The 54,935-nt window shown below is 69.8% G+C and carries 59 protein-coding genes, 1 tRNA gene and 1 pseudogene (2 of these 61 only partly in view); 45 read left to right on the forward strand and 16 right to left on the reverse strand.

From position 1 onward, the window contains the following. Positions 1–313: the 5' portion of a helix-turn-helix transcriptional regulator gene (locus tag AB0K36_RS03345; protein ID WP_364587534.1), read on the reverse strand. Its footprint begins 656 nt before the window's first position; 313 of the gene's 969 nt are visible here — the first part of the coding sequence; its start codon is at positions 311–313; its stop codon lies beyond the left edge, outside the window. 209 nt (positions 314–522) lie between these two features. Between AB0K36_RS03345 and AB0K36_RS03350 the strand changes: the two genes are divergently transcribed. The 12 genes from AB0K36_RS03350 to AB0K36_RS03405 all read left to right on the forward strand — a co-directional run bounded on the left by AB0K36_RS03350 (position 523) and on the right by AB0K36_RS03405 (position 12,540). Continuing rightward, a complete protein-coding gene (locus AB0K36_RS03350; protein ID WP_364587537.1) occupies positions 523–666 on the forward strand; it encodes a hypothetical protein in 144 nt (47 codons plus the stop codon). Between the two features lie 175 nt (positions 667–841). After that, positions 842–1,030, forward strand: coding sequence for a lysine biosynthesis protein LysW (locus AB0K36_RS03355; RefSeq protein WP_364587540.1), 189 nt, complete (start codon positions 842–844; stop codon positions 1,028–1,030). Next, on the forward strand, positions 1,027–1,896 hold the full coding sequence (locus AB0K36_RS03360) for a RimK family alpha-L-glutamate ligase (protein WP_189470896.1): 870 nt from the start codon (positions 1,027–1,029) through the stop codon (positions 1,894–1,896). Before AB0K36_RS03355 ends, AB0K36_RS03360 begins: the two co-directional genes overlap by 4 nt. A gap of 14 nt (positions 1,897–1,910) precedes the next feature. Then, positions 1,911–2,558 carry a PLP-dependent aminotransferase family protein gene (locus AB0K36_RS03365; protein WP_364587543.1) on the forward strand — a complete coding sequence of 216 codons (648 nt, stop codon included), beginning with the start codon at positions 1,911–1,913 and terminating at the stop codon, positions 2,556–2,558. Next, the gene (locus tag AB0K36_RS03370) at positions 2,555–3,874 is read left to right on the forward strand and encodes a DegT/DnrJ/EryC1/StrS aminotransferase family protein (RefSeq protein WP_364587546.1); all 1,320 of its coding nucleotides are present in this window, start codon (positions 2,555–2,557) and stop codon (positions 3,872–3,874) included. Before AB0K36_RS03365 ends, AB0K36_RS03370 begins: the two co-directional genes overlap by 4 nt. Then, a complete protein-coding gene (gene argC, locus AB0K36_RS03375) occupies positions 3,867–4,928 on the forward strand; it encodes an N-acetyl-gamma-glutamyl-phosphate reductase (protein ID WP_364587549.1) in 1,062 nt (353 codons plus the stop codon). Before AB0K36_RS03370 ends, argC begins: the two co-directional genes overlap by 8 nt. Then, positions 4,925–6,775 (forward strand): M20/M25/M40 family metallo-hydrolase, encoded by a 1,851-nt coding sequence (locus AB0K36_RS03380; RefSeq protein WP_364587552.1) that lies wholly within the window; start codon positions 4,925–4,927, stop codon positions 6,773–6,775. Before argC ends, AB0K36_RS03380 begins: the two co-directional genes overlap by 4 nt. Further along, the gene (locus AB0K36_RS03385) at positions 6,775–7,590 is read left to right on the forward strand and encodes a thiamine pyrophosphate-binding protein (RefSeq protein ID WP_364587555.1); all 816 of its coding nucleotides are present in this window, start codon (positions 6,775–6,777) and stop codon (positions 7,588–7,590) included. Before AB0K36_RS03380 ends, AB0K36_RS03385 begins: the two co-directional genes overlap by 1 nt. Next, positions 7,587–8,534, forward strand: a complete 948-nt coding sequence (locus AB0K36_RS03390) for a transketolase family protein (protein ID WP_364587558.1) — start codon at positions 7,587–7,589, stop codon at positions 8,532–8,534. The genes AB0K36_RS03385 and AB0K36_RS03390 overlap by 4 nt, the downstream gene beginning before the upstream one ends. Positions 8,535–8,714: 180 nt before the next feature. Beyond that, entirely contained in the window at positions 8,715–9,968 is a 1,254-nt protein-coding gene (locus tag AB0K36_RS03395) for an ATP-grasp domain-containing protein (RefSeq protein ID WP_364587561.1), read from the forward strand. Next, positions 9,965–11,293 carry an amidohydrolase family protein gene (locus AB0K36_RS03400; protein ID WP_364587565.1) on the forward strand — a complete coding sequence of 443 codons (1,329 nt, stop codon included), beginning with the start codon at positions 9,965–9,967 and terminating at the stop codon, positions 11,291–11,293. Before AB0K36_RS03395 ends, AB0K36_RS03400 begins: the two co-directional genes overlap by 4 nt. Continuing rightward, entirely contained in the window at positions 11,290–12,540 is a 1,251-nt protein-coding gene (locus tag AB0K36_RS03405; RefSeq protein ID WP_364587568.1) for an MFS transporter, read from the forward strand. The genes AB0K36_RS03400 and AB0K36_RS03405 overlap by 4 nt, the downstream gene beginning before the upstream one ends. A 146-nt stretch (positions 12,541–12,686) precedes the next feature. Here the strand turns inward: AB0K36_RS03405 and AB0K36_RS03410 are convergent, their stop codons facing one another. Together AB0K36_RS03410 and AB0K36_RS03415 are read right to left on the reverse strand one after the other, a co-directional pair. Further along, entirely contained in the window at positions 12,687–12,854 is a 168-nt protein-coding gene (locus AB0K36_RS03410) for a hypothetical protein (RefSeq protein ID WP_364587570.1), read from the reverse strand. A 36-nt stretch (positions 12,855–12,890) separates the two neighbouring features. Further along, positions 12,891–13,247, reverse strand: a complete 357-nt coding sequence (locus tag AB0K36_RS03415; RefSeq protein WP_364587573.1) for a PRC-barrel domain-containing protein — start codon at positions 13,245–13,247, stop codon at positions 12,891–12,893. 328 nt (positions 13,248–13,575) lie between these two features. Here AB0K36_RS03415 and AB0K36_RS03420 point away from each other — a divergent pair, with 328 nt between their 5' ends. The 7 genes from AB0K36_RS03420 to AB0K36_RS03450 all read left to right on the forward strand — a co-directional run bounded on the left by AB0K36_RS03420 (position 13,576) and on the right by AB0K36_RS03450 (position 17,911). After that, complete coding sequence (locus AB0K36_RS03420) at positions 13,576–13,983, forward strand: hypothetical protein (RefSeq protein WP_364587576.1); 408 nt, start codon at positions 13,576–13,578, stop codon at positions 13,981–13,983. 160 nt (positions 13,984–14,143) lie between these two features. Next, complete coding sequence (locus tag AB0K36_RS03425) at positions 14,144–14,587, forward strand: hypothetical protein (protein ID WP_364587579.1); 444 nt, start codon at positions 14,144–14,146, stop codon at positions 14,585–14,587. Further along, on the forward strand, positions 14,587–14,862 hold the full coding sequence (locus AB0K36_RS03430) for a hypothetical protein (protein ID WP_364587582.1): 276 nt from the start codon (positions 14,587–14,589) through the stop codon (positions 14,860–14,862). The genes AB0K36_RS03425 and AB0K36_RS03430 overlap by 1 nt, the downstream gene beginning before the upstream one ends. A gap of 165 nt (positions 14,863–15,027) precedes the next feature. After that, entirely contained in the window at positions 15,028–16,275 is a 1,248-nt protein-coding gene (locus AB0K36_RS03435) for an MFS transporter (RefSeq protein WP_364587585.1), read from the forward strand. Positions 16,276–16,532: 257 nt separating this feature from the next. Continuing rightward, complete coding sequence (locus AB0K36_RS03440; protein WP_364587588.1) at positions 16,533–17,051, forward strand: hypothetical protein; 519 nt, start codon at positions 16,533–16,535, stop codon at positions 17,049–17,051. A gap of 21 nt (positions 17,052–17,072) precedes the next feature. Beyond that, the gene (locus tag AB0K36_RS03445; protein ID WP_364587591.1) at positions 17,073–17,294 is read left to right on the forward strand and encodes a hypothetical protein; all 222 of its coding nucleotides are present in this window, start codon (positions 17,073–17,075) and stop codon (positions 17,292–17,294) included. 11 nt (positions 17,295–17,305) lie between these two features. Next, positions 17,306–17,911, forward strand: a complete 606-nt coding sequence (locus AB0K36_RS03450) for a hypothetical protein (protein WP_364587594.1) — start codon at positions 17,306–17,308, stop codon at positions 17,909–17,911. 209 nt (positions 17,912–18,120) lie between these two features. Here AB0K36_RS03450 and AB0K36_RS03455 read toward each other — a convergent pair whose 3' ends face one another. The 5 genes from AB0K36_RS03455 to AB0K36_RS03475 form a co-directional block, all read right to left on the reverse strand. Beyond that, positions 18,121–18,339 carry a hypothetical protein gene (locus tag AB0K36_RS03455; protein ID WP_364587597.1) on the reverse strand — a complete coding sequence of 73 codons (219 nt, stop codon included), beginning with the start codon at positions 18,337–18,339 and terminating at the stop codon, positions 18,121–18,123. Positions 18,340–18,513: 174 nt separating this feature from the next. Beyond that, the gene (locus tag AB0K36_RS03460; RefSeq protein ID WP_364587600.1) at positions 18,514–18,927 is read right to left on the reverse strand and encodes an Imm10 family immunity protein; all 414 of its coding nucleotides are present in this window, start codon (positions 18,925–18,927) and stop codon (positions 18,514–18,516) included. Between the two features lie 85 nt (positions 18,928–19,012). Beyond that, on the reverse strand, positions 19,013–19,330 hold the full coding sequence (locus tag AB0K36_RS03465) for a hypothetical protein (RefSeq protein ID WP_364587602.1): 318 nt from the start codon (positions 19,328–19,330) through the stop codon (positions 19,013–19,015). Between the two features lie 320 nt (positions 19,331–19,650). After that, positions 19,651–20,286, reverse strand: coding sequence for a hypothetical protein (locus tag AB0K36_RS03470; RefSeq protein ID WP_364587605.1), 636 nt, complete (start codon positions 20,284–20,286; stop codon positions 19,651–19,653). 1,004 nt (positions 20,287–21,290) lie between these two features. Next, positions 21,291–21,878, reverse strand: a complete 588-nt coding sequence (locus AB0K36_RS03475) for a hypothetical protein (protein WP_364587608.1) — start codon at positions 21,876–21,878, stop codon at positions 21,291–21,293. A 199-nt stretch (positions 21,879–22,077) separates the two neighbouring features. Between AB0K36_RS03475 and AB0K36_RS03480 the strand changes: the two are divergent. The 7 genes and pseudogenes from AB0K36_RS03480 to AB0K36_RS03510 form a co-directional block, all read left to right on the forward strand. After that, positions 22,078–22,401 (forward strand): annotated as a pseudogene (locus tag AB0K36_RS03480) (tyrosine-type recombinase/integrase); the annotation flags it as partial. Positions 22,402–22,739: 338 nt separating this feature from the next. Then, positions 22,740–23,672 (forward strand): SMI1/KNR4 family protein, encoded by a 933-nt coding sequence (locus tag AB0K36_RS03485; RefSeq protein WP_364587611.1) that lies wholly within the window; start codon positions 22,740–22,742, stop codon positions 23,670–23,672. 653 nt (positions 23,673–24,325) lie between these two features. Then, a complete protein-coding gene (locus AB0K36_RS03490; protein WP_364587614.1) occupies positions 24,326–24,577 on the forward strand; it encodes a hypothetical protein in 252 nt (83 codons plus the stop codon). 4 nt (positions 24,578–24,581) lie between these two features. Further along, positions 24,582–25,169: a hypothetical protein gene (locus AB0K36_RS03495; protein ID WP_364587617.1), complete on the forward strand. Its 588-nt coding sequence runs from the start codon at positions 24,582–24,584 to the stop codon at positions 25,167–25,169. 218 nt (positions 25,170–25,387) lie between these two features. Next, positions 25,388–26,683, forward strand: a complete 1,296-nt coding sequence (repSA, locus tag AB0K36_RS03500) for a replication initiator protein RepSA (RefSeq protein ID WP_435877765.1) — start codon at positions 25,388–25,390, stop codon at positions 26,681–26,683. Then, positions 26,680–26,892, forward strand: a complete 213-nt coding sequence (locus AB0K36_RS03505) for a helix-turn-helix domain-containing protein (protein WP_364587623.1) — start codon at positions 26,680–26,682, stop codon at positions 26,890–26,892. Before repSA ends, AB0K36_RS03505 begins: the two co-directional genes overlap by 4 nt. After that, positions 26,892–28,052, forward strand: coding sequence for a tyrosine-type recombinase/integrase (locus AB0K36_RS03510; protein WP_364587626.1), 1,161 nt, complete (start codon positions 26,892–26,894; stop codon positions 28,050–28,052). The genes AB0K36_RS03505 and AB0K36_RS03510 overlap by 1 nt, the downstream gene beginning before the upstream one ends. 51 nt (positions 28,053–28,103) lie before the next feature. Here AB0K36_RS03510 and AB0K36_RS03515 read toward each other — a convergent pair. Further along, a tRNA-Gly gene (locus tag AB0K36_RS03515) sits at positions 28,104–28,177 on the reverse strand. 219 nt (positions 28,178–28,396) lie between these two features. Here AB0K36_RS03515 and AB0K36_RS03520 point away from each other — a divergent pair. From AB0K36_RS03520 to AB0K36_RS03530, 3 genes are all read left to right on the forward strand, one after another. Then, the gene (locus AB0K36_RS03520) at positions 28,397–28,588 is read left to right on the forward strand and encodes a hypothetical protein (protein WP_364587628.1); all 192 of its coding nucleotides are present in this window, start codon (positions 28,397–28,399) and stop codon (positions 28,586–28,588) included. Between the two features lie 81 nt (positions 28,589–28,669). Further along, positions 28,670–29,245, forward strand: coding sequence for a dCTP deaminase (gene dcd, locus AB0K36_RS03525; protein WP_005314571.1), 576 nt, complete (start codon positions 28,670–28,672; stop codon positions 29,243–29,245). Positions 29,246–29,258: 13 nt separating this feature from the next. Next, positions 29,259–29,756, forward strand: a complete 498-nt coding sequence (locus tag AB0K36_RS03530) for a phosphoribosyltransferase (protein WP_005314570.1) — start codon at positions 29,259–29,261, stop codon at positions 29,754–29,756. Between the two features lie 168 nt (positions 29,757–29,924). Here the strand turns inward: AB0K36_RS03530 and AB0K36_RS03535 are convergent, their stop codons facing one another. The 4 genes from AB0K36_RS03535 to AB0K36_RS03550 all read right to left on the reverse strand — a co-directional run bounded on the left by AB0K36_RS03535 (position 29,925) and on the right by AB0K36_RS03550 (position 35,308). Beyond that, complete coding sequence (locus AB0K36_RS03535) at positions 29,925–30,815, reverse strand: Yip1 family protein (protein ID WP_189470845.1); 891 nt, start codon at positions 30,813–30,815, stop codon at positions 29,925–29,927. A 140-nt stretch (positions 30,816–30,955) separates the two neighbouring features. After that, positions 30,956–32,089 (reverse strand): FG-GAP repeat domain-containing protein, encoded by a 1,134-nt coding sequence (locus AB0K36_RS03540; protein WP_364587633.1) that lies wholly within the window; start codon positions 32,087–32,089, stop codon positions 30,956–30,958. 266 nt (positions 32,090–32,355) lie between these two features. Further along, positions 32,356–34,626 carry a heterodisulfide reductase-related iron-sulfur binding cluster gene (locus AB0K36_RS03545; RefSeq protein WP_364587636.1) on the reverse strand — a complete coding sequence of 757 codons (2,271 nt, stop codon included), beginning with the start codon at positions 34,624–34,626 and terminating at the stop codon, positions 32,356–32,358. Positions 34,627–34,756: 130 nt separating this feature from the next. Further along, positions 34,757–35,308, reverse strand: a complete 552-nt coding sequence (locus AB0K36_RS03550) for a sugar transferase (RefSeq protein ID WP_364587639.1) — start codon at positions 35,306–35,308, stop codon at positions 34,757–34,759. Between the two features lie 260 nt (positions 35,309–35,568). On the opposite strand from AB0K36_RS03550, the gene dnaK reads away from it, so the two are divergent. From dnaK to AB0K36_RS03570, 4 genes are read left to right on the forward strand one after another with little or no spacing between them, the layout of a single operon-like run. Further along, positions 35,569–37,431, forward strand: a complete 1,863-nt coding sequence (dnaK, locus tag AB0K36_RS03555) for a molecular chaperone DnaK (RefSeq protein ID WP_189470837.1) — start codon at positions 35,569–35,571, stop codon at positions 37,429–37,431. Next, complete coding sequence (gene grpE, locus AB0K36_RS03560) at positions 37,428–38,081, forward strand: nucleotide exchange factor GrpE (RefSeq protein ID WP_189470828.1); 654 nt, start codon at positions 37,428–37,430, stop codon at positions 38,079–38,081. Before dnaK ends, grpE begins: the two co-directional genes overlap by 4 nt. A gap of 30 nt (positions 38,082–38,111) precedes the next feature. Then, on the forward strand, positions 38,112–39,290 hold the full coding sequence (dnaJ, locus tag AB0K36_RS03565) for a molecular chaperone DnaJ (protein WP_189470826.1): 1,179 nt from the start codon (positions 38,112–38,114) through the stop codon (positions 39,288–39,290). A gap of 1 nt (position 39,291) precedes the next feature. Continuing rightward, complete coding sequence (locus AB0K36_RS03570; protein WP_005314561.1) at positions 39,292–39,741, forward strand: heat shock protein transcriptional repressor HspR; 450 nt, start codon at positions 39,292–39,294, stop codon at positions 39,739–39,741. A 97-nt stretch (positions 39,742–39,838) separates the two neighbouring features. Here AB0K36_RS03570 and AB0K36_RS03575 read toward each other — a convergent pair whose 3' ends face one another. Continuing rightward, positions 39,839–40,822: a helix-turn-helix transcriptional regulator gene (locus AB0K36_RS03575; RefSeq protein WP_307707496.1), complete on the reverse strand. Its 984-nt coding sequence runs from the start codon at positions 40,820–40,822 to the stop codon at positions 39,839–39,841. 128 nt (positions 40,823–40,950) lie between these two features. Between AB0K36_RS03575 and AB0K36_RS03580 the strand changes: the two genes are divergently transcribed. Together AB0K36_RS03580 and AB0K36_RS03585 are read left to right on the forward strand one after the other, a co-directional pair. Then, complete coding sequence (locus tag AB0K36_RS03580; RefSeq protein ID WP_189470822.1) at positions 40,951–41,169, forward strand: hypothetical protein; 219 nt, start codon at positions 40,951–40,953, stop codon at positions 41,167–41,169. Further along, positions 41,166–41,483: a Rieske (2Fe-2S) protein gene (locus tag AB0K36_RS03585; protein ID WP_100108277.1), complete on the forward strand. Its 318-nt coding sequence runs from the start codon at positions 41,166–41,168 to the stop codon at positions 41,481–41,483. Before AB0K36_RS03580 ends, AB0K36_RS03585 begins: the two co-directional genes overlap by 4 nt. A gap of 119 nt (positions 41,484–41,602) precedes the next feature. Here the strand turns inward: AB0K36_RS03585 and AB0K36_RS03590 are convergent, their stop codons facing one another. Continuing rightward, positions 41,603–42,007: a pyridoxamine 5'-phosphate oxidase family protein gene (locus tag AB0K36_RS03590; RefSeq protein WP_189470820.1), complete on the reverse strand. Its 405-nt coding sequence runs from the start codon at positions 42,005–42,007 to the stop codon at positions 41,603–41,605. Between the two features lie 121 nt (positions 42,008–42,128). Here AB0K36_RS03590 and clpB point away from each other — a divergent pair, with 121 nt between their 5' ends. After that, positions 42,129–44,717, forward strand: a complete 2,589-nt coding sequence (gene clpB, locus AB0K36_RS03595; protein ID WP_364587646.1) for an ATP-dependent chaperone ClpB — start codon at positions 42,129–42,131, stop codon at positions 44,715–44,717. Between the two features lie 223 nt (positions 44,718–44,940). Continuing rightward, a complete protein-coding gene (locus AB0K36_RS03600; RefSeq protein WP_189470816.1) occupies positions 44,941–45,477 on the forward strand; it encodes a type III secretion system chaperone family protein in 537 nt (178 codons plus the stop codon). Between the two features lie 68 nt (positions 45,478–45,545). Here AB0K36_RS03600 and AB0K36_RS03605 read toward each other — a convergent pair whose 3' ends face one another. Continuing rightward, the gene (locus AB0K36_RS03605; protein ID WP_364587649.1) at positions 45,546–46,745 is read right to left on the reverse strand and encodes a pyridoxal phosphate-dependent aminotransferase; all 1,200 of its coding nucleotides are present in this window, start codon (positions 46,743–46,745) and stop codon (positions 45,546–45,548) included. A 788-nt stretch (positions 46,746–47,533) separates the two neighbouring features. On the opposite strand from AB0K36_RS03605, the gene AB0K36_RS03610 reads away from it, so the two are divergent. The 8 genes from AB0K36_RS03610 to AB0K36_RS03645 form a co-directional block, all read left to right on the forward strand. Beyond that, on the forward strand, positions 47,534–48,103 hold the full coding sequence (locus AB0K36_RS03610) for a DUF2617 family protein (RefSeq protein ID WP_364587652.1): 570 nt from the start codon (positions 47,534–47,536) through the stop codon (positions 48,101–48,103). A 53-nt stretch (positions 48,104–48,156) separates the two neighbouring features. Continuing rightward, positions 48,157–49,746, forward strand: a complete 1,590-nt coding sequence (locus tag AB0K36_RS03615; RefSeq protein ID WP_364587654.1) for a polyamine aminopropyltransferase — start codon at positions 48,157–48,159, stop codon at positions 49,744–49,746. Positions 49,747–49,872: 126 nt separating this feature from the next. Beyond that, on the forward strand, positions 49,873–50,880 hold the full coding sequence (locus AB0K36_RS03620) for an SRPBCC family protein (RefSeq protein ID WP_364587657.1): 1,008 nt from the start codon (positions 49,873–49,875) through the stop codon (positions 50,878–50,880). A 19-nt stretch (positions 50,881–50,899) separates the two neighbouring features. After that, positions 50,900–51,697, forward strand: coding sequence for an aldose epimerase family protein (locus AB0K36_RS03625; RefSeq protein WP_364587660.1), 798 nt, complete (start codon positions 50,900–50,902; stop codon positions 51,695–51,697). 32 nt (positions 51,698–51,729) lie between these two features. Further along, complete coding sequence (gene pyrE / locus AB0K36_RS03630; RefSeq protein ID WP_364587663.1) at positions 51,730–52,269, forward strand: orotate phosphoribosyltransferase; 540 nt, start codon at positions 51,730–51,732, stop codon at positions 52,267–52,269. Positions 52,270–52,487: 218 nt separating this feature from the next. Beyond that, positions 52,488–53,510, forward strand: coding sequence for a class II fructose-bisphosphate aldolase (gene fbaA / locus AB0K36_RS03635; protein WP_189470801.1), 1,023 nt, complete (start codon positions 52,488–52,490; stop codon positions 53,508–53,510). 75 nt (positions 53,511–53,585) lie between these two features. Continuing rightward, a complete protein-coding gene (locus tag AB0K36_RS03640; RefSeq protein WP_364587666.1) occupies positions 53,586–54,749 on the forward strand; it encodes a MalY/PatB family protein in 1,164 nt (387 codons plus the stop codon). Positions 54,750–54,835: 86 nt separating this feature from the next. Then, positions 54,836–54,935: the start of an MFS transporter gene (locus AB0K36_RS03645; RefSeq protein ID WP_364587669.1), read on the forward strand. The gene runs 1,361 nt beyond the window's last position; 100 of the gene's 1,461 nt are visible here — the first part of the coding sequence; its start codon is at positions 54,836–54,838; the stop codon falls past the right edge of the window.

Consider the following 54,935-nt stretch of genomic DNA (forward strand, 5'->3'; position numbering starts at 1 on the left):
CCGCCTCCACCGCGGCGGCGATCATCGCCGCTCCGGTGAGCCGCTGGACGGCGTTGCTCCCCTCCCGCAGGCCCCGGTAGAGGCTCTCCACCTGGGACATGGAGGCGCGGAGCGTGGCCACCGTCCGCTGCTGCTCGTTGACGCGCCGCTCCAGGGGACGCACCAGCGTCGCTTCGGCGACGGCCGGCGGTACGGGCACCATGGCCTCGGGATCGTCCACCGCGGGCACCAGCAGTCCGAGATCCGGCAGGCAGCCGGGGGCCTCCGCGCGCGCGACCCGGCCGGCCACGAGGGCGGTCCGGTAGACCGCCATTCCCTCAGCACATACCTCTATATGGGCACCGCCTTCGCTTATGCCCGTTTTGCTGCACATCTGCCGCCCCCTTCGACTTTCTGCACTGCATGATCATGACCCCTGTCACTACTTCCGGCAATGTCCTTCCCAGGGCAGTCTCTTCATGTGGACAGCGGCACGCGAACAGCTGACCACTAACCGTCCAGGGGGGACAAGAAATGAAGTACGTGACGCGTTCAGGTAAGTATTTCGCAGCGTGCATGATCGCCGCCGCCGCGTTGATCGCCTTCTCCGTCGCTCCGGCCGATGCCGACCGGGCCGCGGTCGCCGGAACCGGAACGTCGGGCCCGCAGGACCCGGGCTGGGTCTGACCCACCAGGCACGCCTGCCCCACCAGGCACGCCTTCACCGGGCACCTTCAGCACACCTTCACCACCCGAACCGCCGTGCGGCGGAGCGGAGCCCGCGGCACGCGGGCCCCGCTCCGCGGGACTCCCGTGCCGCCGGCCGTATCAGCATGCCGATTTACAGAAGGAGTTTCGAAAAATGACCACCGCCATTGCGGCTCCGAAATGCCTCGTGTGCGACACGGAATTCGAGGTCCAGGAAGCCTGGGAAAAGGGCGAGATCACCGAGTGCGCGGCCTGCGGCCAGGAGCACGAGGTCGTGGAGAAGTCCGACGCCGGCGCGCGGCTGGACCTCGCCCCCGAGGTGGAAGAGGACTGGGGCGAGTGACCTCCGCCGACCAGGTCCTGCTCTCGGTCACGATGCTGCGCCCCGACGAGAAGCTCCTTCTCGGCGCACTGCGTGACGAGGGTCTGACGGCACGGCCGTTGCTCGTGAAGGATCTGGCCGAGGTCGTGGCGGGCCGCACCGGCCCGCCCGGTCTCGTCCTCATCAGGAACCTGTCCCACCGCGAGGCGATCAGCGTCTCCCGACGGCTCGAGCACGCCGGAGCCACCACCCTCAACCGGTCGGCGACCATCGAGACCTGCAACGACAAGGGACTTCAGGCGCTGCTCTTCGAGCGCCACGGCGTCCCCCACCCCGTCACCCGGCACGCCTTCAGCTACGAGCAGGTGCACGCGAGCGTCGCCGAACTCGGCCTGCCCGCCGTGGTGAAGCCCGTGAGCGGGTCCTGGGGGCGCGGTGTCACCAAGATGGCCAACGCGGAGTGTGTGGAGGCCTGGGCCGGTGGCCGCGAGTCCGCCGACGCCGCGGGGAAGCTCTTCCCCGTCGTCGTACAGGAGTACATCGACAAGCCCGGCCACGACCTGCGCGTCGTGGTCGTCGGACGCACCCCCGTGGTGGCGATCCAGCGAGTCTCGACCGACTGGCGCACCAATACCCATCTCGGCGCGGAGGTCCGGCGGATCGAGGTCACCACGGAGATCGAGAAGCTCTGCGGCCACGTCGTCGACATCCTCGGCCCCGGGTTCTACGGAGTGGACCTGGTCGAGGACCGGACCACCGGTGAGCTGCTCGTGCTCGAAGTGAATGCCAACCCCGAATTCGCCCGCTCCTCCGCCCAGCACGGAGTCAACGTGGCCGGCCACCTCGCCGCCTACGTCGCGGAGCAGCTCGCGGCCGCGGCCGCGTGACACGGAGACGACCCATGGAACTGTTCGACACAGCGACGGTGCTCACCCGCGTCCTCACCTCGGGCGTGGTCATGAGCATCGAGAAGAGCGACCGGGAACTGCCTGGTCTGGAAAGGCTGCTGACCAAGCAGACCGGACGCGCGAAGGCGGTCCTCCTCAACAGCCGTACGGGGGCCGTCCACGCGGCCCTCGCCGGCCAGGGCATCGGCCACGGCGACACCGTGTCGCTGCCCGAGCCGGACGCGGCCACCGAGGCGTTCCTCAACTGGCTCGGTGTCACCGTGGAGCGCGCGGGAGACGAAGAGGGCCTGCGGCCGATCGCCTACGACCATGTGGCACTGGACGCGACCAACGCCGACCGGCTGCCGGAACTGGCCGCCGGTGCGAGTGCCCCCGTGCTGGTCGTGGACCTGACCGGGCTCGGCTTCGGACCGGCCGCGGCCGTGCTGACCGACGACGCCCGCCTCTGGGCCCGCGCCGAGCGGCTGAAGATCTTCGGCGCCTACGACCTGCGCACGATGTGGACGCAGGAGGAGGCCGACGCCTCGCTGGTGCCCGGCGTCCAGTTCAACTACCGGCTGAGCCCCCTGGTGGCCGCCTGCGCACGGATGGCCCTGACCCGAGCGGCGCGTCCCGCCGCCACTTCCGGAGCACCCTCATGATCACTGACTTCCCGGCGGCACCGTTGCCGCTTCCCGACGCTGCGGACCTCGAAGCCGAACTCGCCGCCCTCGGCGGCGGAGCCATGATCCCCAAGGCCATGCGCCGCACGCTCTTCCCTGTCATCACCAAGGAAGACGTCTTCAACCTGATGCTCGCCCAGCGGCAGACACCCGAGAAGGTCGTCGCGGGCTTCGCCGAGGCCTACCGCTCCTACGTCGGCGCCCGGTACGCCCTGCCCACCGCCAGCGGCACCTCCAGCCTGCACATGGCGCTGGTGGGCGCCGGCGTGCAGCCCGGTGACGAGGTCATCGTCCCGGCGTTCACGTTCATCGCCACCGCCCAGGCCGTCGTCGCCGCCCACGCGATCCCGGTGTTCGTCGACATCGACCCGGTCACGTACTGCATGGACCCGCGGGCCGCCGCCGCCGCGATCACCGACCGGACCCGCGCGCTCATGCCGGTGCACGTCCACGGCCTGCCCGCGGACGTCCCCGCGCTGCGCGCCCTCGCCGACAGCCACGGCATCGCGCTCGTCGAGGACGCCTCGCACGCCCACTCCGCGAAGATCGGCGACCGACTGGCCGGCTCCTTCGGCGACGCCGCCGGACAGAGCCTGATGGCCGACAAGAACTTCCCCCTCGGCGGAGAGGGCGGCATCGCCTTCTTCTCGACCGAGGAGGCGTACGACCGGGCCGTCGCCTACCTCGAACGGCACGGCATCGACTACGGCATGTCGTGGGTCGCCGCGGCCTTCGGCACCAGCCAGCTCGCACGCCTGCCCTACTACGACGAGATCCGGGCCCGCAACGCGGCCCTGATCGGCGAAGCCCTGCGCGAGACCGGCCTGTTCACCCCGCCGCACGTCCCCGACGGGCATGTGCACGCGTACAACATGTACCGGATGACCCTGCACCCGGACGCCGTGGGCCTCGGCGACCTCCCGGTGCACGCCGTCAAGGAGGCGGTGCACGAACTGCTCGTCGCCGAGGGCGTCCCCGCCCGCGAGTGGCAGAACACCCCGATCCCGTGCCACCTGCCCTTCCGGCACCGGGACGGCTTCGGAGGCGGCTACCCGTTCACCCTCAACCCGGGGGCGGTACGCGACCACCGCCCGGAGGACTTCCCGGTCACCCTCGGAATGCTGGACAGCACCCTGGTCCTCTGCCGCGAGCTGCGCTCCCCGGTCGAGTACGAGCGCATCCTGCGCTACGCCGACGCCTTCCGGAAGGTCGCCCGGCGCCCGGACGCCATCCGCAAGCTCGTCGAAGAGGGCGACCACCGCCGCCCGTACGAGAAGGCGGCCCGTCTTGGCTGAGACCTCTCACGAGACGATCCGCGTCGCCGTCATCGGCGCCAGCGGTTACACCGGCGGCGAGATGATCCGGCTCCTGCTGGAGCACCCGCACGTCGAGCTCGCCTTCCTCTCCGCGGAGCGCAGCGCGGGCGCCACCATCGGCAGCGTCCATCCCTGGCTGCGCAACCACCCCAAGGCGGCCGGACTCAAGTTCCGGCCCCTGGCGCAGCTGGCGGACATCGGAACCGTCGACATCGCCTTCGGCTGCCTGCCCACCGGCGCCCTGCCCGAGCAGCTGCCGCTGATCGCCGAGCACGCCAAGCGGGTCGTGAACCTGGGCGGAGACTTCCGGCTGCGGGACAGCGCCGAGGTCCTGACGCACTATCCGCGGACCGCCGCGAATCCGCCGTCGGAGGACTTCGCCTACTACGTCCCGGAGCTCAGCGCCGGCGTCCCGGAGAGCCGGTTCATCAGCCTGCCCGGCTGCATGGCCGTCACCAGCGTCTACGCCCTCTACCCGCTGTTCGCCGAGTCGCTCGTGGACGGCCGTGTGGTCGTCGACGCCAAGACCGGCTCCACGGGCGGCGGCCGCGGCGGCAACGAGCCGCCCGCAGAGCGCAGCGGCAACTTCCGCGTGCACAAGCTGTACGGGCACCGGCACGCGCCGGAGGTCCGTCAGGCCATCGCCGACCACACCGGCGCGGCCATGGACCTGCGGTTCTCCACCCACAGCCTCGACGTGGCCCGCGGCATCATGGTCACCGCGTACACCGAACTGCGGCCCGGCGTCGCGGCGCTGGACGTCAAGCGCGCCTATGCCAAGGCGTACGTCGGCAAGCCGTTCGTGCGGGTCCGGCCGGCGCCCAAGGTGCCGCAGGACTTCCCCATGCTGAAGGCGGTCGTCGGCTCGAACGTCGCCGAGGTCGCGATCGCGGTCCGCGACGGCCAGTGCGTGGCCGTGGCCGCCCTCGACAACCTGATCAAGGGCGCCGCCGGCCAGGCCGTCCAGGCCATGAATCTGATCTTCGGCTTCGACGAGACGTCCGGCCTGCCCACCACGGCGGTGTCGCCATGACCCGGCCCCTCTATGTGATCAAGGTCGGCAGTGCGACGCTCGACCGCGAGACCATCCATAAGGAGATCGCGGACGTGGTCGCCCGCGGCGCCCGGGTGCTCCTGGTCACCGGCGGTGCCACCGGCATCGAGCGGCACTACTCGGCGATCGGCCGGCTGATGCCGCAACTGCGGCTGACAGGCGGCGACTCGGTCCGCTACTGCCCGCCCGAGGAGATGGCGCACCTGGTCGACGCCTACGAGCGGGTCACCCTGCCCGCCGTGGAGCAGGGTCTGCGGACCCTCGGCCTGAGCGTGTTCACCGCCGTCGCCGCGCGCGGCGGCCTGGTGACCGGCCGCGCCAACCGCCCCTTGAAGGCGATGTCCCCCGAGGGCCGTCCCGTCGTGGTCCGCGACCACCGCGCCGGTGTCCCCGCGGACGTCGACACCGTACGGCTGAACGCCCTGCTCGACACGTACGACGTGGTCTGCCTGTCGCCGCCGGTGGCGGGCCGGGCCGGCGAGCCGCCGCTGAACGTCGACGCCGACGTTCTCGCCGCGGTCCTCTCCAACGCCCTGCACGCCGACCATCTGCGGCTGGTCACCGGCACGCCAGGACTGCTGACCGACCCGGACGACCCCCGCTCGACGCTGTGCAACGCCTATCCGGGCGACGGCGCGCGGTACGCGGGCGGCAGGATGCGCCAGAAGGTCCGCGCCGCCGAGATCGCCCTGGAGGGCAGCGCGGACGTGGCCGTCACCGGTCCGCACACCATGACGGAGCCGGCGGGCTGGACCCGCTTCTGGCGCACCAGGGAACCCGCCGCCGACCTCGGTCTGCTCACCCGGCTGGTCTCCGTGCCCTCGGTCTCCGGCGACGAGGCCGAACTCGCCTCGTTCCTGGCCGAGTGGTGCCAGGAGCGCGGCATGCGGGCCAGGGTCGACGAGGTGGGAAACCTGGTCGCGACCCGCGGCGACGGCCCCCGGCGGCTGCTGCTCCTCGGCCACCTCGACACCGTGCCGCACCACTGGCCCGCCGAGTGGCGGGAGGACGAACTGTGGGGGCGCGGCAGCGTCGACGCCAAGGGCAGCCTGGCGAGCTTCCTGGAGGTGCTCGCGCACGCGGACATCCCGGAGGACGGGCAGCTGTGCGCGATCGGCGCGGTCGAGGAGGAGATCTCCTCCTCCAAGGGCGCCTTCCACGTACGCGACCACTACCCGGCCGACGCCGTCGTCATCGGTGAGCCCAGCGGCTCGCGGACCCTGACACTCGGCTACTTCGGCCTGTTCAAGCTCGAGGTGACCGCGTCCGTGCCCAGCGGGCACTCGGCCGGCATGGACGCGGTGTCCGCGCCGGACCACCTGATCGGGGCCCTCGGCGGGATCCGCGCCTCGGTCCTCGAGCAGGCGCCCGACGCCCTGAGCGCCGTCATCGACATCAGCTGCGCGACCGGGCGTGATCAGAACCGGGCCACCGGGATCCTCAACTTCCGGGTGCCGCCCACGGCCGACCTGGAAGCGCTGCGCACCGCCGCGCTCGGCCATGTCCGCGAAGGCGTGGAGATCGAGGTGCTGCGCGCCACCCCCGGCTACGCCGGCGGCCGTTCCGGCCCGCTGGTCAAGGCCTTCACCCGGGCCTTCGCCGATGCCGGGATCAGGCCCCGCTTCGTGGTGAAGAAGGGGACCTCCGACATGAACACGCTCGCCACCACCTGGCACGACGTGCCGATGGTGGCGTACGGGCCCGGCGACTCCTCCCTCGACCACACCGACGAGGAGCGCATCGGCGGCATGGAGTACCGCACCGCCCGCTCGCTGCTCGCCGACGCCGTCAACCGATGGTTCGCCCTGCCCGAAGGGAGCCGCTGATGACCGCCGTACTCGACCCGCCGGAGACCCTGCCCGTCCTCGACACCCTCGCCGCACGCGCCGTGGAGGCCAGACGGCTGGTCGTCGACATGGCCGCGAGCCCGCGCGGCTGCCACCTCGGCGGCAGCCTGTCCGTGCTCGACATCCTGATCGCGGCGCTGCACCGGGTCTCGGCCGGCGACGGGACGGAGGTCGTCCTGAGCAAGGGCCACGCGGCCGCCGGTCTGTACGCCGCCCTGCACGTCAGCGGCGTCCTGCCGGAGAACCCCGCCCCGCTGTACGGGATGGCGGGCGGGCCCTACACCGGGCATCCGGGCCCCAAGGTGCCCGGCGTCCGGTTCCCCACCGGGAGCCTCGGCCACGGAGTGCCGTACGCCGCCGGATGGGCGCTGTCCCGCCGGATCGCGGGCAGGCCGGGGCTCGGCATCGCGGTCGCGGGTGACGGCGAGCTCCAGGAGGGCCTGGTCTGGGAGACCTGCCAGGTCGCCGCCGCCCAGGGGCTGGGCAACTTCGTGCTCGTCGTGGACCGCAACGGCGGCCAGAACGACGGGCCGGTGGCCGACATCTCGCCGCTGCCCCACCTCGCCGACCGGTTCGCCGCCTTCGGCTTCGAGGTGGCGCAGACCGACGGGCACGATCTCGCCGCTCTCACGGGGCTGTTCGCCGCGGACCGGTCGACGGCCCGCCGGCCGCTGGCCGTCGTCGCGGACACCGTCAAGGGGAAGGGCGTGCCCGCCGTGGAGGGCAGGGCCGCCTCCCATTACGTGACCATCGACGCCGCGCGCGCCGCCAAGTGGAAGCGAGCGATCCGATGACCCTCTCCGGCCGGGACGCCTACCGGGACGAGCTCACCGCGCTCGCCGCCGACGACGACTCCATCGTGTGCCTGGAGGCCGACCTGGGCGGCAAGGGACACCCCTTCCAGGCCGCCCATCCGGAACGGTTCTTCAACCTCGGCATCGCGGAAGGCGCCATGGTCGACATGGCGGCCGGCCTCGCGGCCGGCGGCCACAAGCCGTTCGCCAGCACCTTCGCGCCGTTCGCGGCCCTGCGGGCGGCGGAGAGCCTGAAGCTGACGCTGGGCTACCTGTCCGCCGGGGTCACCGTCATGGCGCCCTACGCGGGTGTCTCCGGAGCGTGGTTCGGCACCACCCACCACTGCCTGGAGGACCTGGCGATCCTGCGCAGCGTCCCCGGCGTGACCATCGCGGCCCCTTACGGAGAGGCCGAGATGCGCGCGGTGGTCCGGGCGGCGGTGCGCTCCGGCAAGCCGCACTACATCCGTACCGGCCGCAACGCCGCGTACGACTCGATCGACTGGCCGGGCGAGCAACCACCGCTGGTCAACTGGGAGTTCCGTTCCGGACCCGAGGAGGTCTGCCTGGTGTCGGTGGGTGAGGAGGGCACCCGCCTGGCCATGGCGGCCCGGCTGGCCGCGCCCGGCCCCGCCCACGCGCACCTGGTCTACCTGGACCACGCGCACCTGACCCGGGCCGCGGCCGAACTGGCCCGCCACCACAGCCGGTTCGTCGTCGTCGAGGAGCACCGCGGCCAAGGCGGAATCGCCGAGGGCCTCGCGCTGCTGCTGCCCCACTGCGAGGTCACGTCGGTGAGCGCGGACCAGAGCTGGCCCTCCCAGGGCGGCGACCACGAGGAGGTCATGGCCGCGCTCGGCCTCGACCTGCCCGCCGTCCTCGCGGCCGTGGACAGGGCCGGGTCCGGGGCGATGACGGCTTCCGCCGGAGCCGCCGCCCGCTGAGTCGCCGCCCCTAGGTCCCCGGAAGCGCCCGCACGCCACCGCCCGACGCGCACAACGCATCCACCGCACGACGAGCACCACGCATCCACCACCCGACGCGCACCACGCATCCACCGCATCCCCGCGCTGCCGCACACCACCCACCGGCAGCGGACCACGAGACTTCAGGAGTACGCACCCATGCATATCCTCATGATCGAATGCAACCCCAACGGGATCGCCGGCATCGCCAACGCCCTGGAACTGGGCCACGACGTCACACTCGTGTCGGTCGACCCCGACTTCTACCTCGGCGTCTCGCCCCTGGCGGAGGCGGCCTACGCGCACCCCAGGTGCCAGGTCGTCAAGAGCGAACAGGCCTTCTCCATCGAGGACCTGACGGCACTCGCGCGCAACCTGCACGCCGAGAAGCCGGTCCACGGCGTCACCACCTACAGCGAGTACCACACCGTGCACACCGCGGCCGTCGCCGAGGCGCTCGGCCTGCCGGGCATGAGCGTCAAGGGCGCCCGCAACGCCCGGCACAAGCACCTGACCCGCCTCACCCTGGACGGCACCGGCGTACGGCAGCCGCGCTTCGCCCATGTCGCCGATCCGGCCGGGGTCGAGGCCGCCGTCCGCGAGATCGGCTTCCCCTGCGTGGTCAAGCCCTCCGACGGCACGGCCAGCCTGCACGTCCTGCACCTCAAGGACGAGGACGACCTGCGTGACTACCTGGCCGAGCTGGCGGACGTCGTCGACTACGGACGCGGCGTCGTACGCATCCCGGACATCCTCATCGAGGAGTTCGTCACCGGCGAGCTGATCTCCGTGGAGTCCTGCGTCCTCGGCGACGGCGAGGTCGTCAACCTCGGGCTCACCGACCGGCCGCTGAGCGGCTTCCCGCACTTCATCGAGATGGGCGCCACCTACTTCGACGGACACCCGCTCCAGGACGAGCTGTTCGCCACCACCACCCGCGTACTGAACGAACTCGGCGTCGACTTCGGCTTCATCCACACCGAGTACCTGCTCAGCGCGGACGGCCCGGTGCTGTGCGAGGTCAACGGCCGCCTCATCGGCGGGATCGTGCCGAGCCTCATGCAGATCACCTCCGGCGTCGACCCCTACCTGGAGGTCATCCGGCAGGCCCTCGGCGAGCGGCCCGAACTCCCCTTCCCCGGTGAGACCACCGCGGGCGGTCACTGGTTCGGCGCCCCCGTCGCCGGCACCGTGGAGGCCATCGGCTTCGACTCCATCGAGGAGCTCCCCGGCTTCCACAGCGCCCTTGCCTACAAGAAGCCGGGCACCCCGGTCACCCGGCTCTCCCGCAGCAACTTCGACTGGATCGGCCACATCATCTTCACCGGCGCCGACCGCGACGAGGTCAACAAGCGGTGCGAGGCGGCCCTCGACGGCATCGACCTGCGGATGAAGGTCGACGTGGCCCGATGAACGCGACGACCGCCCACCGCCAGGCGCCGCCCGCGACCCTCCGGGGCGTGGCCGTGCCCGCCCTCGACGACGAGGCGCTGTTCGACGTCACCACCGAGGACGGCGTCTTCACCCGCATCGAACCCTCGGGCACCCGCGGCGGAGGCGAGACGGAGCTGTGGCCCGGCTACACGGAGAGCCACGCGCACGTCTCGCTGCCCGCCAACTGGGACGACACCGTCGACGACCCGCGGATCGTCGCCCTCCAGTACCTCTACCACGGGGTCACGCACGTGGTGGACATGTTCGGGTTCCCTCTGGTGTCCGACGCCTGGGAAGCCGGCAGCCGTACCTCGCCCTGGCCGTACCCGGAGATCGCCCACTGCGGATACGCGGTGACGGCGATGACCAACGCGGCCGGACTGCGGGGGCACGGCGTCGAGTTCCCGGCGCCCGTGCACATGCTCGCCGTCGAGGCCGACCTGGACCACGCCCTGCGCACCAACACCGAGCGGGGCGGCACCTTCCTCAAGGTCATGTTCACGGACGGGACGGAGCAGCCGGGCACCCCCGTACGCTTCTCCCGCCTGTCCGAGCGGGTCCTGAGGTTCACCGCCCGGATCGCCGCCGAGCGGGGCATCACGGCCGTCATCGACTGCAACACGCTTCAGGAGACCCTCTGGGCGTACGACTGCGGATTCCGGCTCTTCGCCCACTCCGTGCGTGACCGGACCCTGGACGCGGCCGACTGGAAGCGGCTCGAGGGGGCCCGGTTCGTCTCCACCCTCGCCGGACTGAGCCCCATGGTCATGACACGGGAGGAGTTCCTCGCCGACTACGGCCGCGAGGGATTCACCGAGACCCAGGACCGCGGCAACCTCGCGTTCGTCGAGGGGATCGAGAAGCCCTTCGGGATCGAGTACGGCTGCCAGGAGACCCGCACCGCCGCACTGGCCGACATGCGGCGCAACGCCCTCACCGCGCTGCGCCACGGCAACCTGCTCGTCGGCACCGACTCCGGCAACACCGGCGCCTACCACGGCTACTCCCTCCTCAGCGAGCTCGACCTGCTGCGCGGCGACGACGCCTCGTCGGCCGGAGCGCTGCGCCGGCAGGCCACGGTCGGCGGCCGCCGCTACTTCGACGAACTGCGCGGCGACGGCGCCGCGGCCCACCCCCTGAGCCCCGGGGCGGCGGCCACGTACAACCTGCACGCACCCGGCAAGCCGCTCTCGGCACTGCCGCTGGCCACCGTCGTCCGGGGCGTACCGGTCGACCGGCCCGCCGCCGCGCGCGCCATCGCGGACCTCCGCGCCACCGAGTCCAAGGGAAAGGTCGCGCTATGACCATCGAACGCAGGCGGGCGCTCATCGGCGTCAACGCCGGCATCTTCCTCGCCCACATCGGGAACTTCATCTGGTTCCCCGTACTCCTCGCCTCGCTCGGCGGCACCGACAGCGGCTTCTGGGCCGGTGTCGTGATGTGCATGACGTACGTGGGCCGTCTGCTCGCCACGTTCTTCTACGAGGGGACCGCGGCCCGCATCGGCATCCGGGGGGCGGTGTTCTTCGGCACCGCCATGGAGGCGGTGGCGCTGGGCGCCATGGGCTTCAGCGGCGGCGTGCTCGTCTACAGCGTGCTCGCGTTCTTCATCGGATTCGGTTCCGGAACCGCCTTCCCCGGCCTGAAGAACATCCTCGTCTCCTACCCGGACGACGAGCGGCCCAAGGCGTTCTCCACCTTCCAGATGTCGGCGCAGGTGGGCCTGTTCGGCGGAGCGCTGCTCGGCGGTCTGCTCGCCGACGTGGACCTGCGCACCCTCTTCAGCGTGGTGTTCGCCATCTTCATCGGCTTCTGCCTCGCGTCCTCGGCGTTCATCCCGCGCGACGGGTTCGAGACACAGGCGGCGGCCGACGCCCGGGCGGCCGGGGCGGCCCAGGAACGCAAGCCCCTGTTCAGCCTGACCGTGTTCAAGGGCATCGACGTGCGGGGAGCCACCCGCTACTTCCTGCTCTCGGCCGTGTTCTGGTTCCTCTCGATCGGCTTCCTGGTCGGCATCCCGCTGCACATGGAGGAGTACGCGCCGCAGTGGGCGCCGTCCGCCCCCTTCTGGATCACCGGTCTGAGCGTCCTGGTGCTCCAGTACCCGCTCTTCAAGTTCCTGATCAAGCACCTGCGTCCCGGCGCCGTCATGGCCGTCGGCCTGGCCGGGATGACCGCCGCCTTCCTCGCCTTCGGCGCCGGCCGCAGTGCCGCCTGGGTGATCGTCGGCTGTCTCGTCGTCGTCCTCGGCGAGGTCCTGTTCGTTCCGTCCTTCGACATCTGGGTCGCCCGCAAGGTCCCCGAGCAGCGACTGGCCAAGGCCATGGGCGCCATGCACTTCTTCCGCAGCGCGGGCAACATGGTCGGCTCGCTCCTGGCCGGTGTCCTGTTCGACCTGTCGCTCTCGCTCGGCGTCCCGGGCGCCAACTGGTACGCCGCCGCCGCGGTGGCAGCGGCGTGCGCGGTCATCTGCCTGCTCAGCCGGGACGGAGCGGCCACGGCGCAACCGGCCGAAGAGGCCGTGCCGGAGACGGAGGCGGCCCCCGCGTAACCACCCGTCGCGAGCCCGGGGGGCGCACCCGGCGCCCCCCGCTCGGGGCATCCGCCGACGGGTGCGCCGCCTCGTCCGGGTTGCATCGGCGCACCGTGCTTCGTCCGGTTGCATCGGCGCACCGTGTTCCGGCCCGATGGCCGGTGTCACCGGACGCGGCGTCGACCCGAGCCCTTGGAGCGCATGGCGATGAACACGGCCTCGGCCACGACGATCACGATGCCGATGATCAAGAGATAGATCAGACCCTCCACCACGACGCCGATGATGCCCAGGATCACGGCCACGAGAAGGAGGAACAGGATGAACGCCATACCGGGAACACCTCCCTTGGTTCGGGTCCGGGGCGCTCAGCGGCGCGCGAGCTGCCGCTCGCCGTTGGCACCGGGCCGGTAGGCCAGGTCGTAGTGCCTGAAGACGGCTTCCTCCTCCTCGGCGGGCAGGATGTCGTCGGTCCCGATCGCGGGAGCGTTCTTCACCAGGCTCTTGGCGTGCGCGACCTTGACGTAGCCCGGTCCGAGAATCGCCTCGTCGAGCGGGACGAAGACCAGGCGTCGACGGGAGGGGAATCCGGTGAGGACGGTGGCCATGGACGGCTCGTCGGTCGTGGTGTCGACGTAGATCGCTTCGAGGGCGCCGATCCGGTGGCCCTTCGGGTCGACGACGTCGTGGTCGCGCCACTCGCGGATGTCGGCTGAACGGATCATGCCTTGCTCCCTACCGCCGTGTCCGGGCGGGAAGCGGGTCTCGTCCGCGGCCCGGATCCCTGCTCGCGGTCGTCGACAGCGGGCGCTCCGGCGGGTTCCCCCGGCCGGTGCCGCCGGCCGATCCCGGCAGGGCATCGCTGGTGCTTCCACGGTACTCCGGTCAGCGGTTGGCGGAACCGGTGTACGACCAGGCCACGCACCGGCCGGGCCCGGGTCGTACGGAGCCGGGACCGAACGGGGAGTAGCTCACGCCCGTGGCTGAAGTACCTGGTCGGAGCTGAGTACTTGCGCCCTGGCCGGTCATGGCGCGAGCCGGGACGCTTGGGTCATGCGACAAGGACTTGTGAAACTTCTTCCCCAGCTGGGTGCGGGCCTCGTACTGGCCGCGGTCACGGTCGGGGCGTGGGCCGCCTGGCTGGGCTGGGACCAGCGGCGTGACGTGCAGCCCGACGGGTCTACGACGGGCCCGTACGAGGCGTGGCAGGTGATCGGACTGGTGCTGACTCTGCTGGTGCTGGTGTACGGGGCGGTGTCCCGGCGCTTCATCGCGGCTGTGGCCGGCATACCGGTCGGCCTGACCGCCGCCGCCTATTACGACTGGTCCGACGACTCCAGCGGCCTCTTCATGGTCGGCGTGGTGATGGTCATGGCCGGCAGCCTCGCCGTGACCGCGGGCGTTGCCGCCCTGATCGCCTATATGACACGGGACGGACGACGGAGCGGGCGCACCACGTAGCCCGATGCGCCGGCCAGGGTCCGACCGTCGCGGTGGCCGTGTGGTCGAGCACCGCGCCCCGAGGGGACAAATGGATCCGTTCCTGGCCGTCCAATAAAATTGAGGTGCTCCCTGGGAGGCGCCATGAAGCAGAGCCCGGCAGGCGGCGGCCATCATGTCCATGACCGGCGATCCTGAGCGTGACCGGGCAGCCTGCGCCGTACGGGCATGGGCGGACGCGCACAAGGCACCGGAACTCGTGGACCACGCGAAGCCACTGACGGCAGAGGACGTCCCCGTCCCCGTCCGCAGCCTCATGCCGCAGCTCGCGATGCCCCCGATCCCGCCGGCCGACCTGGCACGGCTCGCCGTACCCACCAGTTTGATCCGTGGGAGGCACGACCTCCAGGTGCGCCGGAGCGTCGCCGAAGCCGCGAGCACCGGTCGCGGACGGCCGCTGCACATGACCGGGAACGCCGCCGGCGCCCCCGCGGCCGCCGGCGCCCCCGCGTTCGAGCAGCCCGATTCCTTCCTGGAAGCACTGCGTACGGGGATCGGCACACCCCTTCTCCGCACCCCGTACGACCCCTCGGGAGAAGGGCGACCGATCAAGAGGAGGCTCTGATGACGATCGCCATGATGGTGGACAATCCGCACGGTACGCAGGAGATCTACGACAAGGTCCGGGAGCAACTGGGCGTCGAGAAGCCCGCGGGTGGCATCTTCCACGCCGCCGGGCCGAGCCCCGACGGCGGCTGGCGTGTCATCGAGATCTGGGAGTCTGAGGACGACGCCAAGCGATTCGTCCAGGAGCGCCTCATGCCTGCCCTGCAGGCCGCCGGCGCGTCAGGCCCGATGCCGACGCCACAGTTCTGGCCGGTCTACAAGTACATGACCTAGGAGCGGCCGGCCCCTGCGGGCCCTCATGCGTGAGCCCGGGCGTGGCGGCCTCCGTGGTTGGGTCCGCCCCGGACGGCGGGTCGAGCCTCTGCGCGTGAATGGCCCCCGAATCCGCCCACGAACTGGCCCAAGGAAGCCCGTGATCACGCGCTTAGCGTCATGGGCATGCCTGTTCTGTCACCGCGTCCGACGCCCACGCACCGAGCCGCGCCTCGTGTGCTCGCCGCCGCGCAGTTGGCCAACTCCATCGGGGACGGAGCCTTCTACACCTGCTCGGCGCTGTACTTCTCACAGGTCGTCGGGCTGTCGGCCGAGCAGATCGGCCTCGGACTGACGACGGCCTGGGGCGTCGGGTCCCTGGCGGGCGTACCACTCGGGCAGCTCGCGGACCGCCAGGGACCGCGCCGTACCGCGTTGCTGCTGGCTCTGGCGACCGGCGCCACGGTCGCGGCGTTCCTCTTCATCCGCTCCTTCGTGCCGTTCCTGGTCGCCGCCTGCCTCTACACCACGGCACAGTGCGGACTCGCGGCTGCCCGACAGGCGCTGCTCGCGGGGCTGGTCGAACCTTCGGAGCGCACGGGCGTCCTGGCCCGGCTCCAGGCGACGCTCAACGCGGGGCTCGCCGTAGGAGCCGCTTTCGGAGGGCTCGCCCTGCACGCCGGCACCCGCGCGGCCTACCTCGCCGTCTTCGCCCTGGACGCGGTCTGCTTCCTGGTCTGTGCGTTGATCCTTTACCGGTTGCCGCGGGTACCGCACGTACCGCCGGGCGCCACCGTGCGGGGCGGGACCGGGCTCGCGGTGCTGCGTGACCGCCCCTACGTGCTGGTCACGCTGCTGAACGCGATCCTGCTGCTGCGGCTGCCGCTGCTCAGTCTGGCCCTGCCGCTGTGGATCGCCCAGCGTACGGAGGCGCCGGACTGGACGGTGTCGGCGCTGTTCGTCCTCAACACCCTGGCGGTGACGCTCTTCCAGGTCCGCGTGGCCCGGAAGGTGACCGGCACCGCGACGGCGACCCGCGCCGTCCGCAGATCGGGACTGGTGATGCTCGCGTCGTGCGCGGTCTTCGCCACGACCGCCCTGTCCGGCCTCTCCCCCTGGTCGGCGCTCGCCGTACTGACCCTTGGGGCGGCGCTCCAGGTCGCCGCGGAGATGCAGCACTCGGCCGGCGCGTGGCAGATCAGCTTCTCCCTCGCACCGCCCGACCGGATCGGCCAGTACCAGGGCTTCTTCGGCTCCGGCATCCCGGTGGCCCGCACACTGGGCCCGGCCCTGGCCACCACCTTGCTGATCACCTTCGGCCCGGCGGGCTGGCTGCTCCTCGGAGCGGTCCTCCTGGCCGCGGCGACGGCCATGACCCCTGCGGTCCGACGCGCCGAGCGCGTGAGCCCCGGTTCGGCAGCCACTCGCCCATGACACCAACCCCCTTTCTAGGGAAGTGAATTGGACGAGGCTTCACCGCCTCGATCTGTATCGTGATCGGCTCTACCGAACTTCACGAACCAGCAGGAGAACGCTGCGTGTCCAACCCCAATGGTCCGCGCCGCCCGACCCCACCGATACCTCCTGATCCCCCGACCCCACCCGTGCCCCCTTCTCCTCCGACCCGACCCGCGCCCCCTCGTCCTCCGACCCCACAAGGTGGAGGCCATCGCGCACCGATCATCGCTGCCGTGATCACGGCAGTGGCGACGATTGCCGCCGCGGTCATTGCCGCCGTCGCGGTATCCAACGGGGGTTCACCCTCCGGCGCGCCGCCGGCGGCGGCCGGCTCGGCAGAGGTGTCCGCGACGGCTCCTGCCTCGCCTGCGGGGTCCGAACCGTCCGCAACCCCGTCGGAGCCACCGCTCCATACCCTGCCGAGCGGGGCGGCCGACGAGTCCACGGTCCCGGACACCAAGCCGCGTCTGATCGCCTCTCCCGACATGGCCGCCGAAGGGGCTGTCGTGACGCTCAAGGGCAGCGGCTTCGCCCCCGGAGAGCAGATCCGCATCACCTTCCACGACACCCGCGGGTACGCCGAAGTCGACGTACGCGATGTCACCGCGGGACCTGACGGGCGCTTCGCCGCGGAGGTGAACGTGCCCGTGGACGAGGGCAAAGGCCGTGAACGCCCCAAGTTCCGCGTATGGAGCCTGGACAGGGTGGACACCGACAACCAGGCCGACACCCCGTTCACCTACATCAAGTAGCCCGCAGCGTCCGCCCCCCACGTGAGGGGCAAAGGGCGCAAGCAGGAGCGCGACCAGGCGGAGACCGCCCCGCCCCATCAGGGCGCCGGGCACTTCGACGTACAGCCGAAGCACCTCTACTTGACGGCACTTGTTGTTCGCGACGAGCAATTCGCGTACGACACCAAGGGAGTCTCGCTGCGTCTCATGCACGACCCGAGCGTCGATCCGCCGTTCGTCGTCGTCAGCTCGATGCCCAAGTGAGGGAGACCCGGATGGTCAGCGATACCGAGCCAGATCGGCAGGACGGCCCGCGGCTGCCCCTGGATGCCGAGACCTGGTCGGCGGCTGTGGAGATGTACCGCAACCGGTACTCCTTCATCGCGGTCGGCCCGCGTGCCCACGAGGACTGGCTGCCCGATGTGGCCGCGGTGATGCACCGCGAGGTGGCCGATCCCCGTGGTTGGAGCGGCAGGGATCCCGAGCAGGGAGACGAGGAACTGGAAGAGGACCCCGCCTTTCCGTTCCGGGTTCCGCCGACGGATGAGACCGGGGCCGCGGAATGGCGCAGCCGGCTGTTCGAGATCCCGCGATCCGCCGTCGTACGGCTGCTCGTCATGCTGGCGACGGACGCCATGGACGTGTCGCGGCAGTACGGCTTCGCCGAACGCAGGCCGAGCATGGAGCAACACGCGCAGGCGATCCTGTCGCGCTTCCCGGAGGGCTCCCGGTTCTTCACGAACACCCGCCACGGCGAGCACCCCGACTTCTACGAACGGGTCACCGGCTGCTGGCCCATGACCCGGTACTCCTGGGACTTCGGCCTTCTCGCGGTGTCCCGGGAGGAAGTGGGCCTCATCTGGTCGTTCGACGCAAGCTGAAGTGGAAGACCTGGTTTACGCACCAGAGCCGCCACCTACCCCCACCGCTCAACCGCCCACTGGGCCACCCAGCGTGTGGTGACCGGCAACGAGCAGAAGACCCGGCGTCCAGCTTCTGCGTCATCGCGAAAGCCTTCCCTCTGGTCAGTCAAAGTCACGGTCGAGCAGTACCAACCGCGCTCGCCAGCAGGCGCTATGGGGTTATTCCGTCAGGAGTTCATAGCGCCGGGCTTGCCACTCCGGCGAGCCACCCCGCGATAGATCACCCAAAGGCTGACGAGAACCAGGAGTGCTCCGCCGATCGGCCATGCCACGGATCCGCCGTCGCGGTAATCCCTGATGCCGATCGCAAGGAGGAGGGCGGCGGGGATCAATCCTGCCCAGTCGAGGGCCCGGCTCAGTTTTGTGGCGATCGAGGACTCGTTCACGGTCTGATCCTGGCAGGGGCGTGGGTTCTTCACCAGATACGAACGGACGGCAGGCGCCGTCTCAGCGGCGCGGTGCGCCGGGCCGGTGCACCAGTTTGGAAGACGCCGTATGCGGATGCCTGCTGGGCTGCGAAGTCGTCCGGTAAGGGCAACTGTCGGGCGGCGTCTTCGCCTTCACAGGGCCCTCACTACTGGGCGGGCATCTGGTCGGCCGTAGGCAAGGATGCGTGCGAGCACCTCGCGCATGCGTGCAGTGTTGGCTTCCGGTGCGCACAGGACGGCCTCAACCACGGGATCGGTCAGGCCCAGCTCGGCCAAGGACGCGGGGTCCAAGGTGACCCGAAGGACATCGCCGTCCAGCTCTACCAGTCGCACACACCCGTATGCGGTTCCTTGGTCGGGCGTGACAAGGCAGTGGGTGTCCATGCCAAGGGAGACCTCCTGCGCGTCGGGCTCGCCGAAGTCGCACATGAACATCATGGAGAAGTCTTCTTCGTCATCAGACTCAGCAAGCCCAGCAAGCATGCAGTCGTCCTGCTCCGGATCATCGAATCCGCAGGCTATGTGCGCTGTGAATCGGTACGCCATGGGCGTGTTCTATCAGCACCCTCCGACACCCTGGCCAGCGGTTCGGAGGTCGTCCGGTCTCAACGGTACGTTCCGGAAGGACGTATCACGCTTCTTCCAAAGCTTCCCCGAACTCGCGCAGTGCCTTCCCGTGGCGACTGCGGGCCAATTCGTGCCCGACAGCTATGGCGAGCGCGAGCGGCCATTCGATGAGGTCAAGCGCCGTGAGGAAGCCGAGGCCCGCCAGGAATGCGAGCTGGTCCCTGGGCGGCAGTTCGAGTCGCAGGTCGCCCATGCGGACGGTCACCGAATTTTCCGAGACGACATGTTCAGCCGCATCGCGGGGCCCGTGTGGCCTCGTGATCAGAACCGGCGTACTGGAAAGCACAGTGTCGGGGTCTGCCCTACTTGCTTGCGCGGTCATGTCTTATTCCGTTTCATCGGCCGGTGCCGGGCATCCGTTCGATGTCTCTCTTCCACGCTAGCTCCGTATGGTCTGGTGACCCAGTTCGGAAGACGCCGCATGCGGGCGGTGCCGCTGACCTGCGTGGAAGCGGCTGGGGCTCTCTGGCTTCCCCGTGGTTCCCCGCTCGGCTCCGACTGATCGGGCACGGAAGGGGCACGCGGCGTCGTTGACCGTGGCTGACCGTGCGTTCTGGCGCCGAAACTGGTGCGCCCGGGGCTTGGGACAGGCGCACGCTTTCCAAGTCTGTGGGTGCAGGTGAGGCGTGTGTTCGGGTGCGTTCATCTGCGCTCACGCCCGGTCGGCCGCTGACCGTGTGGCGCCTCTCGGCCTCCCCTGAACGGGCCCGGACGGAGCTGAAGGAGACGGAAGCCGAGACGGTGGATTGCGTGCTGGGCGGCATCCCATCCGAAGCGGCCTTCTAGGCGGTCGGGGCTGAGGTAGGCGTATCCGGCGCCGTGGCCGAAGTTGAGGAAGTACGGCCCGGTGTCGCTGGTGCAGCCCAAGGAGAAGAAGAAGCGCCACGGCGCCTCGACTCCTGCCCATTGGCGGTAGTCGGCCCTGCCTCCGACGTAGTTTTCGACATCGAAGGATCCGTCCTTCTCCAGGTAGCGCTCTTGGACGTCCGGCACCGGCCGTATCTCGATCCGGAACTCGACAGGCACCATCTCGTCCGCTTCGTCGAACGCGAAGAGCGAGCGTCCCTTCGTCCCCGCCGGCCCGATGGTCGCGAATCCTGGAATCCGCCCGCCGGGCTGGACGAGCAGCACGGCCTCACCGTCCTCCGGGTCCATTCCGCCGGTCTCGTAGTCCTCGTACGACAAAAACAGATACGCCATCCGGAGCTCCTCGCCGGGCTCTGCGGGGACCGGGATCTGCCCGACGAAATCGAGCGGCTCCCCCGTTCGGGGGTTCATGGGCCAGCGGGGCTCCTCCAGCCACACAGGATCACCGCCGAGCTTGGCGACGGGCTCGGTAATGGCCTGGTCGACGGGGCGCAGACACATTTCCACCCTGGGGAGATACCCCGCGTCATACGGGCCCGTGGCCCCCTCAACCGGCTGCGGAAACATGCCCGGACTCTAGACCCCGGGACGGACAGCCCGTCGTGGCAGCGATGTCGCCATGGATTCAGACCCATCGCCCGGCGCAGCGGCCCCTGACCAGGCACATCGGTCAGGGGCAGCTTCCGTGTCCACGCACCGTGATCGCCCGTGTTCCGCGAGGCTCCCTGCTCGATCGGGCACGGAAGGGGCACGCTTCAGTCGTCGAGCCATGGGCCTCGGGTGATTTGCTTGTGGAGTCGCTCGTCCAGGCAGCTCATGTGGGCCCGGTCCAGCTCTGTAGTTCAGCTGCATCCCTGGCTTTGTCCGGGGGCGGTCCGGTGCAAGCCCGGGACCCAACCGACGGCCAGGCTCCGCCGATGGCCAAGAGTGCCCTGCCAAGCGCCGGCCGCGCCCATGCCCTCCTGGGGAAGCATGGCCACGGCCTGCCCCGCCGCCGGGCGGTCCACCATAAGGGGTGTTGCTTCGCGGCCCTCACTAAATGGGCCATGCCATTCCGCGTGACCCCGAAGCAGACCGGAACATGCGCCCGCGCTCTGCAGCCTGGACGAGCGCACGCCGAACCCGTTCCGCGTCCTCAGGGGAAAGGCGAATCTCCTGCGTCCACAGCACCTACTGCCGGACCGTGCCGGTGAGGAGATTGGTGGCCACGTCGACCTCCACTCCCTTACCCGCCACGTCCCGGACACCATCCAGGTCCGGATCATTGCTGAATGCGCTCATGCCACTGAGCATGGCCCATCCGACGACGGGAAAGGAGGCCGCAGACATCTTGATCGTCCAGGACAGACGTCAAGCATCACCCGACGCCCACTCTTCAACCATCACCTGAGACTCGGCAGAGGTCTGGCAGCTCGTCACCATCCGATTTGTGGCTCACCCAGGACCTCGCTGCCGATGTGTGCGGCGAGTATCTGGGCCCGGGACAGGTCACCGAACTTGCCCACGTGGACGAAGACGGTGTGATGGTCGGTCCACCGGTCCCACTGAACGTCATCACCGTGGAACACGACTTGGACTCCGTCGTACTTCGCCGACCCGTAGTGATCCGCTTCCGGTTCATCCGGCCACATGCCGTGCCAGTCGATGGCGGCCATGCCTTGGCCAAGAGCACTTACGAAGCGCTCCTCCACGCTCCCTCTTGGGACGTCCTCCATGAGGACCAGTGGGAGGTGCTGCTCCAGTGTGGCGTCGTCCGTCGCCGTAACGTCGAGGTCGAACCAGACATACTCACCCGCCGGGCCGGTGCGCATCTCCGTGTAGTCCAAGTTCGCCTCAGGCAGGATCGATGTCATTTGCCGAAGGTCTGCGACGGTCCGTAGTTCGGCGAAGAGCCGGACCTCGTCATCGTGCTTCGCCAGCAGCGCGTACAGGCGCTTGGCCTGTGTGTACGCCATTGTCGCGTCGGTGGTCCGGAGAACGGGATAGGCCGCAGAGTTACCCATGGACCGAACCGTCACATGCGTTCGCGAGCCTTCGCCAACGTATTTGCCGCGCTCGGATCAGGTGCCTGCCGTCATGCCCCGTGGGACAGCCCCGCCGGCCTTTCCGCTGGTGCACCCAGCTCGACATCCGACCGGTCAAAGCCCCGCCACTGCTTGGTGATCCCGCCACCGCCCATCCCGCCTCGGAGTCCAATCCGTCGTGGGGGAGAAGGGCAAGCCGTTCCGGCGCTCCACCTTCGGGCGGAAGTGGCGTCGGGCGCGGGCCCTCGTCGGCATGCCGGACGGCTTCCGCTTCTACGATCTTCGTCACACCGGCCACACCCTCGCGACCCGCTCCGGGGCCACGCTCAAGGACACGATGGTCCGCGCCGGACAGTCATCGGAGAAGGCCGCGCTGATCTATCAGCACTCCGACTTGGACCGGCAGCAGGAAGTTGCAAGCGGGCTGGATCAGCTGGTGCGCGCCGCTCGCCAGAAGGGCAACGAGAAGCCTTCTGGTGCGGATCTGGTGCAAGGCGCTTAGACAGGTCCAGACAACAAGAAAGGCCCGGGTCTATGACCTGGGCCTTCTGCATGGAGCGGGTGACGGGAATCGAACCCGCGCTCTGAGCTTGGGAATCACCGGCGCTGTCGGGCGACATTGTGCCGATGATCTGCCTGAACGCCCGCACGACGGCACTGGAGGTCGGCAGGCAACGACCGGCGTTGACCGTGGTTTTCCCTCTGTTCTGGCACGGATCTGGCACAAGCACCGGAAGGCATGTGTCAACTTCCCCGGGAGTCATAGTCCCTACACCATGAGGAGGATCGCCGGGCGCAGCTCGGCCGGCGGTGTCATTGGCCTGTGATTCACTCCCGGTCATGGACGAATGGGAGTTGCTCGCGGCCATTCACGCCCTGGTGGCGCTGGATCAGGGAGATCTGGTGTGCAGCCAGGCCGGTCATGAGGCGGGGCATGTGTGCCTGGCGGCAGATGACGGCATGGACCTGCCTGCCTTCGGCCGGGTACTCAGCGGCCGGTACGGACAGAGGCGCAACCTGGCCATGGACGGGTACGCCGATCCGACACTGACCGAACGAACCGGAGCGCCGCTCCTCGCCCCCTTCGGAGACCTGGTCGTCGAGATGCGCGCATGGACGCACGCCGACCGATGGATCGGCTGCGGCGCGGTCCGGGCCGGCAGCGATGTGAGGCCGGTACTGCTGGTCGCCGAGCGGGCCGTACCGCAGCCGGACGGGCTGACGGAGGATGCTCCCTGGGTGGACCGCGTCGTCGCCGTCACCGGGTGGGAGCGGGAGCGGAGCAACGCGGTCGACTGGGTGACGGTTGAGACCCGTCTCGGGACGGCGCTGCCCAGTGACTACAAGGAACTGGTCGAACGCTTCGGGTACGGCGAATTCGACGACTACCTCGGCCTCCTGATCCCCGACGGGCTGCCCGGCAGCCTCGACCTCGTCGGGACCAACGAGTTCTGGGCTCGATCGGCCGGAGCCGACGGCAGTGGCAGGTGGGAGCCGTACCGCCTGTACCCGGCTCCGGGCGGGTTGCTGCAGTGGGCGAGCACGGAACAGGAGACGTCGTTCTACTGGCTCACCGAGGGCGCCGACCCTGACCGGTGGCCCATCCTCTTGACCGAGGACGACCACTCCGAGTGGGACCGGTTCGACGGCTCGACCGCGGAGTTCATCTATCGCATGCTCACCGACCCGCGGCACCCACACTCGACCGCTCGCTACTTCGACCGTCACTGGTTCATGAGCTACGAGAGCCCAAACCAGGAGGACGATCAGTAGCGCCGTCCGACACCCGCTTTAGGAGTTCGGTTCGATCCCACCCCTGACGCGGTCGCGGGTGGTCCGGCGGTCGCGCGGAGGCGCTGCTGTATGCCGCCGTCCCGCCTCGTTGATGTCAGCGTTGGATGTCAGCGAAAACGGTTCGCGCCGTGCCTCGACTGTAGAGAGCAGAAGCAGGAGGAGGAGCAGAACGGCGACTGAACCTCTGTCGACAGGGTGAACGCGGCTGGGCTTGCTCAACCGCTGATGTTCCTCAAGTCGGGGTCCAACGCGTTTGCTGCTGGGCATCATCGGGCCATGTCAACGGGTGTCATCGCGATCACCATCGCGTCAGTCAGTGCCCTCTTTACGGGGGCCAACATGCTCGTCTCAGCCCTTACGTACCGCAGGGTGAGGCCGCGTGTACGCCTCAATGTGGCGTGGACCCTGATAGGTCCGGACTCGACGCGGAAGGCGATGGAGGGCCACGGACCCTTCGGCTTTGAGCTCCAGTTGCGGAATCTGAGCCCAACTCCGGTCGAGGTCCGGGGACTTCAGTTGATCACCCGACACCCCGAGGGCGAGCCCTCATGGTGGGACGCCTTCCGGCCCGACAGCTCCAAATCCGTCGACCTTGTCCATGGAGTGCCCATCCCCCTGGAGAACGGCAGGGAATGATGGTGGAACGGGACAAAGAGCTTCCCGCGTTCGGTGGACTGCACTGGGACGTCTTGGACGACTGGGTGACTTTTCCCGATACTCCCTGGGACTACCTGACCTTTCAAATCATGCTCACCAACGGCGAGAAGCTGCGTGGCGAGTGGTATCACCGTGAACGCTTGCGGCTGTACGCCGGTGAGGTCGGGAAGCTGTTCTCCGAGAAGCCGATGGGCTTCCCGATGTTGACAACCTCAGGGGAGGACTGACGCTATGGCTGCTGACTGGTGGGCCCGAGGTATTGCCATCTCTGCGGCACTTGCTACTGCCTTGAACATGAGCATTGCTGCCATGACGTATCGGCGTGTAAGGCCGCAAGTTCAAGCCAACGCTATGTGGGGGCTGCTAGGAGAAGTTGAAGACGCCAAGAAAGGTAAAGCCATTTTTGGTTTCCGGCTGCACGTCAAGAACCTCAGCCCCACGTCGGCTAAGGTCGAGAGCGTTCACGTCGTGAGCTGGATGCCGCTACGCCATCCGCTCAAGAAGCTGATACGCAAGCCTTGGCTGAAGCGGCTCTTTCCGGTCTACCAAGAGATCACTGTTCCCCGCGTCAAGACTGCTCGTGCCTCCAAGGCTCCGGACATGGAGCTTCCGGCCTTTGGCGGGTTGCGGTGGGACATCCCCTACGACTTTGACTCCATCTCGCCTATCCCCGGTTGGGCTTCAGTGACAGTAGTCGTGCGGCTGACCAACGGTGAAGAGGTGCGCGGAAAGCGGGTTTCCCGCACGGCTCTCGTCGACCAGGTCGGCAGGTTGAACGGCTACTTCCCGGAACTCGACTTGTCGTCTCCCACCGTGTAGCAGTACGTCGGTGGCTTGGGTGCCAGGCTCTCGCAGTGCCGTCGACGGGGGCGTGGTTGTGGCACGGGTTGAGCCCCTAGATGCGAACTACGGGCGGAGCGGTCGCTGACGTCTGCGGGGCTGGCGACTCGGCACCTGAGGTGGGTTGCCGGTCATCTACGGTCGACACCGCCACTGCGGCGGGCCTGGACCCGGCCACCCTGGACGATGTCCTCCGGGTGGCCGGGTCCCCTGGCTTCGACCGCTGGAAGGACCAGGTGCACCGCACCGGCGGCTGCTCCGACCCCATCCACCTCACCGGCTGGACCCTCGCCAAAGACCGCACCACCGGCGAGACGCTGCGCCGCTACTCCACCGACACCGAGCCGGACGGACGGCTCCGGGTCGCCTGCGGCAACCGCCGCGCCTCCCGTTGCCCCACCTGCGCCTACACCTACCACCTCATCCGCGCGGGCCTGGCCGGAGATGAGTCCAAGGACATTCCCGCCACCGTCCGCGACCACCCGCGCGTGTTCACTACCCTCACCGCCCCCTCGTTCGGCCCGGTCCACAATCGGCCGGACCGTGGTGTCTGCCGCTGCGGCACCCGCCACCCCGAGGACGACCAGGCCCTGGGCACCGCTCTTGACCCGGCCACCTACGACTACGCGGGCACGGTCCTGTTCAACAACCATGCCGGACAGCTCTGGCAGCGCTTCACCACCCGGCTCCGCCGCGAGATCGCCGCCCGCGCCGGACTCTCACAGCGCGAGCTGAAAGACGTGCTGCGGGTCTCCTATGGCAAGGTCGCCGAGTTCCAGAAGCGCGGGGCGATCCACTTCCATGCCGTGATCCGCCTCGATGGACCCGACAGCCCCGACACGGCTCCGCCGTCCTGGGCCACGGTCGCCGTGCTCACCGACTCCATCCGGGCCGCGGTTGCCCACTCCTACACCTCGATCGCCGTCCCGGCTGCCGGAGACGAGCCCCGCCGGCCTTTCCGCTGGGGCAGCCAGCTCGACATCCGACCGGTCAAGGCGTTCGGCGACGGGACGGACATCACCGAGCAGGCCGTCGCCTCCTACGTCGCCAAGTACGCCACCAAAGCGGCCGAGTCGACCGGAAGCCTCGACCGCCGCATCGGGAACCGGGAAGTGCTCGACCTCCTGGACGTGCCCGACTACCCCCGCCGCCTCATCGAGGCCTGCCTCGACCTCGCCCCGCTCTACCCAGACCGGAAGCTGGGCGCCTGGGCTCACATGCTCGGCTTCCGCGGCCACTTCTCCACCAAATCCCGCCGCTACTCCACCACCCTCGGCGCCCTCCGCCAGATCCGCGCCGACTACCGCGCCGCCCAGGAACACGACGTCCTCGGCGACCCGGACACCGTGCTCGTCCTCGCCTCCTGGCAGTACGCGGGGCACGGCCATACCGCCGGCGAATCGGCACTCGCCGCCTCTATCGCCCGCGACATCCAACTCAACCGCGAAACCGCCCGCGAAGCTCTCGCCGACCTGGAAGGAGAACGGTCGTGAGTGACCTCCTGCTGACCGTCGAGCAAGCCGCCGAACGCCTCGGCACCACCGCCCGCTTCCCTCGGCGGCTCATCGCCGAACGGCGGATCGCCTTCGTCAAGGTCGGCCGCCATGTGCGGATCGCGGAAAGCGCGCTGGACGCCTACATCGACGGCAACACCGTCCAGCCCACCCGCCGCCGTCGCTCGCGCTACGGAAGGGCTGCCTGATGGCCAACAAGAAGGGCAAGCGGCGGGCGTTCGGTGCGGTGCGGAAGCTGCCGTCCGGGCGGTACCAAGCTCGGTATCCCGGCCCGGACGGTGTCATGCGGCCGGCGCCCGAGACCTTCGCGACCGTGCGCGACGCTGACGACTGGCTCGCAGAGAAGCGGACCGAGATCCGCCGTGGTGACTGGCAGAACCCGGACGCCGGAGCGGTCAACTTCGAGGAGTACGCCACCCTCTGGGTCAAGGAACGGCGGCTCTCCCCGACGACCGACGAGCTGTACCGACGGCTCCTCCGGCTGCACATCCTGCCCGCCTTCGAGGACCTGGACCTCGACGAGATCACGGCTCCGCGCGTGCGCTCCTGGCGCTCGGAACGCCTCGACTCGACCGGGGCGGAGACCACCGTCGCCAAGAGCTATCGCTTGCTGAAGGCCATCTTGGAGACGGCCGTCGAGGACGAGCTGATCCGTCGCAACCCCTGCCGCATCCGAGGCGCGGGCAAGGAAACCGCGGCCGAACGGCCCCCCGCCACCGTGGACCAGGTCGACGCGCTCGCTGATGTCCTCGGGCCGCGCTGGCGATTGATGGTCTACCTGGGTGCCTATGGTCCGCTGCGTCCGGAGGAGCAAGCCGAGCTGCGCCGCAAGGACGTGGACCTCGACAACCTCACGATCCGCGTCCGGCAGGCCGCGCCGGAACTCACCACCGGGAGGCGGGCCGAGGGAGCGACGAAGTCGGAGGCAGGCAAGCGGATCGTGGTCCTGCCGGCCTTTCTGCGGACCGACCTCCGACGGCATCTCGACTGGTACGCCGAGAAGGGACCGGACGGACTTCTGTTCGTGGGGGAGAAGAGCAAGCCGTTCCGGCGGTCCACCTTCGGGCGGAAGTGGCGCACGGCCCGTACGAAGGTCGGTCTCCCCGATGGCTTCCGCTTCTACGATCTTCGTCACACCGGGCACACCCTGACGACCCGCTCTGGGGCGACGCTCAAGGACACGATGGTGCGGGCCGGGCAGTCGACCGAGCGGGCCGCGCTGATCTATCAGCACTCGGACGTCGAACGTCAGCGGGAGGTCGCGGCCGGTCTCGACAGGCTCGTCCGGCAGCGGCGGCATGCAGTGGATGACCAAGCATCTGGCACGGATGTGGCACGGGACGCTTAGACAGGTCCAGACAACAAGAAAGGCCCGGGTCTATGACCTGGGCCTTCTGCGTGGAGCGGGTGACGGGAATCGAACCCGCGCTCTGAGCTTGGGAAGCTCATGTTCTACCATTAAACTACACCCGCACAGCGCACCGGTGATCGGTGCCGCATCGTCGCACACTCTACCCCATCGCTCGCCCCATGGTGTATTTCGCCGCGGGGCATTCGTGTTCCGCGGGTCGTGGACGCGGGTGCGGGGCGCGGGAGTTGAGGCGTACCGTGGCGGGCGGAGTGCCGCGTGCGGTGGTGTCCCGGGTATCCCCTAATGTGAGGTTCGTCCGCATTCGTTGGGGAAGGGGCCTGATGGACCTGATGGAGCGCACGGTCGTCCGCTGTGCCGAGGGGCATGTGTTCAGTACCGCTTCGTTTCCGATGCAGCAGCTCGGGGCGGACCGGATCGGGCCGGGGCGGCTCATCCGGTGTCCGCGCTGCGCTCGGCTGAGGAGCGCCGTGCCCGTGGCGCAGAGGCAGCAGGAGCAGCAGGGCAAGCGATAAGGGCAGGCGACAGCAGTGCCAGGGGCGCGCGGGCAGGTGTCCGATTGGGGACGGCCCGCGCGCTCTGCGTATCCTCGGGGCGTGCTTCTCTCAGACAAGGACATCCGGGCCGAGATCGACGCCGGGCGCGTGCGCATCGATCCGTACGACGAATCCATGGTGCAGCCCTCGAGCATCGATGTGCGGCTGGACCGCTACTTCCGGGTGTTCGAGAATCACCGCTACCCCCACATCGACCCCGCCGTCGAGCAGGCCGATCTGACGCGGCTGGTCGAACCGGAGGGGGACGAGGCGTTCATCCTGCATCCCGGCGAGTTCGTGCTGGCGTCGACCTACGAGGTCATCTCGCTGCCCGACGACCTCGCGTCGAGGCTGGAGGGCAAGTCCAGCCTCGGGCGGCTCGGTCTGGTGACGCACTCGACGGCCGGCTTCATCGACCCCGGCTTCTCGGGACATGTCACGCTCGAGCTGTCGAACCTCGCCACGCTGCCGATCAAGCTCTGGCCGGGCATGAAGATCGGACAGCTGTGCATGTTCCGGCTCAGCTCTCCCGCGGAGGAGCCGTACGGGAGCGCGCGCTACGGCTCGCGCTACCAGGGGCAGCGCGGGCCGACGGCCTCGCGGTCGTTCATGAATTTCCATCGGACGCAGGTGTGAGGACCTTCAGCGCATGAGTGACGTACGCGAGAACCTGACTTATGAGAAGTTCGGCGGGGCGATCCGCGAGCTGGCGCAGACGATCGCCGACGACGGGTACGAGCCCGATGTCGTGCTGTCCATCGCCCGCGGCGGTGTGTTCGTGGCCGGCGGGCTGGCGTACGCGCTGGACTGCAAGAACATCCACCTGGTGAACGTCGAGTTCTACACCGGTGTGGGGACCACGCTGGAGATGCCGGTCATGCTGGCGCCGGTGCCCAATGTCATCGACTTCTCCAACAAGAAGGTCCTCATCGCGGACGACGTCGCCGACACCGGCAAGACGCTCAAGCTCGTCCACGACTTCTGCCTCGACCATGTCGCCGAGGTGCGCAGCGCGGTGATCTACGAGAAGTCGCACTCTCTCGTGAAGTGCGAGTACGTGTGGAAGCGGACCGACGACTGGATCAACTTCCCCTGGAGCGTGGAGAAGCCCGTCGTGCGCCGCAGCGGGCAGGTGCTGGACGCCTGACACTCAGGCTCAGCGGTCCGTCACGAGGCCCCGTCAGGACGGGTAAGGACGGTACGTGCGAGCCAGGACGGTACGTACGAGCAAGGACGGTACGTACGAGTAAGCGGTACGTACGGGGAAGGGCCCGCCGGTTGCCGGCGGGCCCTTCCTCATACGTGCGTACGGGTCTCAGATCGTGCCGAGCTTGATGATCGACAGCAGCGCGATCAGCTGGATGGCCGACGCCCCCAGGGCCTTCGGCCACGGCAGGTCGTGCGACTTGCTCACCATCGAGGTGAACAGCGCGCCCGCCGCCAGCCAGGTCACCCAACCGAGCACCTGCACCAGGGAGTTCTCGCCGCCGAGGAACAGGGCGAAGACGAGGCGCGGCGCGTCGGTGACCGACATGATCAGCATGGAGAGGCCGATCGTGGGCTGCCAGGCGCCGTCGCCGCCGAGCTGGCGGGCCAGGGTGTGCGTCACGGCGCCGAGCACCAGGCCGCTGATCACGAACGCGATGCCGGTGATGAGCACGTACGGGATCGCGTTGGAGAGCGTCGCGTTGATGACCTCCTGGCGCGGCTCGTCGAATCCGAAGATCGCGAGCATGCCGTAGAGGAACGTGACGACGAGCGCCGGGCCCCACACCGCGTAGTCGCGCATCTGCAGGAACGTCGGCCCGGGCCGCAGCACGATGCCGCTGAGCAGCTGCTTCCAGTGCAGACGCGGGCCCGCCGGTGCTGCCGGCACGGCGCCGGCGCGGTAGGCCCCGCCGTCACCGTAGGGGTCGTCGTTCACGCTGAACATCTGCGTGTGGCCAGGGTTGTTGGCCGCGTACGGGTCCTGGGGCGGGGCGTACTGGGGGTGCGGATCGCCGAAGTACTCCGGCTCGCCGTACCCGCCGCCGCCTTGCGGTGCCGCCCCCTGCCGGGGCGCGCCGCCGGCCGGCGGCCACTGCTGCTGATGCCCGTACGGCGGCGGGGCAGGCTGACCACCGCCCTGGTAGGGCGGCGCCTGCGGCGCCTGCTGCCGTTGCGGGGTGCGGTTGTCCCGGCCGCGTCCGATCCTGAATCCAGCCACGTAATCGAACGTACCCGGTCCGCGAGCGCGAGGTGGCGGCGGACAGGGGAAAAGAGGGCCTTTGCCGCCGAGCTGTGACATCCCCTAGGGGAACCCCGGGGGGTCGTCCCCAGGAGGCCCGGCGGAAGCCCAACTGCTGGTCAGGGCAGGAAGACCGACGTGCTGAAGGTGATCAGCGGGCGGGTGCCGGCCTGCTCCGCCGCGGCCGGGTACAGCGCGATGACGTCGGCCCGTTCGCCGTGGTGTGTCCGTGTCACCACGTCGGGGCGCCCGTCGCCGTCGAAGTCGGCGTGCGCGAGCACATCCGTCACCGGCTTCGTCTCGCCGGCCGGGAGCCCGGGTGCCGTAGGCACCGGGACCGCGTCGAAGACGTGTCTCCCGCCGGGGCGGCGGGGACCGGTCGGACCACCGAGCAGGAGCGTGCCCTTGGCGGCGGTGCCCGCCGTACGGGTGCGGGGCAGGACGACCAGGTCGTCGGCGCCGTCGCCGTTCGTGTCGGCCTTGCCGGCGGGCGCCGCGAGGGCGGGTCCGCCGCCGGGGACGGGCGTACCGGCGGCGCGGGGCGCACCGGCACGGGAGAACGGGCCGCGAAGGAAGCTGACGCGCCCGGCGGACGCGGTGACGGCCAGGTCGGCGCTGCCGTCGCCGTCGAAGTCGCCGCAGACGGGGTGGCCGGGCCAGTCGTTGCCGTAGCGGGCCTTGTCGGGGATCCGCAGCACGACCGCCTTGCCGGCGATGCCCGTGGGGGAGCCGAAGAGAAGCTGGAGCGGCACGGGCGGGCGGCCGATGCCGTCGTACGGGGGGTCGGTGGTCACGACCAGGTCCGCGTAGCCGTCCTTGTCGAGGTCGCAGGAGGCCTCTGCGTCGAACGCGGCCGGGAGGACGCCCTGGACCTCGGCGCCGTGCGTACGGGGCGTGAGGAGCTGCCGTACGGCCGGCTCGAGGCGCTTGCCGGTGCCGGTGCCGTAGACGATGCCGATGCCCGCGTCGTCCCCGTGGCTGTCCTTCGGGGACTTCACCAGGTCGTCGAGTACGAGGTCGCGGTGGCCGTCGCCGTTGAAGTCGGCCGGGCCGCGGCTGCCGTCGCCGCGCGGCACGGGCCGGGAGGGCGCGGTCGTGCGGCCCGCGAGGGGCGCGGCGTCGCCGTTCTTGGCAGCGGGCTCCGCGGCGGCGGGTGCGGGATCGCTGTCGCAGCCGGTGAGGGCTGCCATCAGCACCGCGGAGAGGCAGAGCGCTCCCAGCGCGGTCACCGTGCCGGCTCGTGCACGCCGCACGGCCCACCCCCGTATCGCTGTCACCCGCGTCATCCGATGTCCCCCTCGCCCCACGATGGTCGTGCGAGCGGGCCGGTGAGGGCAATGGACGGCGCTTGATCGAAGGGCAAAGGTTATGAGGCATCGAGGGGCGATGTTCACGAGGCCTCGAGGGGCACAGGTCATCCCCGCCCGGACCGGACCGCGACCGCGCCCGCAACGCGTGAGCGGCCGGTCCTGCCCCCGAGGCAGGTCCGGCCGCTCATCGTTCTCCTACTGGGAGACGGCTACTTCACAGGCTCCGGTTCCGGTGCGTCCTCGGACTCCGTCTCCGGAGCCGGGTCGGAGGGCGGCGTCTTCACCGAGTCGAGCAGCAGCTGGGCGACGTCGACGACCTGGAGGGACTCCTTGGCCTTGCCGTCGTTCTTCTTGCCGTTGACCGAGTCGGTGAGCATGACCAGGCAGAACGGGCAGGCTGTGGAGACGATGTCCGGGTTGAGGGACAGGGCCTCGTCGACGCGCTCGGTGTTGATGCGCTTGCCGATCCGCTCCTCCATCCACATCCGCGCGCCGCCGGCGCCGCAGCAGAAGCCGCGTTCCTTGTGGCGGTGCATCTCCTGCTGGCGCAGGCCGGGGACGGCCGACATGATCTCGCGCGGGGGCGTGTAGACCTTGTTGTGGCGGCCCAGGTAGCACGGGTCGTGGTAGGTGATCAGGCCGTCGACCGGCGTGACCGGGACGAGCTTGCCCTCGTCGATCAGGTGCTGCAGCAGCTGCGTGTGGTGGATGACCTCGAACTCGCCGCCGAGCTGCGGGTACTCGTTCGCGATCGTGTTGAAGCAGTGCGGGCAGGTGGCGACGATCTTCTTGGCCGACTTCGGCTTCTTGGTCGACTCGTCCTCGTCGTCCTCGCCGAACGCCATGTTCAGCATCGCCACGTTCTCCTGGCCGAGCTGCTGGAACAGCGGCTCGTTGCCCAGGCGGCGGGGCGAGTCACCGGTGCACTTCTCGTCGCCGCCCATGATCGCGAACTTGACGCCCGCCATGTGCAGCAGCTCCGCGAAGGCCTTGGTGGTCTTCTTGGCGCGGTCCTCGAGGGCGCCGGCGCAGCCGACCCAGTACAGGTAGTCGACCTCGGTGAGGTCCTCGACGTCCTTGCCGACGATCGGGACCTCGAAGTCGACCTCCTTGGTCCACTCCACGCGCTGCTTCTTGGCCAGCCCCCAGGGGTTGCCCTTCTTCTCCAGGTTCTTGAGCATCGTGCCCGCCTCCGACGGGAACGAGGACTCGATCATGACCTGGTAGCGGCGCATGTCGACGATGTGGTCGATGTGCTCGATGTCGACCGGGCACTGTTCGACGCAGGCGCCGCAGGTGGTGCAGGACCACAGGACGTCCGGGTCGATGACGCCGTTCTCCTCGAGCGTCCCGATCAGGGGGCGCTCGGCCTCGGCCAGGGCGGCCGCGGGGACGTCCTTCAGCTGCTCGGCGGAGGCCTTCTCCTCGCCCTCCATGGTCTTGCCGCCGCCGGCCAGCAGGTACGGGGCCTTGGCGTGCGCGTGGTCGCGCAGCGACATGATCAGGAGCTTGGGGGAGAGCGGCTTGCCGGTGTTCCAGGCGGGGCACTGCGACTGGCAGCGGCCGCACTCGGTGCAGGTGGAGAAGTCGAGGATGCCCTTCCAGGAGAACTGCTCGACCTGGGAGACGCCGAAGACGTCGTCCTCGCCCGGGTCCTCCCAGTCGATCTCCTTGCCGCCGGACGTCATCGGCTTCAGCTCGCCGAGGGCGGACTCGCCGGTGGCGTTGCGCTTGAACCAGATGTTCGGGAAGGCGAGGAAGCGGTGCCAGGCCACACCCATGTTGGTGTTGAGCGCGACGGTGATCATCCAGATCAGCGAGGTGCCGATCTTGATCATCGCGACGAAGTAGATCAGCGTCTGCAGCGTCGGCACGCTCAGGCCGTCGAAGGCGAGCACCAGCGGGTACGAGACGAAGTACGCGGCGTCGTAGCCGTCGACGTGGTGGATCGCGCCCTCGAGCCCGCGCAGGGCGAGGATCGCGAGTCCGATGGTGAGGATGATGTACTCGACGAAGTAGGCCTGCCAGGCCTTGGAGCCCGCGAAGCGCGACTTGCGGCCGGCCCGCGAAGGCAGGTTCATCAGGCGGATCGCCATCAGGACGACGATGCCCACGACGGTCATCAGGCCGATGAACTCGATGTACATCTCGAACGGCAGGAAGCCGCCGAGGACCGGCAGCGTCCAGTCGGCCTGGAACAGCTGGCCGTACGCCTGGGCCAGCGTGGGCGGCAGGGTCAGGAAGCCGATCGCGACGAACCAGTGCGCGAAGCCGACGATGCCCCAGCGGTTCATCCGCGTGTGGCCGAGGAATTCCTTGACCAGGGTGACCGTGCGGGCCTTGGGGTCGTCGGTGCGGCTGCCCGCAGGCACCGGCTGCCCGAGCTTCACGAACCGGTAGATCTGCGCGACCGCTCGGGAGATGAGCGCAACGCCGACCACGCTCAGGGTCAGCGACACGATGATCGCGGCGAGTTGCATTTCGGGGCTCCTCGGGCCTGCGAGGGTGGGTGGTCCAGCACTACTACTAAGCGGTAACTTATTCAGTCCGAGCTGAGACTACCCACTTATTCCGCCGCACTGTAGCCACGCACGCGGTGATCTGTGTCGCTCAGGCAACCCTGACCGGGGTCACCGGGGCGGCATGGGCGACGCGTCGTCCGGCGACCGCCACGGGCACTGTGCGGGCCAGGATCACCAGGTCGAGTCCCAGCCAGTGCTGCTCCACATAATGCAGGTCCAGGACGGTCATTTCCTCCCAGGGCAGCTCCGAGCGCCCGCCGACCTGCCACAGGCCCGTCATTCCGGGTCGCACGGCCAGCCGGGCGCGCTCCGGTCCGAGGCCGTCGCGGACGGCGTCCGGGGCCAGCGGAAGCGGCCCGACCAGGGACATCTCGCCGCGGATCACGTTGAGCAACTGGGGGAGCCGGTCCGTGAAGTTGCGGCGCAGCGCCCGGCCCACCGCTGTGACGCGGCCCGCGTAGCTGGTCCGGAATGTGAACATGGCGAAGGGGCGGCCGCCGAGGCCCGCGCGCCGGTGGCGCTCCAGTACGGGACCGGCCGAGGTCAGCGCCACGGCGGCGGAGGCGGTCAGCAGGACCGGCGACAGCACCAGCAGCAGGAGCAGGGCGCCCGTCAGATCGACGGCTCGTTTTGCCGGCATGGGGAGCGCCCCTCTCGTCCGTGGCCGGCGGTCGGTGCCTGGCGGCTCAATGACCGCATTGACAGTTCTTGACCGCTTTTTTCGGATATGACTCTCCCAGAGGCACGTCTGCCGCAGGGTGCGCCACGCGCGTGGGGCAAGAGCTGCACGTAAGGGCCGGATAAAACTTGAGCCGCCCCGACTCAGGTTGGTTGACTCGGTCCAACGGGTGAGGCATCCTTGAGCGAGTTCCACTCAAGTCAGTTGTTGGAGGAATCGAAATGGCACGTGCGGTCGGCATCGACCTGGGCACGACTAACTCCGTCGTCAGCGTTCTGGAGGGCGGCGAGCCCACCGTCATCACCAACGCCGAGGGTGCCAGGACCACGCCGTCCGTCGTCGCCTTCGCGAAGAACGGTGAGGTGCTGGTCGGCGAGGTCGCCAAGCGTCAGGCGGTCACCAACGTCGATCGGACCATCAGGTCCGTCAAGCGCCACATGGGCACGGACTGGAAGATCGAGCTCGACGGGAAGAACTTCAACCCGCAGCAGATGAGCGCGTTCATCCTGCAGAAGCTGAAGCGGGACGCGGAGTCCTACCTGGGCGAGAAGGTCACCGACGCGGTGATCACCGTCCCCGCGTACTTCAACGACTCCGAGCGTCAGGCCACCAAGGAGGCCGGTGAGATCGCGGGCCTCAACGTCCTGCGCATCGTCAACGAGCCCACCGCGGCCGCCCTGGCCTACGGCCTGGACAAGGACGACCAGACGATCCTCGTCTTCGACCTCGGTGGCGGCACCTTCGACGTCTCGCTGCTCGAGATCGGCGACGGCGTCGTCGAGGTGAAGGCCACCAACGGCGACAACCACCTCGGCGGTGACGACTGGGACCAGCGTGTCGTCGACTACCTGGTGAAGCAGTTCGCCAACGGGCACGGCGTCGACCTGTCCAAGGACAAGATGGCTCTCCAGCGTCTCCGCGAAGCCGCGGAGAAGGCGAAGATCGAGCTGTCGTCCTCGACCGAGACGTCGATCAACCTGCCCTACATCACGGCCTCCGCCGAGGGCCCGCTGCACCTGGACGAGAAGCTCACGCGCGCCCAGTTCCAGCAGCTGACGTCCGACCTGCTCGAGCGCTGCAAGACCCCGTTCCACAACGTCATCAAGGACGCCGGCATCGCGCTGTCCGAGATCGACCACGTGGTCCTGGTCGGCGGCTCGACCCGTATGCCCGCCGTCGCCGAGCTCGTCAAGGAGCTCACCGGCGGCAAGGACGCCAACAAGGGTGTGAACCCGGACGAGGTCGTCGCCATCGGCGCCTCGCTCCAGGCCGGTGTCCTCAAGGGTGAGGTCAAGGACGTCCTGCTCCTCGACGTGACCCCGCTGTCCCTCGGTATCGAGACCAAGGGCGGCATCATGACCAAGCTCATCGAGCGCAACACCACGATCCCGACCAAGCGGTCCGAGATCTTCACCACGGCCGAGGACAACCAGCCGTCCGTGCAGATCCAGGTCTACCAGGGCGAGCGCGAGATCGCGGCGTACAACAAGAAGCTCGGGATGTTCGAGCTGACCGGTCTGCCGCCGGCCCCGCGCGGGGTGCCGCAGATCGAGGTCTCCTTCGACATCGACGCCAACGGCATCATGCACGTGACCGCGAAGGACCTGGGCACGGGCAAGGAGCAGAAGATGACCGTCACCGGCGGCTCCTCGCTGCCGAAGGACGAGGTCGACCGGATGCGCCAGGAGGCCGAGCAGTACGCGGACGAGGACCACCGCCGCCGCGAGGCCGCCGAGAGCCGTAACCAGGGCGAGCAGCTCGTCTACCAGACCGAGAAGTTCCTCAAGGACAACGAGGACAAGGTCCCCGGCGATGTGAAGACCGAGGTCGAGACGGCCCTCACCGAGCTGAAGGAGAAGCTCAAGGGCGAGGACACGGCCGAGATCCGCACCGCCACGGAGAAGGTCGCCGCCGTCAGCCAGAAGCTCGGCCAGGCCATGTACGCCAACGCCGCGCCCGAGGGCGCAGCCGCGGGTGCCGGCGCCGGTGCCGAGGGCCAGGCCGGTGCGGGCCAGGCCGACGACGACGTCGTCGACGCCGAGATCGTCGACGAGGACAAGCCGAAGAAGGACGGTGCCGCGTGACCGAGGAGACCCCGGGCTTCGAGGAGAAGCCCGACGTCCCCTCCGGCGCCACACCTGACGACGCCGCCGAGTCCGCCGAGACCTCCTCCGAGCAGGAGGGCCCGGCGGCCCCGGCAGGGGACGCAGCAAAGATCGCCGGCCTGACGGCGCAGCTGGACCAGACGCGTACCGCCCTCAACGAGCGGACCGCCGACCTCCAGCGGCTCCAGGCCGAGTACCAGAACTACCGTCGGCGCGTGGAGCGCGACAGGGTCACGGTCAAGGAGATCGCCACGGCGACGCTGCTGACCGAGCTCCTGCCCGTGCTCGACGACATCGGCCGCGCCCGGGAGCACGGGGAGCTGGTGGGCGGGTTCAAGTCGGTGGCCGAGTCTCTCGAGACGGCCGCCGCCAAGATGGGCCTGCAGCAGTTCGGCAAGGAGGGCGAGCCCTTCGACCCGACCATCCACGAGGCCCTGATGCACTCGTACGCACCGGATGTCACGGAGACCACGTGCGTCGCCGTGCTCCAGCCGGGGTACCGCATCGGCGAGCGCACGATCCGCCCCGCGCGGGTCGCGGTGGCCGAGCCCCAGCCGGGCGCGGCCCCCGCGGCACAGAAGGAAGAGAAGTCGGCCGACGAGGAGAGCGGTGGCCCCGAGGAGGGCTGACGCAGGAAACGTCCGGAAGGAGGGACGTCGATGAGCACGAAGGACTTCGTCGAGAAGGACTACTACAAGGTTCTCGGCGTCCCCAAGGACGCCACAGAGGCCGAGATCAAGAAGGCGTACCGGAAGCTCGCCCGCGAGTTCCACCCGGACGCCAACAAGGGTGACGCGAAGGCCGAGGAGCGCTTCAAGGAGATCTCCGAGGCCAACGACATCCTCGGCGACCCGAAACGGCGCAAGGAGTACGACGACGCCCGCGCCCTGTTCGGCAACGGCGGCTTCCGCGCTCCGGGCGCCGGCGGTCCCGGCGGCACCTTCAACTTCGACCTGGGCGACCTCTTCGGAGGCGCCCCCGGCGGCGGCCAGGCCGGCGGCTTCGGCGGCGGCCTGGGGGACGTGTTCGGCGGCCTGTTCAACCGGGGCGCCGGCCCGGGCACGCGCACCCAGCCGCGCCGCGGCCAGGACATCGAGTCCGAGGTGACGCTCAGCTTCACCGAGGCGGTGGACGGGGCCACGGTCCCGCTGCGGATGTCCAGCTCGGCCGCGTGCAAGGCCTGCTCCGGCACCGGCGACAAGAACGGCACGCCCCGGGTGTGCCCGACCTGCGTCGGTACCGGCCAGGTCTCCCGCGGCGGCAGCGGTTCCTTCTCGCTGACGGACCCGTGTGTGGACTGCAAGGGCCGCGGGCTCATCGCCCAGGACCCGTGCGACGTCTGCAAGGGCAGCGGACGGGCCCGCTCGTCGCGCACCATGCAGGTCCGCATCCCGGCGGGCGTCTCCGACGGGCAGCGGATCCGGCTGCGCGGCAAGGGCGCTCCCGGCGAGCGCGGCGGTCCGGCCGGCGACCTGTACGTCGTCGTCCACGTCGACGCGCACCCGGTCTTCGGCCGCAAGGGCGACAACCTGACCGTCACGGTGCCGGTCTCCTTCACGGAGGCGGCGCTCGGCGGCGAGATCAGGGTGCCCACGCTCGGCGGCCCGCCGGTCACGCTGAAGCTGCCGGCCGGCACGCCCGCCGGGCGCACCATGCGGGCCCGCGGCAAGGGCGCCGTCCGCAAGGACGGCACCCGCGGCGACCTGCTGGTGACCGTCGAGGTGGCCGTGCCGAGCGAGCTCGGCGACAAGGCCAGGGAAGCGCTGGAGGCCTACCGCGAAGCCACCGCGGACGAGGATCCGCGGGCGGAGTTGTTCCAGGCCGCGAAGGGAGCTTGATATGGACCGGTCGGGGCGCAGTCGCAACCCGTACGAACTGACCGACGAGTCGCCGGTGTACGTCATCTCGGTCGCCGCGCAGCTGTCGGGCCTGCATCCGCAGACCCTGCGGCAGTACGACCGGCTGGGTCTCGTCTCACCCGACCGCACGGCCGGCCGCGGCAGGCGTTACTCGGCCCGCGACATCGAACTGCTCCGTACGGTGCAGCAGTTGTCGCAGGACGAGGGCATCAACCTGGCCGGCATCAAGCGCATCATCGAACTGGAGAACCAGGTCGCGGCTCTGCAGCAGCGGGTCGCGGAGCTGTCGTCGGCCCTCGACGGCGCGGCGGCGGCGATGCAGCAGCGCGAGGCCCAGGTACACGCCTCCTACCGGCGCGACCTCGTGCCGTACCAGGACGTCCAGCAGGCGAGCGCGCTGGTGGTCTGGCGGCCCAAGCGGCCGGAGTAGTCGCACGACCCGCGTACGAGGCGGCCCAGGCCGTCCCTGACGCCCGAAGGGCCGGGAGGCATTGTGCCTCCCGGCCCTTCTGCGTGCCTGGGCGGAGTCAGCGGCTCTCGTCCAAGATGCCCGACTGGGCGATCAGGTAGCCGAGTTGGGCGCGGCTGCCGCTCCCGAGCGTGGCGTTCAGTTTCGCGATGTGGGCGCGGCAGGTGCGCACGTTCATCCCGAGGCGGCGGGCGATGGAGTCGTCGACGTGTCCTTCGACGAGCAGTTTGGCGATGGAGCGCTGCACGCTGGTGATGCCGTCGAGCTCGGGGGCGTACGACAGTTGCTCCTCCCATGGTGTGGCATGGAGCCAGAACTGCTCGAAGACGCCCACGAGATAGCGCACGAGTCCTTCGTGGCGCAGTTCCAGGGCGACCTGCCGGTCGCTGCGGGCGGGGACGAAGGCCACCTTGCGGTCGACGATGATCAGGCGGTCGATGATCTCCTCGAGCGTGCGGACCTCCACGCCGTAGGGACTGACCCGTTCGACATAGGCCAGTGTCGAGGGGTGGTGGCGGGCCGTGTGCTGGTACAGCGTGCGCATCTTCACGCCGTTCTTCAGCAGCGGCTCGGCCCGGCGCAGACCGTGTTCCAGGGTGTCCGGACGCCGTCCGCTGCCGGGTTGCACGGTGAGGAGTTCCTCGGCGCACTCGGCGGTGACCCGGTCCAGCGCGGCGTTGATCAGGCCCAGGCCCTCGAGCACGGTGATGGCGTGTCTGGTCGACAGGTCCTGGGCGGTCAGGGTCATGAACGGCTCGAACGTGCCGACGATGGACAGGGCGAGCTGCCGGCGCTCCTGGATCTCCCTTTCGATGGGGTGAATCAGCTGGTTGAGCGCGAGTGACGGCGGGACCGGGCGGAGCCAGCCGGCGTCGTCGGGATCGGGGCGCAGCAGGGCGAGATCCAGCAGGCAGGGTGCGCTCTCGGCCTCTGACCGGGAAACCTGGCCGGTACGCAATGCCGTTGCGTAGAGATTCTTCCCTGCTTCGCATAGTTCGCCTGCACTGTGGCTATGCCCGACATTGTCCTTGTTCGACGCCATTTGACACCCCCTCAGGGTCCTGAATTACAGGAACATGATGCCTGTGGTCGCTGGTGGAAGCATTCGGTGTGAGACATCGTCTTAGACGCGGGGGGAGGGTATTGGACAGAATGGGGTGGAGATCCTCCATGAACAGGACGCTTCGCATACTTGGCGCACTTGCTGTTGCCGCAGCCGCGTTCAGTGTTCTAGGGACGAGCGGTGAGCCGACCTGGGAGTCCGAGGCGGCGCGCACGGTGATCGCCGGTGAGCCGACCTGGGAGTCGGAGCCGGCGGGCGCGGTGATCGCGGGCGCCGACGAACTCACGTGGGAGACCGCTCCCGTGGACGCGGGCGCGGGCGCATGACCATCCCGCCGGATGATCGCGTGTTCCGGCGGGAGATGGCGACGGCCTACCGGTCCGGGTGGCATTTCATCGACCTCGTCACGGCGATTCCGCACCGTGGCGACTCGTTGATGGTCACCCTGTTCGGTGAGCCGATCGTCGTCGCGCGCGAGGAGGACGAGGATGTCCGTGCCTACCGCTGTCTTCGCCGGCCCCGAGGGGCTCCGCAGCCCGTCCGCTGTGCCATCCGGTACGGCATGATTTTTGTCAATCTCGACCAGCGTGACCACCAGCTGGCCGAGCCGGACACCACCGCCACCCCCCGCAGTGCCTGAGCGATTCCCCCGTCGTTTCAAATCGCTCAGGTGCTTCCCCCACACAGCGGCGCCATCGTGGACCTGAAACACGATGGCGCCGTTGTGCTGCCCGGAAACATGTCCGGCGCCCCGCCGGTCTATGCCCGGCCCATCGCGCGGGTGAGTGCGATCTCGATGACCACCCGGTCCGGATTGGGAGCCGGGGTGCGTCCGTACCGCTCCGCGTAACGGCTCACCGCGTCCGCCACGGCCTCCGCCTCGGTGCGGATCGTCGCGACGCCCTCCAGCGTCGCCCAGCGGCCTCTGTCCACCTGGCAGACGGCGACCCGCGCCCCTTCCGGGCCGGCGGCCAGCACGTTCGCGACCTTGCGGCTGTGCTTGTTGGTGATCACCCGGGCGAAGCCGCCCTCGGGGTCGTAGGTGACCCCCACCGCGACGACGTGCGGAGTGCCGTCCGGCCGTGGTGTCGTCAGCGTGCACATGTGGTGATCACGCCAGAAGCTGAGGTAGGACGCGCCGGGGTCGCGGGGGTCGATGGCCATGTGGGGAACCTACCTCCGGGCCCTGCCGGGCAGTACCCTGAGTGGAATAGACTCAACTTTATACAGGTTGCTTGGGTCATAATTGAGGTAACCGCTCCATCGGCAAGGAGGAGATGCGCACGTGGACGCCGAGCTGACCAACAAGAGCCGGGACGCGATCAACGCCGCCACCAGCAGGGCAGTGTCCGGCGGACACCCGGACCTGACGCCGGCGCATCTGCTTCTGGCGCTGCTCGAGGGCCAGGACAACGAGAACATCACCGATCTGCTGGCCGCCGTCGACGCGGACCAGGCCGCCGTACGCTCCGGGGCGGAACGCGTCCTCGCGTCACTGCCGAGCGTGACCGGGTCCACGGTCGCCCCGCCGCAGCCCAACCGCGAACTGCTCGCCGTCATCACCGACGCCTCGCAGCGCGCCAAGGAGCTGGGTGACGAGTACCTGTCCACCGAGCACCTGCTCATCGGCATCGCGGCCAAGGGCGGCGCGGCCGGTGAGGTGCTGGACCGGCAGGGCGCCGGGGCCAAGGAACTGCTGGACGCTTTCGAGAAGGCAAGGGGAGGGCGCCGGGTGACCACACCCGACCCTGAGGGTCAGTACAAGGCGCTGGAGAAGTTCGGCACGGACTTCACCGCGGCGGCCCGCGAGGGCAAGCTCGACCCGGTCATCGGCCGGGACCAGGAGATCCGCCGCGTCGTGCAGGTCCTGTCGCGGCGCACGAAGAACAACCCGGTGCTCATCGGCGAACCCGGCGTCGGCAAGACCGCCGTCGTCGAGGGCCTCGCCCAGCGCATCGTCAAGGGCGACGTGCCCGAGTCGCTGCGCAACAAGCGGCTGGTCGCGCTCGACCTCGGCGCGATGGTGGCGGGCGCCAAGTACCGCGGTGAGTTCGAGGAGCGGCTGAAGACCGTGCTGTCCGAGATCAAGGAGAGCAACGGCCAGATCATCACCTTCATCGACGAGCTGCACACCGTCGTCGGCGCGGGCGCCGGCGGCGACTCCGCCATGGACGCGGGCAACATGCTCAAGCCGATGCTGGCCCGCGGCGAGCTGCGGATGGTCGGCGCGACGACGCTCGACGAGTACCGCGAGCGGATCGAGAAGGACCCGGCCCTCGAGCGCCGCTTCCAGCAGGTGCTGGTCGCCGAGCCGTCGGTCGAGGACACGATCGCGATCCTGCGCGGGCTCAAGGGCCGTTACGAGGCCCACCACAAGGTGCAGATCAACGACAGCGCGCTGGTCGCCGCCGCCACACTCTCCGACCGGTACATCACGTCCCGGTTCCTGCCCGACAAGGCGATCGACCTCGTCGACGAGTCCGCGTCGCGGCTGCGCATGGAGATCGACTCATCGCCCGTCGAGATCGACGAACTCCAGCGCGCCGTCGACCGGTTGCGGATGGAGGAGCTGGCGCTCAAGAACGAGTCCGACCCCGCCTCCAAGCAGCGTCTGGAGAAGCTGCGCAGGGACCTGGCCGACCGGGAGGAGGAGCTGCGTGGACTCACCGCCCGCTGGGAGAAGGAGAAGCAGGGCCTCAACCGCGTCGGTGAGCTGAAGGAACGCCTCGACGACCTGCGCGGACAGGCGGAACGCGCCCAGCGCGACGGCGACTTCGACACCGCCTCCAAGCTGCTCTACGGGGAGATCCCGGGCCTGGAGCGCGAGTTGGAGGAGGCGGCGCAGGCCGAGGCCGAGCAGGCCTCCAAGGACACGATGGTCAAGGAGGAGGTCGGCCCGGACGACATCGCCGACGTCGTGGGCTCCTGGACCGGCATCCCGGCCGGACGCCTCCTCGAGGGCGAGACGCAGAAGCTGCTGCGCATGGAGCAGGAGCTGGGCCGCCGGCTCATCGGCCAGTCGGAGGCCGTGCAGGCGGTCTCGGACGCGGTGCGCCGGACGCGGGCGGGCATCGCCGACCCGGACCGGCCCACCGGCTCCTTCCTGTTCCTCGGTCCGACCGGTGTCGGCAAGACGGAGCTGGCGAAGGCGCTCGCGGACTTCCTCTTCGACGACGAGCGGGCGATGGTCCGCATCGACATGTCGGAGTACGGCGAGAAGCACAGCGTGGCCCGCCTGGTCGGCGCGCCTCCCGGCTACGTCGGCTACGAGGAGGGCGGCCAGCTCACCGAGGCCGTGCGCCGCCGCCCCTACAGCGTGGTGCTGCTGGACGAGGTGGAGAAGGCCCACCCCGAGGTCTTCGACATCCTGCTCCAGGTGCTCGACGACGGGCGGCTCACCGACGGCCAGGGCCGGACGGTGGACTTCCGCAACACCATCCTGATCCTGACCTCCAACCTCGGGTCGCAGTACCTGATGGAGCCCACGACCAGCGAGGAGCAGAAGAAGCAGCAGGTGCTGGAGGTCGTGCGGGCCTCCTTCAAGCCCGAGTTCCTCAACCGGCTCGACGACCTGGTGGTCTTCTCCGCCCTGTCCGAGGCGGAGCTGGAGCGCATCGCAGAGCTCCAGATCGGGCGGCTGGCCAAGCGGCTGGCCGACCGCCGGCTGACGCTGGAGGTCACCCCAGAGGCGCTGGCCTGGCTCGCGGAGGAGGGCAACGACCCGGCGTACGGCGCGCGGCCGCTGCGGCGGCTGATCCAGACGGCGATCGGGGACCGGCTCGCGAAGGAGATCCTCGCGGGCGAGGTCAACGACGGCGACACCGTACGGGTGGACCGCTTCGAGGACGGCCTGATCGTGGGCGCGGCGACCTGACACCGCGCGGCACGGCCGCTACCGGCGGACGGGGCACGAGGACGAGGGCGGCGCCCCGTCCCGTGCCCCGTCCGTGTCCGCCGCCGTTCACCCGGACAGCGGCGGTGCGGGGCGCCCGGGCGGGAGATCTTGTCAGCCCGCAGCGGATCGCGGGTGGCGGGGCTTGCCAGCCCCCGCCGGGGATGGGAGAGGATGGCGGCATCCGTACGAAGGGAAATACACGGTGACCATCGACCCGTCCTCGATTCCGAATTTCGGGGGCCAGCCCAAGCCTCAGGCCGCAGGACCGGCGGGCCCCGTCGTTCCCGACCAGGACCTGGTGAAGCAGCTCCTCGACCAGATGGAGCTGAAGTACGTCGTCGACGACGAGGGTGACCTCGCGGCGCCGTGGGAGGACTTCCGCACGTACTTCATGTTCCGCGGTGAGGGCGAGCAGCAGGTCTTCTCGGTGCGGACCTTCTACGACCGCCCGCACGCGGTGACCGAGAAGGCCAAGATCCTCGACGCCGTCGACGACTGGAACCGCCGCACGCTGTGGCCGAAGGTCTACACCCACCTCCACGAGGAGGAGGGCGCCGAGCTTCCGACGATCCGCCTCATCGGTGAGGCGCAGATGCTCATCGGCACGGGCGTGAGCCTCGAGCACTTCGTCTCGTCCACGGTCAGCTGGGTCCGCGCCTCGATCGAGTTCGACAAGTGGCTCGCGGAGCAGTTCGGTCTGGCCGTCCCGGAGGAGGAGAAGCCGGCCGACGACGCCTGACACGCGCACGTGAGGCCCGGCAGGTCCGCGATCCCTGTGATCGCCGGCCCGCCGGGCCTGCCGCTTTCTCAGGGCGCCAGGGACTTCAGCCGGGCGACGGCCTCATCGAGGACGTCCACCCGCTTGCAGAACGCGAACCGCACGAACGGCGCGCCTTCGTCGCGGTGGTCGTAGAAGACCGCGTTCGGGATGGCCACCACCCCGCAGCGCTCCGGCAGCGCACGGCAGAACGCGAAGCCGTCCTCCTCGCCGAGCGGCCGGATGTCGGTGGTGACGAAGTACGTCCCGGCGGGGCGGTGCACCGCGAACCCGGCCGCGGACAGGCCGTCGCTCAGCAGATCGCGCTTGGCACGGAGATCGTCGCGGAGGCCGTCGAAGTACGCGTCCGGAAGGCGGAGCGCCTCGGCGACCGCGTACTGGAAGGGGCCCGCCGAGACGTACGTCAGGAACTGCTTCGCCGAGCGGACCGTCGAGATCAGCTCGGGGGAGGCGGTGACCCAGCCGACCTTCCACCCGGTGAACGAGAACGTCTTGCCGGCGCTCGAGATCGTGACGGTACGCCCGCGCATCCCCGGGAACGACGCCAGCGGCACATGCTCGCCGTCGAAGGCCAGGTGCTCGTAGACCTCGTCGGTGACCACGAGCAGGTCCCGTTCGACGGCGAGCTCGGCGATCGCCGCGAGCTCGGCGCGGGTCAGGACCGTGCCGGTGGGGTTGTGCGGCGTGTTGATCAGGAGCAGACGGGTGCGGTCGGTGACCGCGGCACGCAGCTCGTCCAGGTCGAGGCGGAAGGCGAGCTCGTGCGGGCGCAGCGTCACGGGCACCCGTACGCCGCCCGCCATGGCGATGCTCGCCGCGTACGAGTCGTAGTACGGCTCCAGGGCGATCACCTCGTCACCCGGCTCCACCAGTGCGAGCAGGGCGGCCGCGATCGCCTCGGTGGCGCCAGCCGTGACCAGGACCTCCGTGTCCGGGTCGTAGGCCAGGCCGTGGAAGCGCCGCTGGTGCTCCGCGATCGCGATGCGCAGCTCGGGGACGCCCGGACCGGGCGGGTACTGGTTGCCCCTGCCGTCACGCAGGGCCCGTACCGCCGCCTCCGTGATCTCCTCGGGGCCGTCGGTGTCGGGGAAGCCCTGGCCGAGATTGATCGAGCCGGTGCGCAGGGCCAGCGCCGACATCTCCGCGAAGATCGTGGTGCCGAACTCCGCCAGCCTGCGGTTGAGCAGCGGCCGGGGGCCTTCTTCGCCTGCTGTCCTGTGCGTCGTCATGGCGGTCATCCTGCGCGGAACCTCTGGAGTTGCTCAAGTCTGCTTTGGCTCCGAGTGGCCGAGGGCATCCCATTGCCACGCAGGTAAGCGTCCCGCGGGTGAGCGTCCAGCGGGTGCGGGAGAAGCGGTCACGCAGCGTCGCGAGGTCTCGCTTCGGGGGAACGAGAAGGACGGGGAGAAATCATGATGTTTCTCGGGATCGTGCTGTTCGCTCTGGTGGTGATCGTGTTCGTCGCGGTGGCGGCTTCCGGCAGGAGCCGCGGGAACCGTCGTCGCACCGGCAGTGGCGCCGCGGGCGGCGGTGGAGCGTGGTGGGGCGGCGGAGACGGTGGAGGCTCCGGATCGTCGTGCGGCGGCAGCAGCGGCTCGTCATGCAGCAGCAGCTCGTCATGCGGCGGGGGCGGGGGCGGATGCGGCGGAGGCAGCTGACACGGGGCAGCTGGTCCGCGCGGTGAAGATGCCCGGCGGGTGGGCGGGGGACGCCAACACCCGCCGGGCGCCTCCCTGTTGGCAGAAAGTCCGGCGGATGTGTTGACTTCACCTGCTCGTTTTCCGTTGAACAGTTGAACCTATGGGCCCCCGAGGGGATGGAAACCGCGCCAAGTTGGGTAAAAACGCTGTGGGCGAAGTCCACTTCGTGATTTTCTCACTGTCGGAACCTGTTGGATCCATCCAGCCCTCGGACCTCACGTGGACCGAAGCAGGCCACCCCCCACACGTCTTGCGCACCCTTCCGGAGTGCCAGGTCCACGCGTCCACCCGCCGAAGCGCGCTTGCGGAGCCGACCCATGCTCACGACCATCGATACCGCCTACACCGACACCCGTGCCGACGACCTCGCCTGGGCGCTCGGCCGGGAGCCGCTCCCCGCCCTGGCCGTCCTGGACCTCGAACTGTCAGGCTGCAAACTGCAGTTGAGGCTGCTGGGTGCTTCCCACCAGGTGCTGCTCGAGGAGGAACGGGGCACCTGTTCGGAGACCGTCGCCTGCATCCCCGGCAGCAGCACGCCGCTGCCCCTCGGGGTGGCGAAGCGGCTCGGCGATTGGGAGTACGAGTTCGCGGCCCGTGTCGAGACGCTCTCCCACCGCTCGTTCGCGGGCCGGGCCCAGGAGTTGCTGGCCCTCGTCGCGGACCACCCCCACGGTCTCGCCGGCACGTTCCCCGGCTCCCCCCACGCCTTCACCGCGATGGTGGCGCAGAGCGGCGAGGGGCAGGCGCGGTGGCGCACCTGGCACGCGTACCCGCAGGAGGGCCGGCTCGTGGTCACGCGTACGCGCGTCGGCTTCGCGGCGCAGGGGTCGCAGAGCGCGCGGAGCATGCGCCACCCCGATCGCCACCCCGAGCCTTCCGGGCCGTAGTCGACACCTGTGGGTGACAAACGGTGTGGCGCCCGTGACGTAGCGTGTCGAGGATGATCGACCGGCCGCAGACCTCGCCGCCCCAGGACATGGTGCTGCCCGTGCGTCCCGAGTCCGGCCGCCATCTCGTGCTCGCCGCGGTCTTCGTCTGCGCGGCCTGCGGCCTGGTCTACGAGCTGGAACTCGTCGCGCTCGCCACGTATCTGATCGGGGACTCGGTCACCCAGGCGTCCGTGGTCCTGTCCGTGATGGTGTTCGCGATGGGCATCGGATCACTCCTCGCCAAGCGGATGCGCTGCCGGGCCGCCGTGGGCTTCGGGCTGCTGGAAGCGGCGCTGGCGCTGGTCGGCGGCAGTTCGGCCATGGTGCTCTACGCGTCCTTCGCCTGGTTCGGTGGATCCGGGGTGCCGCTGGTGGTCTTCAGCCTGACCATCGGCATCCTGATCGGCGCGGAGCTGCCGCTGCTGATGTCGCTGATCCAGCGCATCTCCCGGCGCGACGCGGAGGGCACCGTCGCCGATCTGTTCGCCGCGGACTACGTGGGGGCGCTCGTCGGCGGGCTGGCGTTCCCCTTCCTGCTGCTGCCGTGGCTCGGTGAACTCACCGGGGCGCTGGTGACGGGAGCGGTCAACGCCGTGGCCGGCGGGGCGGTGGTGCTGTGGCTGTTCCGCCGTGACCTCACACCGCGCTGGCGGACCAGACTGCTCACCGTCAACGTCCTGGTGCTGGCGGTGCTCGCGGGCGCCACCGTGATGGTCGACGACTTCGAGCGGGCGGCCCGCAGGGCGGTCTACGGCGCCGATGTGCGGGTGGCGGTGCGCACCGGGGTCCAGGAGGTGGTGGTCACCGGCGGGCCTTCCCGGCCGCCGGACCTCTTCCTGAACGGCCGGCTGAAGGTGCGGGGCAAGGACGAGCACCGCTACCACGAAGCGCTCGTCCACCCCGCCATGCGCGGTCCGCACGACAGGGTGCTCATCCTCGGCGGCGGCGACGGGCTGGCGGCGCGCGAGGTGCTGCGGTACGCCGATGTGCGGGCGCTGACCGTCGTCGAACTCGACCCGGGGGTCGTCGAGCTGGCCCGCAGCGATCCGGCGCTCACCGATCTGAACGACCACGCGTACGACGACCCACGGACGCGGGTCGTCACGGCGGACGCCTTCTCCTGGCTGCGTGAGCACGAGGGCGCGTACGACGTGATCGTCTCCGATCTGCCCGACCCGGGTATCACCGCGAGCACCAAGCTCTACTCGCTGGAGTTCTACTGGCTGGCCCGGCGGGTCCTGGCGGACGGCGGGCGGCTCGTGGTCCACGCGGGCCCGACCTCGCGGCCCCGTACGTACTGGACGGTCGACACGACCTTGCGGGCGGCCGGTTTCGGCACCACCGCCTACCGCGTCCGCGGGGCGGAGACCGGTGCGGCGGGCGGTCCGGCGAGGTTCAGGGCGGGAGCGGAAGCCGCCACGGACTGGGGACTGCTGATCGCGGCCGAGGGCAGCGCACCCCGGCTCGGGATCGGCGCGGACGCGCCGCTGCTGCGCTCGGAGGTCGAGGACACGCTCACGCAGGATACGTTCGCCGCCGAGCGGACCCGGCTGACAGGTCTGGTGCCCTCGACGCTGGTCCACCCGCGCTACACGCGCTGACGGCCACCGCCACGGCCGCGGCCCGGGCACGGGGCGGCCGCCGGCCGGGCCGGCGAAGACGCGGACGTGACGGGCGCGCGCGGGAAAGGCAGACGTGGCGGGCCGTGCTGAGTAGGCTCGGCTTCCATGGAGCATGAGGTGTTCGTTCCGGTACCGGCTGAGACCCTCCGACGTGCGCTGCGGGACCCCGCCCGGGTCGCCCGGTGCGTCCCTGGGCTCCAGCAGGACGCAGACGAGTCGGCGGGCCCCCTGTCGGGACGGCTCAAGGTCAGAGTCGCCGGCCACACCATCACCTACCGCGGCGCGCTGCACATCACGGAGCAGGACGACGAGCGGGGCGGCGCCTTCGCCGTCGAGGGCGAGGGCGCGGAGGCACGCGGCGGCGGCTCGGTGAAGGTGACGCTGACGATCCGTCCCGCGCCGACCGACGGCGGCACGACGGTGACGTTCAGCGGCTCCGCGCGCGCCGAGGGCCGGTTGGCCGATCTCGCGGCCGGTGCGAAGGTGTCGGCGGCCCACCGGCTTCTCGACCGTTTCGCGGAAGCGCTGGCCGCGGCCGCCTTCGAGGACCCGCAGCCCGGGGATCGCGCGGAAGGCGCGGGTGACGGTGCCGCTCCGGCCCCGGAACCTCAGGAAGCAGCCGGTGGGACGGCCGACGGAACCGGCGGCCCGGCGGCCGACGCCGGGCGGGACGCCCACGACGCGGCCGGTGCGGACGACGCGCCCGACGCCGCCGGCTCGGTCTTCGACGCACCCGTACCTCCGCCGTCGCTCGGCGCCGACGCCGACGAAGAGTTCGGGGACCTCGACGAGGTCGACGGCGCGGACGACCTGGTCGCCGGGGACGACCTCGACGGTGTGGACGACCTCGACGGCGTCGACGCCGTCGACGATCTCGACGATCTGTCCGGTCTGCCGGGCGCGGTGCCCGCCGAGGCCGCCCACGCACGGCGCACCATGATCGGCCGCAGCGCCGAGGAGGTCGACCACGCCCCGCCGCGTGGCCGCTACGCGCCCACCCCGGCTCCCGACGCCTCCTCCGCGGGGGCCACCCTGCGGTGGCTGGCACCCGCCGCGGCCCTCGCACTGGCATCGGCGGTCGTGGTCGGCAGGGCGCTGCGCCGCCGTAGGTGACACGCCGTAATGTCGGGGTGTGAGTAGCGAACAGAGCATCCGGCTGGCCGCCGGTGACGTCGAGTTGACCGTGCATCCGGAAAACGGCTGCCGTATCGGAAGCCTGCGCATCGGCGGCACCGAGGTGCTGCGACAGGGCGAGCGGTACGGCTCTTTCCCGATGGTGCCGTGGTGCGGACGCACGCGGGACGGGCAGTTCAGCAACGGTGGAGTACCGCACCAACTGCCGCTCAACGCCCCGCCGCACGCCATTCACGGCACCGGCCGGGACACCGTGTGGCGTACCGCGCGGGCGGGCGCGAGCGAGGCGGCCTTCACGTACGACCTCGCCGACCCGTGGCCGTACACCGGGCGGGTCACGCAGACGTTCGAGCTGGCGGACGACTCCGTCACCATCAGGATGGGCGTGGAGACGTACGGGACGTCGTTCGCCGCGCAGGCGGGCTGGCACCCCTGGTTCCTGCGTGACCTCGGGGACGGGGGCGAGGACGTACGGATCGGCTTCACGCCCGAGTGGCAGGAGGAGCGCGGGGAGGACCACTTGCCGACCGGCAAGCGCATCACGCCGCTCCCGGGCCCCTGGGACGACTGCTTCGGTATGCCCGACGGGGTCGACGTCACGCTGACCTGGCCGGGCCGGCTGGAGCTGATCGTCCGCAGCCCGGCCCAGTGGGTCGTGGTCTACGACGAGCAGGCCGAGGCGGTCTGTGTCGAGCCGCAGTCCGGCCCGCCGAACGGCCTCAACACCCATCCGCAGCTCGTCACCCCGATCGAGCCACTGGAGATCGCGACGACCTGGAGCTGGCGGCGGCTCTGAGCCGGGGGACCGACGCGCTTAAGCTGAGCCCCATGACTGACGTGCGTGCTGAGCTGCTCCAGCAGATCAAGGACAAGGCCGTGGTGCACGGCAAGGTGACCCTCTCCTCGGGCATCGAGGCCGACTGGTACATCGATCTGCGCCGGATCACGCTGGACGGCGAGGCCGCGCCGATGGTCGGTCAGGTGATGCTCGACGCCACCGCCGGCCTGGACTACGACTGTGTGGGCGGGCTGACGCTGGGCGCCGACCCGGTGGCCACGTCGATGCTGCACGCCTCCGCCGCGCGCGGTAAGCGGCTGGACGCGTTCGTCGTCCGCAAGGCGGGCAAGGCGCACGGCATGCAGCGCCGGATCGAGGGCACGGACGTGAAGGGCCGGCGCTGCCTGGTCGTGGAGGACGTGTCGACCACCGGCGGCTCCCCGCTGACCGCCGTGGAGGCGGTCAGGGAGGCCGGCGGTGAGGTCGTCGCGGTGGCCGTGATCGTGGAGCGCGGCGCCGCGCCCAAGATCGCCGAGGCGGGCCTGAAGTACATCAACGCGTATTCGCTCGATGAGCTCGGTCTCGCCTGATCATGGCTTGAGCTGCGGAGATTCCGAGGGGCGTGCTGTTTCACGTGAAACAGCACGCCCCTTCGCCATGCAGGCGGGGCAGGCATGGTGGACCCAGGGCGGGAGTCTGGAAAGATAGGCCGCGACGATGACGTCGCCCAAGGTCAGGGCACTGGGTTCACCGGGGACGCACCCCGGCCCCCCGTACCACATACCCGCACATCACAAGGAGCGGACATATGCCCATCGCGACTCCCGAGGTCTACAACGAGATGCTTGACCGGGCGAAGGCAGGCAAGTTCGCCTACCCCGCCATCAACGTGACCTCGTCCCAGACCCTGCACGCCGCACTGCGTGGCTTCGCGGAGGCCGAGAGCGACGGCATCATCCAGATTTCCACCGGCGGTGCCGAGTTCCTGGGTGGCCAGTACAGCAAGGACATGGTCACCGGCGCCGTCGCCCTGGCCGAGTTCGCGCACATCGTCGCCGCCAAGTACGACATCACCGTCGCGCTGCACACCGACCACTGCCCGAAGGACAAGCTGGACGGCTACGTACGTCCGCTGCTCGACATCTCCGCCGAGCGCGTGAAGGCCGGACGCAACCCGCTGTTCCAGTCCCACATGTGGGACGGCTCGGCCGAGACCCTCGCCGACAACCTGGCCATCGGCCAGGAGCTGCTGGCGCAGGCCGCCGCCGCGAAGATCATCCTCGAGGTCGAGATCACCCCGACCGGCGGTGAGGAGGACGGTGTCACGCACGAGATCAACGACGAGCTCTACACCACCGTCGACGACGCGCTGCGTACCGCCGAGGCCCTGGGCCTGGGTGAGAAGGGCCGCTACCTGCTGGCCGCGTCCTTCGGCAATGTGCACGGCGTCTACAAGCCGGGCAACGTCGTCCTCCGCCCCGAGCTGCTGAAGGACCTCCAGGCGGGTGTCTCCGCCCAGTACGGCAAGGCCGACCCGTTCGACTTCGTCTTCCACGGTGGCTCCGGCTCGACCGCCGAGGAGATCGCCACGGCCCTGGAGAACGGCGTCGTGAAGATGAACCTCGACACCGACACCCAGTACGCCTTCACGCGTCCGGTCGCGGACCACATGTTCAAGAACTACGACGGCGTCCTCAAGGTCGACGGCGAGGTCGGCTCCAAGAAGACCTATGACCCGCGCACCTGGGGCAAGCTGGCCGAGGCCGGCATGGCCACCCGTGTCACGGAGGCGTGCGCGGCCCTGCGCTCCACCGGCACCAAGATCAAGTAAGTAGCCGCCTCACCACGGGCCCGGTACCCCCTCGCGGGCGCCGGGCCCGTGGTGTGTCCACAGGGGAGGGGAATCGTGAGCTTCGACTTCGACGCGGTCGTCGACCGGCGGGGCACCTGGAGCGTGCAGTGGGACGGTGTCGCCGACCGGTTCGGGACCGACGGCCTGCTGCCTTTCACCATCTCCGACATGGACTTCGCGTCTCCTCCCGTGGTCCTCGACGCCCTCCGTGACCGGATCGCGCACGGAGTCTTCGGCTACACCGACTGGCGGAACGAGGAATTCCTGTCCGCGATCCGCCACTGGTTCGCCGTCCGGTACGGCACGGACATCGACACCGACCGCGTCGTGTACGCGCCCTCCGTGCTCAACCAGCTTTCCCAGTTGTTGCGGATGTGGACCGGCCCGGGCGACGGCGTGGTCGTCCACACCCCCACGTACGACGGTTTCATCAAGGCGATCACCGGTCTGGGACGTGATCTGCGCGGAGTGCCCGTCGGGGACGGCGAGGCTCTGGAACGGCAGCTCGCCCGGCCCGACAGCAGGGTCCTGGTGCTGTGCTCGCCCCACAACCCCACCGGCAGGGTGTGGACGCACGACGAGCTCACCCGGACCGCCGAGCTCGCCGCACGGCACGGCGTCGCGGTCGTCAGCGACGAGATCCACGCCGACTTCGTACGCGACGGGGTGCATCTCCCCTGGACCCGCTACGGCACCGGCCGCTGGGCCCTGATCACCTCCGGTACCAAGGCGTTCAACTTCCCGGCCCTGAGCGGTTCGTACGGCATCATCGGCGACCCCGCCGACCACGCCGTGTTCGTGCGCCGGATGGAGACCGGCGAGGGCCTCGCGTCGCCCGCCGTGCTGTCGCTGACCGCGCACATCGCCGCCTACCGCCGGGGCGGACCGTGGCTGGACGACCTCAACGCCTATGTGGCCGGCAACCTCCGGATGCTTGCCGACCGGCTCGGCGCGGCGTTCCCGCAGCTCGGCTGGGAACCGCCGCAGGCCGGGTACCTCGCCTGGATCGACCTCCGCCCGCTCGGCATCGGCTCCCGGACCGCGGACGCGGTGCTCCAGCGTGAGCTCGTGGAACGGGAGAAGGTCGCGATCATGCCGGGAGGGGTGTACGGGTGCGAAGGCTTCGTCCGGCTGAACGTCGGCTGTCCGCGCAGCAAGGCGGAACGCGGCGCGGACGCCCTGATCCGGGCGCTCGGCCGAGTCGTCCGACAGCCGTAGGACCCCACAGGGTCCCGGACGGGACACGGGAGACGGGACAGGGCCTTCGGGTCGTAGCGTCGTGAGGCGGCTGCGATGATCCCCGTATGGGCACGAGTCCGGGGGACATCAGGCTGACATCCGCCACCGGCCGCTGGGTGGTCCTGACGACCGTCCTCGGGTCCGGCATGGCACTGCTCGACTCCA

This window comes from Streptomyces kurssanovii (assembly GCF_040677245.1).
GTDB lineage: Bacteria > Actinomycetota > Actinomycetes > Streptomycetales > Streptomycetaceae > Streptomyces > Streptomyces kurssanovii.

Bases quoted from the DNA above. Each gene is read 5' to 3' on its own strand.
- AB0K36_RS03355 (WP_364587540.1), top strand. From the start codon at position 842: ATGACCACCGCCATTGCGGCTCCGAAATGCCTCGTGTGCGACACGGAA.
- AB0K36_RS03365 (WP_364587543.1), top strand. From the start codon at position 1,911: ATGGAACTGTTCGACACAGCGACGGTGCTCACCCGCGTCCTCACCTCG.
- AB0K36_RS03370 (WP_364587546.1), top strand. From the start codon at position 2,555: ATGATCACTGACTTCCCGGCGGCACCGTTGCCGCTTCCCGACGCTGCG.
- AB0K36_RS03380 (WP_364587552.1), top strand. From the start codon at position 4,925: ATGACCCGGCCCCTCTATGTGATCAAGGTCGGCAGTGCGACGCTCGAC.
- AB0K36_RS03385 (WP_364587555.1), top strand. From the start codon at position 6,775: ATGACCGCCGTACTCGACCCGCCGGAGACCCTGCCCGTCCTCGACACC.
- AB0K36_RS03390 (WP_364587558.1), top strand. From the start codon at position 7,587: ATGACCCTCTCCGGCCGGGACGCCTACCGGGACGAGCTCACCGCGCTC.
- AB0K36_RS03395 (WP_364587561.1), top strand. From the start codon at position 8,715: ATGCATATCCTCATGATCGAATGCAACCCCAACGGGATCGCCGGCATC.
- AB0K36_RS03400 (WP_364587565.1), top strand. From the start codon at position 9,965: ATGAACGCGACGACCGCCCACCGCCAGGCGCCGCCCGCGACCCTCCGG.
- AB0K36_RS03405 (WP_364587568.1), top strand. From the start codon at position 11,290: ATGACCATCGAACGCAGGCGGGCGCTCATCGGCGTCAACGCCGGCATC.
- AB0K36_RS03410 (WP_364587570.1), bottom strand. From the start codon at position 12,854: ATGGCGTTCATCCTGTTCCTCCTTCTCGTGGCCGTGATCCTGGGCATC.
- AB0K36_RS03415 (WP_364587573.1), bottom strand. From the start codon at position 13,247: ATGATCCGTTCAGCCGACATCCGCGAGTGGCGCGACCACGACGTCGTC.
- AB0K36_RS03420 (WP_364587576.1), top strand. From the start codon at position 13,576: ATGCGACAAGGACTTGTGAAACTTCTTCCCCAGCTGGGTGCGGGCCTC.
- AB0K36_RS03425 (WP_364587579.1), top strand. From the start codon at position 14,144: ATGACCGGCGATCCTGAGCGTGACCGGGCAGCCTGCGCCGTACGGGCA.
- AB0K36_RS03430 (WP_364587582.1), top strand. From the start codon at position 14,587: ATGACGATCGCCATGATGGTGGACAATCCGCACGGTACGCAGGAGATC.
- AB0K36_RS03435 (WP_364587585.1), top strand. From the start codon at position 15,028: ATGCCTGTTCTGTCACCGCGTCCGACGCCCACGCACCGAGCCGCGCCT.
- AB0K36_RS03450 (WP_364587594.1), top strand. From the start codon at position 17,306: ATGGTCAGCGATACCGAGCCAGATCGGCAGGACGGCCCGCGGCTGCCC.
- AB0K36_RS03460 (WP_364587600.1), bottom strand. From the start codon at position 18,927: ATGGCGTACCGATTCACAGCGCACATAGCCTGCGGATTCGATGATCCG.
- AB0K36_RS03465 (WP_364587602.1), bottom strand. From the start codon at position 19,330: ATGACCGCGCAAGCAAGTAGGGCAGACCCCGACACTGTGCTTTCCAGT.
- AB0K36_RS03470 (WP_364587605.1), bottom strand. From the start codon at position 20,286: ATGAACCCCCGAACGGGGGAGCCGCTCGATTTCGTCGGGCAGATCCCG.
- AB0K36_RS03475 (WP_364587608.1), bottom strand. From the start codon at position 21,878: ATGGGTAACTCTGCGGCCTATCCCGTTCTCCGGACCACCGACGCGACA.
- AB0K36_RS03485 (WP_364587611.1), top strand. From the start codon at position 22,740: ATGGACGAATGGGAGTTGCTCGCGGCCATTCACGCCCTGGTGGCGCTG.
- AB0K36_RS03490 (WP_364587614.1), top strand. From the start codon at position 24,326: ATGATGGTGGAACGGGACAAAGAGCTTCCCGCGTTCGGTGGACTGCAC.
- AB0K36_RS03495 (WP_364587617.1), top strand. From the start codon at position 24,582: ATGGCTGCTGACTGGTGGGCCCGAGGTATTGCCATCTCTGCGGCACTT.
- AB0K36_RS03510 (WP_364587626.1), top strand. From the start codon at position 26,892: ATGGCCAACAAGAAGGGCAAGCGGCGGGCGTTCGGTGCGGTGCGGAAG.
- AB0K36_RS03520 (WP_364587628.1), top strand. From the start codon at position 28,397: ATGGACCTGATGGAGCGCACGGTCGTCCGCTGTGCCGAGGGGCATGTG.
- AB0K36_RS03530 (WP_005314570.1), top strand. From the start codon at position 29,259: ATGAGTGACGTACGCGAGAACCTGACTTATGAGAAGTTCGGCGGGGCG.
- AB0K36_RS03545 (WP_364587636.1), bottom strand. From the start codon at position 34,626: ATGCAACTCGCCGCGATCATCGTGTCGCTGACCCTGAGCGTGGTCGGC.
- AB0K36_RS03550 (WP_364587639.1), bottom strand. From the start codon at position 35,308: ATGCCGGCAAAACGAGCCGTCGATCTGACGGGCGCCCTGCTCCTGCTG.
- dnaK (WP_189470837.1), top strand. From the start codon at position 35,569: ATGGCACGTGCGGTCGGCATCGACCTGGGCACGACTAACTCCGTCGTC.
- dnaJ (WP_189470826.1), top strand. From the start codon at position 38,112: ATGAGCACGAAGGACTTCGTCGAGAAGGACTACTACAAGGTTCTCGGC.
- AB0K36_RS03570 (WP_005314561.1), top strand. From the start codon at position 39,292: ATGGACCGGTCGGGGCGCAGTCGCAACCCGTACGAACTGACCGACGAG.
- AB0K36_RS03575 (WP_307707496.1), bottom strand. From the start codon at position 40,822: ATGGCGTCGAACAAGGACAATGTCGGGCATAGCCACAGTGCAGGCGAA.
- AB0K36_RS03580 (WP_189470822.1), top strand. From the start codon at position 40,951: ATGAACAGGACGCTTCGCATACTTGGCGCACTTGCTGTTGCCGCAGCC.
- AB0K36_RS03585 (WP_100108277.1), top strand. From the start codon at position 41,166: ATGACCATCCCGCCGGATGATCGCGTGTTCCGGCGGGAGATGGCGACG.
- AB0K36_RS03590 (WP_189470820.1), bottom strand. From the start codon at position 42,007: ATGGCCATCGACCCCCGCGACCCCGGCGCGTCCTACCTCAGCTTCTGG.
- AB0K36_RS03605 (WP_364587649.1), bottom strand. From the start codon at position 46,745: ATGACGACGCACAGGACAGCAGGCGAAGAAGGCCCCCGGCCGCTGCTC.
- AB0K36_RS03610 (WP_364587652.1), top strand. From the start codon at position 47,534: ATGCTCACGACCATCGATACCGCCTACACCGACACCCGTGCCGACGAC.
- AB0K36_RS03615 (WP_364587654.1), top strand. From the start codon at position 48,157: ATGATCGACCGGCCGCAGACCTCGCCGCCCCAGGACATGGTGCTGCCC.
- AB0K36_RS03620 (WP_364587657.1), top strand. From the start codon at position 49,873: ATGGAGCATGAGGTGTTCGTTCCGGTACCGGCTGAGACCCTCCGACGT.
- pyrE (WP_364587663.1), top strand. From the start codon at position 51,730: ATGACTGACGTGCGTGCTGAGCTGCTCCAGCAGATCAAGGACAAGGCC.
- fbaA (WP_189470801.1), top strand. From the start codon at position 52,488: ATGCCCATCGCGACTCCCGAGGTCTACAACGAGATGCTTGACCGGGCG.